The sequence below is a fragment of the Peribacillus simplex genome (assembly GCF_001542915.1).
In the GTDB taxonomy this organism is placed as follows: domain Bacteria; phylum Bacillota; class Bacilli; order Bacillales; family DSM-1321; genus Peribacillus; species Peribacillus simplex_B.
This window is the reverse complement of sequence record NZ_LNNH01000040.1, coordinates 1-57,671: the sequence shown is the minus strand read 5'-3', so window position 1 is coordinate 57,671 and position 57,671 is coordinate 1. Positions and strand designations below refer to the sequence as shown.

General features: G+C 42.8%; 58 protein-coding genes and 1 riboswitch (1 of these 59 running past the window's edge). Of the genes, 41 read left to right on the top strand and 17 right to left on the bottom strand.

Annotated elements, in window-relative coordinates; genetic code table 11:
• From AS888_RS18820 to AS888_RS18805, 4 genes are all read left to right on the top strand, one after another.
• A protein-coding gene (locus tag AS888_RS18820) for a lipopolysaccharide biosynthesis protein (RefSeq protein ID WP_061143681.1) crosses the window boundary here: on the top strand, window positions 1-474 show its end. Its footprint begins 999 nt before the window's first position; 474 of the gene's 1,473 nt are visible here — the last part of the coding sequence; the start codon falls outside the window, past its left edge; it ends in the stop codon at window positions 472-474.
• Between the two features lie 104 nt (window positions 475-578).
• Window positions 579-1,955, top strand: coding sequence for a UDP-glucose dehydrogenase family protein (locus AS888_RS18815; protein WP_061143680.1), 1,377 nt, complete (start codon window positions 579-581; stop codon window positions 1,953-1,955).
• Window positions 1,930-2,961, top strand: coding sequence for a GDP-mannose 4,6-dehydratase (locus AS888_RS18810; protein ID WP_061143731.1), 1,032 nt, complete (start codon window positions 1,930-1,932; stop codon window positions 2,959-2,961). The genes AS888_RS18815 and AS888_RS18810 overlap by 26 nt, the downstream gene beginning before the upstream one ends.
• Window positions 2,962-3,261: 300 nt before the next feature.
• On the top strand, window positions 3,262-4,185 hold the full coding sequence (locus AS888_RS18805) for a hypothetical protein (RefSeq protein ID WP_061143679.1): 924 nt from the start codon (window positions 3,262-3,264) through the stop codon (window positions 4,183-4,185).
• A 148-nt stretch (window positions 4,186-4,333) separates the two neighbouring features.
• Here AS888_RS18805 and AS888_RS18800 read toward each other — a convergent pair whose 3' ends face one another.
• The 10 genes from AS888_RS18800 to AS888_RS18755 all read right to left on the bottom strand — a co-directional run bounded on the left by AS888_RS18800 (window position 4,334) and on the right by AS888_RS18755 (window position 14,794).
• Complete coding sequence (locus AS888_RS18800; RefSeq protein WP_061143678.1) at window positions 4,334-5,875, bottom strand: hypothetical protein; 1,542 nt, start codon at window positions 5,873-5,875, stop codon at window positions 4,334-4,336.
• Window positions 5,876-5,978: 103 nt separating this feature from the next.
• Complete coding sequence (locus AS888_RS18795) at window positions 5,979-7,025, bottom strand: glycosyltransferase family 4 protein (protein ID WP_061143677.1); 1,047 nt, start codon at window positions 7,023-7,025, stop codon at window positions 5,979-5,981.
• 2 nt (window positions 7,026-7,027) lie between these two features.
• Entirely contained in the window at window positions 7,028-7,837 is an 810-nt protein-coding gene (locus AS888_RS18790) for a glycosyltransferase family 2 protein (RefSeq protein WP_397252180.1), read from the bottom strand.
• Complete coding sequence (locus tag AS888_RS18785; protein WP_061143675.1) at window positions 7,809-9,029, bottom strand: O-antigen ligase family protein; 1,221 nt, start codon at window positions 9,027-9,029, stop codon at window positions 7,809-7,811. Before AS888_RS18785 ends, AS888_RS18790 begins: the two co-directional genes overlap by 29 nt.
• Entirely contained in the window at window positions 9,010-10,476 is a 1,467-nt protein-coding gene (locus AS888_RS18780; RefSeq protein WP_061143674.1) for a lipopolysaccharide biosynthesis protein, read from the bottom strand. Before AS888_RS18780 ends, AS888_RS18785 begins: the two co-directional genes overlap by 20 nt.
• A 16-nt stretch (window positions 10,477-10,492) precedes the next feature.
• Window positions 10,493-11,485: an NAD-dependent epimerase/dehydratase family protein gene (locus AS888_RS18775; protein WP_081092520.1), complete on the bottom strand. Its 993-nt coding sequence runs from the start codon at window positions 11,483-11,485 to the stop codon at window positions 10,493-10,495.
• A gap of 22 nt (window positions 11,486-11,507) precedes the next feature.
• A complete protein-coding gene (locus AS888_RS18770; RefSeq protein ID WP_397252178.1) occupies window positions 11,508-12,059 on the bottom strand; it encodes a sugar transferase in 552 nt (183 codons plus the stop codon).
• Window positions 12,060-12,163: 104 nt separating this feature from the next.
• Entirely contained in the window at window positions 12,164-12,787 is a 624-nt protein-coding gene (locus tag AS888_RS18765) for a CpsD/CapB family tyrosine-protein kinase (RefSeq protein ID WP_061143672.1), read from the bottom strand.
• Window positions 12,777-13,520 carry a YveK family protein gene (locus AS888_RS18760; RefSeq protein WP_061143671.1) on the bottom strand — a complete coding sequence of 248 codons (744 nt, stop codon included), beginning with the start codon at window positions 13,518-13,520 and terminating at the stop codon, window positions 12,777-12,779. Before AS888_RS18760 ends, AS888_RS18765 begins: the two co-directional genes overlap by 11 nt.
• A 98-nt stretch (window positions 13,521-13,618) precedes the next feature.
• Window positions 13,619-14,794, bottom strand: a complete 1,176-nt coding sequence (locus AS888_RS18755; RefSeq protein WP_061143670.1) for an acyltransferase family protein — start codon at window positions 14,792-14,794, stop codon at window positions 13,619-13,621.
• A gap of 1,257 nt (window positions 14,795-16,051) precedes the next feature.
• A riboswitch (cyclic di-GMP riboswitch) is annotated at window positions 16,052-16,134 on the top strand.
• Window positions 16,135-16,152: 18 nt separating this feature from the next.
• Here AS888_RS18755 and sinI point away from each other — a divergent pair.
• The 4 genes from sinI (at window position 16,153) to AS888_RS18750 (ending at window position 17,500) form a co-directional block, all read left to right on the top strand.
• Window positions 16,153-16,287, top strand: a complete 135-nt coding sequence (gene sinI / locus AS888_RS25925) for a DNA-binding anti-repressor SinI (protein ID WP_155645549.1) — start codon at window positions 16,153-16,155, stop codon at window positions 16,285-16,287.
• 246 nt (window positions 16,288-16,533) lie between these two features.
• The gene (locus tag AS888_RS25920; RefSeq protein ID WP_155645548.1) at window positions 16,534-16,671 is read left to right on the top strand and encodes a hypothetical protein; all 138 of its coding nucleotides are present in this window, start codon (window positions 16,534-16,536) and stop codon (window positions 16,669-16,671) included.
• A 215-nt stretch (window positions 16,672-16,886) separates the two neighbouring features.
• Window positions 16,887-17,015, top strand: coding sequence for a hypothetical protein (locus AS888_RS26925; RefSeq protein WP_260320309.1), 129 nt, complete (start codon window positions 16,887-16,889; stop codon window positions 17,013-17,015).
• The gene (locus tag AS888_RS18750; protein ID WP_081092519.1) at window positions 17,012-17,500 is read left to right on the top strand and encodes a VanZ family protein; all 489 of its coding nucleotides are present in this window, start codon (window positions 17,012-17,014) and stop codon (window positions 17,498-17,500) included. Before AS888_RS26925 ends, AS888_RS18750 begins: the two co-directional genes overlap by 4 nt.
• A gap of 571 nt (window positions 17,501-18,071) precedes the next feature.
• Here the strand turns inward: AS888_RS18750 and tagU are convergent.
• Window positions 18,072-19,001 carry a polyisoprenyl-teichoic acid--peptidoglycan teichoic acid transferase TagU gene (gene tagU, locus AS888_RS18745; protein ID WP_061143669.1) on the bottom strand — a complete coding sequence of 310 codons (930 nt, stop codon included), beginning with the start codon at window positions 18,999-19,001 and terminating at the stop codon, window positions 18,072-18,074.
• A 384-nt stretch (window positions 19,002-19,385) separates the two neighbouring features.
• On the opposite strand from tagU, the gene AS888_RS18740 reads away from it, so the two are divergent.
• From AS888_RS18740 to AS888_RS26920, 3 genes are all read left to right on the top strand, one after another.
• The gene (locus AS888_RS18740) at window positions 19,386-20,684 is read left to right on the top strand and encodes a hypothetical protein (protein WP_061143668.1); all 1,299 of its coding nucleotides are present in this window, start codon (window positions 19,386-19,388) and stop codon (window positions 20,682-20,684) included.
• Window positions 20,685-21,049: 365 nt separating this feature from the next.
• A complete protein-coding gene (locus tag AS888_RS25915; protein WP_061143666.1) occupies window positions 21,050-22,033 on the top strand; it encodes a hypothetical protein in 984 nt (327 codons plus the stop codon).
• A gap of 330 nt (window positions 22,034-22,363) precedes the next feature.
• A complete protein-coding gene (locus AS888_RS26920) occupies window positions 22,364-22,498 on the top strand; it encodes a hypothetical protein (RefSeq protein WP_260320305.1) in 135 nt (44 codons plus the stop codon).
• A gap of 60 nt (window positions 22,499-22,558) precedes the next feature.
• On the opposite strand, the gene AS888_RS18725 is transcribed toward AS888_RS26920, so the two are convergent.
• Window positions 22,559-23,830, bottom strand: coding sequence for a replication-associated recombination protein A (locus tag AS888_RS18725; protein ID WP_061143665.1), 1,272 nt, complete (start codon window positions 23,828-23,830; stop codon window positions 22,559-22,561).
• 200 nt (window positions 23,831-24,030) lie between these two features.
• Window positions 24,031-24,999, bottom strand: coding sequence for a nuclease-related domain-containing protein (locus tag AS888_RS18720; RefSeq protein WP_061143664.1), 969 nt, complete (start codon window positions 24,997-24,999; stop codon window positions 24,031-24,033).
• A 296-nt stretch (window positions 25,000-25,295) separates the two neighbouring features.
• Here AS888_RS18720 and cymR point away from each other — a divergent pair, with 296 nt between their 5' ends.
• The 14 genes from cymR (at window position 25,296) to AS888_RS18650 (ending at window position 38,891) form a co-directional block, all read left to right on the top strand.
• A complete protein-coding gene (cymR, locus tag AS888_RS18715) occupies window positions 25,296-25,715 on the top strand; it encodes a cysteine metabolism transcriptional regulator CymR (protein ID WP_057911634.1) in 420 nt (139 codons plus the stop codon).
• A 61-nt stretch (window positions 25,716-25,776) separates the two neighbouring features.
• Window positions 25,777-26,922, top strand: coding sequence for a cysteine desulfurase family protein (locus tag AS888_RS18710; protein ID WP_061143663.1), 1,146 nt, complete (start codon window positions 25,777-25,779; stop codon window positions 26,920-26,922).
• 30 nt (window positions 26,923-26,952) lie between these two features.
• Window positions 26,953-28,068, top strand: coding sequence for a tRNA 2-thiouridine(34) synthase MnmA (gene mnmA, locus AS888_RS18705; protein ID WP_061143662.1), 1,116 nt, complete (start codon window positions 26,953-26,955; stop codon window positions 28,066-28,068).
• A gap of 124 nt (window positions 28,069-28,192) precedes the next feature.
• The gene (locus tag AS888_RS18700; protein WP_061143729.1) at window positions 28,193-28,858 is read left to right on the top strand and encodes a tetratricopeptide repeat protein; all 666 of its coding nucleotides are present in this window, start codon (window positions 28,193-28,195) and stop codon (window positions 28,856-28,858) included.
• A 37-nt stretch (window positions 28,859-28,895) separates the two neighbouring features.
• Window positions 28,896-31,304 (top strand): SF1B family DNA helicase RecD2, encoded by a 2,409-nt coding sequence (recD2, locus tag AS888_RS18695; protein ID WP_061143661.1) that lies wholly within the window; start codon window positions 28,896-28,898, stop codon window positions 31,302-31,304.
• Window positions 31,305-31,383: 79 nt separating this feature from the next.
• A complete protein-coding gene (locus AS888_RS18690; RefSeq protein ID WP_061143660.1) occupies window positions 31,384-31,974 on the top strand; it encodes a LemA family protein in 591 nt (196 codons plus the stop codon).
• On the top strand, window positions 31,974-32,744 hold the full coding sequence (locus tag AS888_RS18685) for a TPM domain-containing protein (protein ID WP_061143659.1): 771 nt from the start codon (window positions 31,974-31,976) through the stop codon (window positions 32,742-32,744). Before AS888_RS18690 ends, AS888_RS18685 begins: the two co-directional genes overlap by 1 nt.
• 156 nt (window positions 32,745-32,900) lie before the next feature.
• A complete protein-coding gene (locus AS888_RS18680; RefSeq protein WP_221408617.1) occupies window positions 32,901-33,365 on the top strand; it encodes a PRC-barrel domain-containing protein in 465 nt (154 codons plus the stop codon).
• Window positions 33,355-33,570, top strand: coding sequence for a hypothetical protein (locus AS888_RS18675; RefSeq protein ID WP_061143657.1), 216 nt, complete (start codon window positions 33,355-33,357; stop codon window positions 33,568-33,570). The genes AS888_RS18680 and AS888_RS18675 overlap by 11 nt, the downstream gene beginning before the upstream one ends.
• Before the next feature lie 229 nt (window positions 33,571-33,799).
• Complete coding sequence (locus AS888_RS18670) at window positions 33,800-34,876, top strand: AI-2E family transporter (protein ID WP_061143656.1); 1,077 nt, start codon at window positions 33,800-33,802, stop codon at window positions 34,874-34,876.
• Window positions 34,877-35,188: 312 nt separating this feature from the next.
• Complete coding sequence (gene alaS, locus AS888_RS18665; protein ID WP_061143655.1) at window positions 35,189-37,825, top strand: alanine--tRNA ligase; 2,637 nt, start codon at window positions 35,189-35,191, stop codon at window positions 37,823-37,825.
• Window positions 37,826-37,891: 66 nt separating this feature from the next.
• A complete protein-coding gene (locus tag AS888_RS18660; protein ID WP_057911835.1) occupies window positions 37,892-38,161 on the top strand; it encodes an IreB family regulatory phosphoprotein in 270 nt (89 codons plus the stop codon).
• Complete coding sequence (ruvX, locus tag AS888_RS18655) at window positions 38,161-38,586, top strand: Holliday junction resolvase RuvX (RefSeq protein WP_057911643.1); 426 nt, start codon at window positions 38,161-38,163, stop codon at window positions 38,584-38,586. Before AS888_RS18660 ends, ruvX begins: the two co-directional genes overlap by 1 nt.
• Before the next feature lie 11 nt (window positions 38,587-38,597).
• Entirely contained in the window at window positions 38,598-38,891 is a 294-nt protein-coding gene (locus tag AS888_RS18650) for a DUF1292 domain-containing protein (protein ID WP_061143654.1), read from the top strand.
• A 376-nt stretch (window positions 38,892-39,267) separates the two neighbouring features.
• On the opposite strand, the gene AS888_RS26500 is transcribed toward AS888_RS18650, so the two are convergent.
• Window positions 39,268-39,423 carry a hypothetical protein gene (locus tag AS888_RS26500; RefSeq protein ID WP_169803977.1) on the bottom strand — a complete coding sequence of 52 codons (156 nt, stop codon included), beginning with the start codon at window positions 39,421-39,423 and terminating at the stop codon, window positions 39,268-39,270.
• Between the two features lie 325 nt (window positions 39,424-39,748).
• Here AS888_RS26500 and mltG point away from each other — a divergent pair, with 325 nt between their 5' ends.
• The 8 genes from mltG to AS888_RS18605 all read left to right on the top strand — a co-directional run bounded on the left by mltG (window position 39,749) and on the right by AS888_RS18605 (window position 48,080).
• A complete protein-coding gene (gene mltG / locus AS888_RS18640) occupies window positions 39,749-40,891 on the top strand; it encodes an endolytic transglycosylase MltG (RefSeq protein WP_061143652.1) in 1,143 nt (380 codons plus the stop codon).
• 255 nt (window positions 40,892-41,146) lie between these two features.
• On the top strand, window positions 41,147-41,815 hold the full coding sequence (locus AS888_RS18635; RefSeq protein ID WP_061143728.1) for an O-methyltransferase: 669 nt from the start codon (window positions 41,147-41,149) through the stop codon (window positions 41,813-41,815).
• Window positions 41,802-42,731, top strand: a complete 930-nt coding sequence (locus AS888_RS18630) for a peptidase U32 family protein (protein ID WP_061143651.1) — start codon at window positions 41,802-41,804, stop codon at window positions 42,729-42,731. The genes AS888_RS18635 and AS888_RS18630 overlap by 14 nt, the downstream gene beginning before the upstream one ends.
• Before the next feature lie 31 nt (window positions 42,732-42,762).
• Window positions 42,763-44,034 (top strand): peptidase U32 family protein, encoded by a 1,272-nt coding sequence (locus AS888_RS18625; protein ID WP_061143650.1) that lies wholly within the window; start codon window positions 42,763-42,765, stop codon window positions 44,032-44,034.
• A gap of 1 nt (window position 44,035) precedes the next feature.
• A complete protein-coding gene (gene udk, locus AS888_RS18620; protein ID WP_061143649.1) occupies window positions 44,036-44,674 on the top strand; it encodes a uridine kinase in 639 nt (212 codons plus the stop codon).
• 290 nt (window positions 44,675-44,964) lie between these two features.
• On the top strand, window positions 44,965-45,441 hold the full coding sequence (gene greA / locus AS888_RS18615; protein WP_061143648.1) for a transcription elongation factor GreA: 477 nt from the start codon (window positions 44,965-44,967) through the stop codon (window positions 45,439-45,441).
• Window positions 45,442-45,570: 129 nt separating this feature from the next.
• Complete coding sequence (locus AS888_RS18610; RefSeq protein ID WP_061143647.1) at window positions 45,571-47,310, top strand: peptidoglycan D,D-transpeptidase FtsI family protein; 1,740 nt, start codon at window positions 45,571-45,573, stop codon at window positions 47,308-47,310.
• 101 nt (window positions 47,311-47,411) lie between these two features.
• Complete coding sequence (locus AS888_RS18605; RefSeq protein ID WP_157805682.1) at window positions 47,412-48,080, top strand: YrrS family protein; 669 nt, start codon at window positions 47,412-47,414, stop codon at window positions 48,078-48,080.
• Between the two features lie 55 nt (window positions 48,081-48,135).
• Here AS888_RS18605 and AS888_RS18600 read toward each other — a convergent pair whose 3' ends face one another.
• Window positions 48,136-48,348, bottom strand: coding sequence for a DUF2536 family protein (locus AS888_RS18600; RefSeq protein ID WP_057911652.1), 213 nt, complete (start codon window positions 48,346-48,348; stop codon window positions 48,136-48,138).
• A 269-nt stretch (window positions 48,349-48,617) separates the two neighbouring features.
• On the opposite strand from AS888_RS18600, the gene AS888_RS18595 reads away from it, so the two are divergent.
• The 6 genes from AS888_RS18595 to AS888_RS25250 all read left to right on the top strand — a co-directional run bounded on the left by AS888_RS18595 (window position 48,618) and on the right by AS888_RS25250 (window position 53,661).
• Window positions 48,618-49,256 carry a class I SAM-dependent methyltransferase gene (locus AS888_RS18595; RefSeq protein ID WP_061143645.1) on the top strand — a complete coding sequence of 213 codons (639 nt, stop codon included), beginning with the start codon at window positions 48,618-48,620 and terminating at the stop codon, window positions 49,254-49,256.
• Between the two features lie 17 nt (window positions 49,257-49,273).
• Window positions 49,274-49,969: a 5'-methylthioadenosine/S-adenosylhomocysteine nucleosidase gene (gene mtnN, locus AS888_RS18590; protein ID WP_061143644.1), complete on the top strand. Its 696-nt coding sequence runs from the start codon at window positions 49,274-49,276 to the stop codon at window positions 49,967-49,969.
• Window positions 49,970-50,062: 93 nt separating this feature from the next.
• The gene (locus AS888_RS18585) at window positions 50,063-50,986 is read left to right on the top strand and encodes a PLP-dependent cysteine synthase family protein (RefSeq protein ID WP_061143643.1); all 924 of its coding nucleotides are present in this window, start codon (window positions 50,063-50,065) and stop codon (window positions 50,984-50,986) included.
• Between the two features lies 1 nt (window position 50,987).
• The gene (locus tag AS888_RS18580; RefSeq protein WP_061143642.1) at window positions 50,988-52,124 is read left to right on the top strand and encodes a bifunctional cystathionine gamma-lyase/homocysteine desulfhydrase; all 1,137 of its coding nucleotides are present in this window, start codon (window positions 50,988-50,990) and stop codon (window positions 52,122-52,124) included.
• Between the two features lie 115 nt (window positions 52,125-52,239).
• Window positions 52,240-52,506, top strand: a complete 267-nt coding sequence (locus tag AS888_RS18575; protein ID WP_061143641.1) for a YrhC family protein — start codon at window positions 52,240-52,242, stop codon at window positions 52,504-52,506.
• 1,014 nt (window positions 52,507-53,520) lie between these two features.
• Window positions 53,521-53,661, top strand: a complete 141-nt coding sequence (locus tag AS888_RS25250; protein ID WP_081092517.1) for a YrzI family small protein — start codon at window positions 53,521-53,523, stop codon at window positions 53,659-53,661.
• Between the two features lie 200 nt (window positions 53,662-53,861).
• On the opposite strand, the gene AS888_RS25245 is transcribed toward AS888_RS25250, so the two are convergent.
• Complete coding sequence (locus AS888_RS25245) at window positions 53,862-54,044, bottom strand: hypothetical protein (protein WP_081092516.1); 183 nt, start codon at window positions 54,042-54,044, stop codon at window positions 53,862-53,864.
• A 191-nt stretch (window positions 54,045-54,235) separates the two neighbouring features.
• On the opposite strand from AS888_RS25245, the gene sigK reads away from it, so the two are divergent.
• Window positions 54,236-54,958 (top strand): RNA polymerase sporulation sigma factor SigK, encoded by a 723-nt coding sequence (gene sigK, locus AS888_RS18560; RefSeq protein ID WP_034308596.1) that lies wholly within the window; start codon window positions 54,236-54,238, stop codon window positions 54,956-54,958.
• A 309-nt stretch (window positions 54,959-55,267) separates the two neighbouring features.
• Here the strand turns inward: sigK and AS888_RS18555 are convergent, their stop codons facing one another.
• Complete coding sequence (locus AS888_RS18555) at window positions 55,268-55,570, bottom strand: hypothetical protein (RefSeq protein WP_061143638.1); 303 nt, start codon at window positions 55,568-55,570, stop codon at window positions 55,268-55,270.
• 156 nt (window positions 55,571-55,726) lie between these two features.
• Between AS888_RS18555 and AS888_RS18550 the strand changes: the two genes are divergently transcribed.
• Complete coding sequence (locus tag AS888_RS18550) at window positions 55,727-57,517, top strand: M3 family oligoendopeptidase (RefSeq protein WP_061143637.1); 1,791 nt, start codon at window positions 55,727-55,729, stop codon at window positions 57,515-57,517.
• Window positions 57,518-57,671: the final 154 nt, after the last annotated feature.

Genomic DNA, 57,671 nt, shown 5'->3' with positions numbered 1-57,671 from the left:
ATATGGGCATTAACAAGTTCATTAATGATAGTATTTGGGAATTTTTGTAGTGAAGTGTATCGAGCAAAAGGGAGACCTAAATTATCATTTTTAGCACAAGTTTTACATTTAGTAGTTTTGATTCCGGTTTGTATTATTAGTTCTAAATATGGGTTTTGGGTGTTAGTATATGCTCGATCGTGGATACGAATGGAGTTTATTTTAGTTCATTTTGTTATAATGAAGTTTGTAATTGGGTTCCCGTTATTAAATATTTTTAGAAATATATTCCCTACTGCTGTTTCAGCAATAATCATGGGAGTAACTGGTTACACATTACAAAAATTAAATGAAGGAATACTATGGGAACTATGCTCTATCATGATATGTATATTATTTTATTTTGGGTTATTATCTCTTTTTCCATATATACGAAAAGAAATGATTGGAATAGGAAAGAAATTATTACCTAATAGAGTAGTGATAAAGAAATAAAGGGTATTGTTGAACTTTAAAAGTTGAAATAAATTTTTTATGAAAACTTTTAAGATAAAAAGTTTATTTTTTTAATAAAAACTACTTAGAAGGAAGGCGTCACCATGTACAAAATAGCAGTAGCAGGAACCGGCTATGTCGGTTTAGTGGCAGGTGTGTGTTTTGCCGAAGTGGGGCATCAAGTGACCTGTGTGGATATAGATGAAAATAAAGTGAACGTCATGAAGTCTGGGGTTTCTCCTATTTATGAAGCGGATTTGGAAGAATTGATGCAGAAGAATTATGCGGCTGGCAGGATTGATTATACAACTGATTATACATCAGCCTATAAGGAAGCTGATGCGATCTTTATCGGTGTTGGTACGCCAGAGCAGCCTGATGGTTCTGCCAATCTTTCTTATATTGCAACTGTTGCGAGGCAGATTGCTGAATCGGTGGTAAAGGACTGCTTAGTCGTTGTGAAATCAACGGTACCAGTGGGAACGAATGATAAAGTCGAGCAGTTTATTCAAGACTTTTTAGTTCATGATGTAAAAGTTGAAGTCGTATCGAACCCGGAATTCTTGGCTCAAGGTTCTGCTGTGCATGATACACTTCATGCCGAACGGATCATCATCGGTACGGAAAGTAAATGGGCAGAAGAGCTGATGCAGAATATTTATGAGCCATTTCATTTACCTGTTGTTTCCGTCAATAGAAGATCGGCCGAAATGATCAAGTATGCCTCGAATGATTTTCTTGCCCTTAAAATTTCATATATGAATGATATCGCCAATCTTTGTGAACTTGTTGGTGCGGATATTCAGGATGTAGCTAGAGGGATGAGCTTCGATAATCGTATCGGAAGCAAGTTTTTAAATGCGGGTATTGGTTATGGCGGTTCATGTTTTCCTAAGGATACAAAAGCATTGGAGTACCTGGCAAGACAAAACGGTTATGAGCTCAAAACGGTCAAAGCTGCCATCGATGTGAACAAGGACCAAAAGACGATGCTATATAAAAAAGCTAGGAAAAGACTGATTACCTTTAATGGTCTTAAGGTAGCCGTGCTAGGATTGACTTTTAAGCCTGGTACGGATGATTTAAGAGAAGCTGCATCTCTGGAGAACGTGCCATTATTATTGGAGCAAGGTGCCGATATTTATGCTTTTGATCCTGTTGGGGCAGAGAATTTTGCTAGAGTGTATCCAGAAGGCAAGAATGGCAAAGGCAGTATTACCTATGTTGCTAATATTGAACATGCCTTAGAAGGAGCGAATGTTTGCTTTATTTTTACTGAATGGGGAGAAGTGAGAGCATTAACGCCAGAAACATATAAAAAGACGATGAGGACTCCATTAGTATATGATGGAAGAAATATCTATAATGTTGAAGAAATGCAGGAATCAGGGATAGAGTATCACTCCATTGGAAGAAAGCCTGCAAGAAGAGAAGCTATAAAGGAGGCGAAACATGTTGAATTACAAATCCCTAGATCCTAGTAAAACATATCTAATCACTGGAGCGGCTGGTTTCATCGGTTTTTTCTTATCAAGGAAACTATTGGAACAAGGCTGTAATGTGATTGGTGTTGATAATATCAATGATTACTATGATGTGAAGCTTAAATATGCTCGATTGGAGCAGCTAAAACCTTATGAAACGTTTACCTTCATTAAGGGTGATATTTCTGACAAAGCAACCATCACTAATATTTTCGAAGAGTATAAACCAAATATTGTCGTTAATCTGGCTGCCCAAGCGGGAGTCCGATACTCGATTGAAAATCCGGATGTTTACATTCAAAGTAATATCATTGGGTTTTACAATATCCTTGAAGCCTGCAGGCACTATCCTGTGGATCATCTTGTCTATGCATCATCGAGTTCTGTTTATGGCGCTAATAAAAAGGTTCCATTTGAAGAAACGGATTTTGTCGATAATCCGGTATCGCTTTATGCATCAACTAAGAAATCAAATGAATTGATGGCCCATACATATAGTCATCTATATAATATTCCTGCGACAGGCCTCCGTTTCTTTACGGTTTATGGCCCAATGGGACGACCGGATATGGCTTATTTTGGATTTACTGATAAGTATTTTGCTGGTGAACCCATTAAGATCTTTAATAATGGTGATTTTGAAAATGATTTATATAGAGACTTTACCTTCATTGATGATATTGTTGAGGGAATTGAGCGGCTTCTTTCCAATCCATCAGTTGAAGAAAAAGCTGTTCCTCACAAAGTATTTAATATTGGCAACAACAATCCTGAAAAGTTGATGGCTTTCATTGGAGCTTTGGAGAAATGTTTAAGTAATGCTCTAGGTAAAGAGGTAGAATTTGATAAGGTCTTCGAACCGATCAAACCGGGAGACGTACCTGCGACATATGCTTCCACTGATTTGCTGCAGAAGGCTGTTGGATTTAAGCCGGAAACTTCGATAGAAGAGGGATTGCAAAAGTTCGTTGATTGGTATGTGGACTATTACCTTAAAAAGTAACAACCGATAAAAAAAAATCGTGATGAGTATTATTTTTGTACAGCATGATATCGCTGAAAATTAATCAAGACAAAGAGTTTTTGAAACCTCTTTGTCTTTTTGTTAACTCGGATGAGTCGTGTTTCTTCTATTATATATACCTCATGTTTAACACACATTCTTCTTTAGATGTCTTCAGTCATAATTAGAAATGTTACAAGTATTATGCACAATATTGATGAGAAGAATCTAATCTCCATAAGAGTATTCTTGACAGTACCTTTAATAAGTATTCGAACAATAAAAAAAGGGATGTGTTTCATGAAAAAAATCATCGTTTTTGCCTTCTGTTTGTTGTTACTCGTTTTCTTCATTTTTCAGCAGAAACATTCTCCATCGAACCACAAAGAAAAGATCTACGTTGAAGATTTTAACGGGGCTACTGATTCCTCTAAGATTCAGGCTGCCCTTGATCATGCGCATAAAAATAAGCTAAAGACGGTCATGCTGGATGATCGGGAGTATACGATTTCATCACCGATCAAAGTTAGGAAAGGCGTTAAGCTGCTTTTCGGATACGGCACGAAGTGGATTGTTGAGGGGAACTTCAGGGTGCTTGAGCTTGAGCAGAATGCTTCCATAGAGGGTGCTTATGTAGTGATCAACGATGCTGACTTTAATTCTGAGGTCATTTATTTAGATGGGAAATATAAGTACTATAATACGTGGAACAAAACAGAAGTGAAGGATGTCACTATCATTAATTGGTCCGAGAGTCATCAGGGTACTGGGCTATCTTTATATGCTGGTGGTAAGGAACATGAGATTTCATTCGTGAATTTTGAAGATGTCAAGGTTACAGGGATGAAGACCGGAGTAAAGCTAATGGCAGAAGCACCATCTTCCGGTAAGGCCTGGGTGAATGCCAATCGGTTTGTGAATCTATCGTTAGAGGATTGTGTCAATATGATTGACATTATTAGTAGCTCTACCGTCCCGAATGAGGTCAGTGGTAACCAATTTACGAACTTACAGATACAGCCTTCAGGCAAAACGAAGCGTATTTTGAAGGTAAGTGGGCAATACAATAAGTTTGAAGGAATGATTTGGGATTTGGACAAAATCACGATGCAAAACGAAGTCATGGAACTTACAGCTAATAGCATGAACACTAGCTTTGATATGCCGTCACTGCCTCTGGACAGGATTACTGACAAAGGTCAGGCCAATATGTTGAATCAATAATGAACGTAAAAAGGGTGATTGGCTAAAAAGATAGGCACACACCCCGTACTTTCAGTTGGAGAATGAACTGGTCTTATTGCTCCTTATCTATGGGATGAACTTCCTCATTGGATGACGAGTATATATGCCAGTTTTTTATTTTTATTAGTCATAGCTTTGAGGTGATGATTTGGCCTTGATCATTAATAGTCACTTTCCACTTCGTTCCGTTTGGTGAAGTCATCGTCACGGCTTTCCCTTTTTGCAGTTCCAGATCTCCATATAATGTGCCGCCTGAAGTCGGCAGCCATGCTGCACCCTGCTGAAGCGATGATCTTGCGAAGATCCGGTTAATCCGGAATCGTTTGTGCTCTTGTGTATACCCGCTTAAGGTCAGTTTGATTTTATAGAGCGTTTCTGCTCTTGTTTCTGAAATAACGGTGTTACCGGCATTGAATGGGAGGTTTTTGGCAACGGTCCATGGTCCATTCAAGCTTTGTTGATATTCGATCAATACGCGGCTGGGACTTTCATTCCACCCAAAATAAATCCCAAAGCAATTTAGCATGTTAATGGGCTGTTTCGAAAAATCCAACTCTATCACAACCGGCTGGGAACTGGGAACATCCAGGTAATTGACACTTTGTTCATCGAATAAATTGAAACAATTGTTGATATTTCCTCCGTAAGGGGCTTTTCCAGAAAGCTGGCGGACAGCGTGACGAACGTTTGCCTGAACTAAAATATCGTCCTGATTCCCGACCAGATGGGCTTTACCGAGCGCAAGAGGCGGGGATATTTGGAGGGATTCTTCATGAGGAGATGTGCAACGATTGTATTGGCCGCGGTCAAGAATCGATGTCGCTACCTGATTGGAATCGAGGTAATTGTGATGGGAGTCGGCGGAGAATTCAATGACGATAGGAGGATCTTCCATACGATACGTATCCCAGATGACGCCTTCAAATAGATTATAAGCGCCTGAGCATCGAATGACTTTTTTTGTTTGTTTTCGGCATTGGACTTGAATATCAGTAAAGGTGTTTCCCGAAATTTCGTATGGTAAATCGCTGCTTCCTACAATCTCGATCCCGTACTGGCAGCCATCTATAAAAATCGACTGGAAGGAGTTGGCATTAATCCAGCAAGGGGTATCTACATTTGACAGTTTTTCGGTTTTTAGATAGATAGCTGTTTGGAAGTTAGTGATTTGGAGGGAGCTTACCTTAAAGAAGCTGATGAAATCCCATGCTTTTTTACAGGATAAATGGATGGCTATACCTTGGTACGTTGCTGTTCGGTTTATCAAATTGATGTTGGAAATGGCTGTATGATTATGGATTTCGATTTGTTGCTCTCCCGATAAAAAAATGACGGATGAATTAAAACTCTTATCCACCACTTCAATTGTCCCGCCTGAGATGGCTGCATCCTTTTGGAGTTCAAAAACCTGGAAATTACCTTTTACACGTAATGTTATGGTAGGATCCAATTCAAGGTGTACATTCGACTTGATGACAATGGGAGAGGCTAAGGTATATTGCTTCGTCCCTGTAATGACAACTTTTGAATAATGATTATCTACACAATAGTCAATCGCTGCTTGAATGGCGGCTGAATTGTCCGCTAGATCAGGATTGGCGCCAAAACAATCAATATTGGCAACATTCCTGTTTTGGCAATCTTCAGAGAGGTTGAGTGGGTCTGCCATGTATAACACTCCTTATATGGTAATGTTATATAGTATATGTTTGTCCAAAAAGGATGTATAGGTATAAAAAACAAAAACAAACGAGAGCATCGTTTGTTTTTTATCATTGATACGTTTTAAGTGTAGAATGAATCATATTCGAGAGGGAGAAGGATTCCTCGACCTTTTCTCGTGCTTTGCTTCCCAAGCGTTGTCTTAAGTCCTCATCACCCTGAAGAGATTGGATCTGTTTAGCAAATTCCCGTTCTGAATGATGTGGAATGAGAATTCCGGTTTCATGGTCCACGATCGCTTCTTTAATCCCGCCTACATCCACTGACATCATCGGCGTTCCTGCCGCCATTGCCTCCAGCACGACCATTGGGAAGACTTCTCTGATCGAAGTTAAAAGAAGTAAGTCCATCTTGCATATAAATTCATACGGATTGGAGGCATTGCCTAGGAGCATCACTTTGTGGTGTAGCTTTAAGTCTTTAATCAGCTTTTCCACAAATTCTCGTTCAGGTCCATCTCCAGCGATATAAAACATCACGTTAGGTACCTCTTTTAACTCATTTACGATTTTTAAGAAAAGCTCATGATTCTTCTCTTTTGATAAGCGGGCTAGAATTCCGACATTGAACGTTTTTTTAGGCTGAATCTGTTTGAATGAAAAGTGTTCAACATCCACTCCGTTATAAATCGTTCGAATAAGATCTTTATTTACACCTAAACGAAGCAAGTTTTCTTTTTCAAAATGACTAATGGCGATAATTTGCTCAACATGCTGATTTAGCACGTTTTTAAAGAGTGAAGGCATCTTTTTTTCCAGGATGGTTACATTATGCTTGGTATACACAAGTTTGATATTTCTTCTGGTCAATTTCTTGATGGCAATGGAGTAAAGCAGCATGCGCAAACTATTGGCATGAATGACATCAATTTGTTTTTGGCTAACTTGTTTCCTTAATAGGGTAAGATTGGCGACATGATTCTTTAAGCTTAACGGAATGAAGTGTTGTTTGTGCTGGATGTGCTTGTACAATTCACCAGTGGCGGCAGCAGAGTAAAATGTCATGTTTTTATCTTGGAGATGGTTTTCCAATTTGCAAAAATACATCTCAGCTCCGCCTGTTATGAGTTTATCGGTAAGTAACAGGACATTGTTCATATTCATTTTCCCCCATTTTGTATAGAGACAGGCTGTAACCCTCTGCTTTTGTTATAGGCGTTATAGGCATATTTGGTGAAATAAAAGTTTGCTTCTATTATATTCAATTTTTCCTGGACCCTTAACAGTTTCCAATATCGATAGGCGGCCTTCCATTTATTTCTTGAAGTCGAGTTACTCACGATCCGATATCTGGATAGAATTCTTGGTAAGCCATGCGCTTGATATCCATTTCGCAGCAGCAACAGCCATAAAGCAGTATCCTCAGGCTGGATATCCGGCATTTCAATCTGCTTGATTTGCCTTCTATCCAACATAACGGTTAAACAACCAATCGTCGTATTTCCAATCAGATGTTTATAATCCACCGTAATCGGTGCCTTTACTTCGATAGCAAGTGAATGTCCTCGTTCATCTATTAAAGAATAAGAGGTGAAGGAAAAAGCAAGATTGCCGCTTTTCATGAATTCGACTTGTTCGTCCAATTTAGTAGGGAGCCATAAATCATCACTATCGAGAAAGGCAATATAAGCTCCTTGTGCTTCTTTAATGGCTATATTTCTAGCACGGGCCGCACCGACATTATTAGCCAGAGGGATAAGTCTGATCCGTGAATCCATAGCCTCATAGGATTTAATGACCTGAACCGAATCATCCTGTGAGTGGTCATCCACGATGATCATTTCCCAGTTAGGGTAGGTTTGATCCAGGACGGTTTCGATGGTTTCCTTGATATAGGCCGAGCAGTTATACGAGGGTGTTATCACGGAAACTAAAGGACTGTCATCCTTTGTATTGAAAATCATTATAATCCACCTCTTTTCTCTCATTTACGGAAATATATTTTAATGTTAGTGCTAAAAAGAAAAAAAATGCTTCATTGATCATAAGTGAAAGGGACATCATCTGTATCAAGAAGGCAAACAGGGTAAGCACAATGAACGGTTTTTCTTTATGTAGTTTAGTCTTGAATAAGGTGATGATGAGCATCAATAAAAAAGACAGGTAAAAAAGAAAACCGATGATTCCGGATTCTACTAAAACTTCGAGATATGTGTTGTGGACATAAAGCTTTTCATTATGCTCGAAGGCGTAATAATCGGAAAAGTTAAAAGCACCAATACCGAAAAGGGGATTTGACATGAAGTAGGTAAGTGCCTGCTCCCATAACTCAAATCGGCCGCTTCCTCCATCGGTTGAAAAGTCATCAACACGACTCGTGATGATGTCATTAACATCTATGTGTATCAATGATGCAGCGATATACATCACGGATATACATATAAAGGAAAAAACTATCATTTTGATCTTTTTTGACAAATTAGCTAACATCATGTACAAAAACACCACAAGGACAAGAGCTAAAATACCGCCTCTTGAAAAAGTCAGGAGGGAAGTGACCATGCATAGGATGAATCCGACTGAATGCTTGAATCCCTTTAAATGAGTCAAATAAAAGGAGAAAAATAGAGTGTTGAAAAAAATGTAGATGTTTGGATCATCAAGCAAACCAATTAATCTTGGATAATCCCGGTCCAATAATAAACCATAGGATGTAATCTCAACACCCGTCGGGAACCTTCCTGTCACTTGTATTCCGATGATATATAATAATAGGCTGATGATGTTGAAGATGATTCCTACATTTGAAATGGAGCTTTCAATGGCACTTATCGATGTTAACTCCAGTACATACCTCATGATGAAATAACAGCCGATAACAAGTATCACTCCCAAGATGACGCGAATGCTAGATTCAGGATACTGCGAAAAAGCGCCGCTCAGGCAATAGGTGAAATAAAATAATAGCAACAGGATTTCATAATGATATAGGGTATGGAAATAAAAATCCCGAAAATGAATGCAGAAAAAAATCGCTAAAAAAATCATGTAAATCTTTAATGAAAAACCGATGGAGATATTGTATTTACTTAGCGTAATAAAAAATAACAAGAGAAAGACTGACCACATGGAGGTGTTTTTATTAATTAGCAATCTTTCCATTCTCTTTTTGTCTCCCATCTTGTACATGTTTGGAATTGTGTTTCTTTTTTATGAAGCCTGTGATTAAATGCTTGATCTGTTTATCAAGCAGCAAAATGGCGGCTGTTACCATCATGATGGTGGAAATCATGGCTATAAAAGGATGCTTTGATAATGAGTAGTGCATCAGGCTAAAGCTAATCGTAAAGAAGGAACCATATGGCAGGATGACCTTGGCGATGACCGTTTTCTTCTCTGGATAAGCAATGACATAGCCAATGAACGAGACAATCTCCATTGTTAAAACGGCAAAGGCTGCACCGGCGACCGCATAGTTGATGCTCATATAATAGAAGGAAAGCAACCCGATCGTAATGGTAAAAAACTGAACAATCGTACGTCTGTTTTGTAGGCCTCTTGTAGTGAGACCGTCAGCGATGGCGATGTTAAAGCCTTGCAGAACGATGATGAAGGCCAATATTTTTAAAGGCTGAACCGCAGAGCCCCACTCGGCACCAAATAAAAGGGTGACGAGATACGCAGCCAAGTAGAATAAGGAAATCGTCATGCACATGCCGATGTATGACATGATTTTCATTTGCAGGATATTTAATCTTGTGTGTTCGCCCAGTTCCCCACGATTGTATTGTTTAAACAAAAGCGGAAAGAAAGCGCCTGCAATGACCCCTGGTATTTGGTATAAAGCGGATGGAATCCGATAGGCTACTGCAAATAGACCAACAAGCGTTAAAGGCAAGGTCTTTTCCAACACCAACGGACCCAATTGCGGGATTAGCATAATGAATAATCCACTGATTAAAAACGGACTAAGGTTCGTTAATAATTGTCTTTCAAAAGAAGTTCTCCAATTCATTTCCGCTTTCTTCAGCAGTAAATACAGGCTGTAAAGTCCACCGGATAAATAAGAAAATCCATATAAAAAGGCTGCTGTATGGACATCCACCTGTAAGCCCATACTAACTGCTGTTGAAATGATCAAAGCGACGGACGAGAAGATTTTAATGGATGCTATGAATTGCATCCTCTCAATCAATTGGAAATAGGTAATTCCGATACTTTGCATGGCCAAGCCAATGACCATCGGAATCATCAAGCTGTAAATCATATACAAAACGTCTTGTTCTTGATAGAGAATTCCGATTCCGAAGGAGAACACAATAAAGGTTAAGAGTAAGCAGACAATCCGAATTTTCATATAGGAAGAAAATGTTCTTCCTAAGTTTTCCAGCTTCGTTCCTTCACGCAGAAATGTATTACTTACTCCGAGATCTGTAAAAAAGTTCATGACCATGGCAAGAGCTAAAGCCACACTAAAAATTCCATAGTTCTTTGAGTTAAAATAATTGGCTAATAAAATGAGAGTCGCAGCATTTAATACATTTGAAAGAATGGTGCTGTAAAATAAATGGACAATATTGATGAATATGGAGTTTTTCTTTGTATTCACTTGTTTCGCTCCCCATTCACGACGATAAAGTCTTTGGCTTGAGTAAATGTGAAGGTGAATCAAGTATGGTTGTAGGTAAAGAATGCTGTTTCTGATTTAGGTAAAATTCATATGTGCTGGCAAGGCCTGTTTCAAGCGAATGAACGGGCTCCCAACCTAATTTCTGGATCGTCATTTTATTGCAAAGTAAGCTTTCTTTGATATCTCCATTTTTCGCTGGTTTATAAATTGGAGATATAGGATGACTGCCAAATGATTGAATGATGGAAAATAATTGATTGATGCTTGTACTGGTGGTTGATGAGATATTGAAGGTTCCGCTTCCTTCAGATTCCAACGCTTTCACATTGGCATCAGCTACATCTTTTACATAGATGAAATCCCTCGTTTGATTGCCATCCCCATATATATAAGGCCGTTCATTATTAATCACTAAATTAGTGAAGATTGATATGACGCCGCCTTCTCCAGTGGCTGTCTGTCTTGGACCATACACATTACTGTACCGAAGATTCACATAGTTTACATCATAAAGCTCCTTAGCAAGCTTTAGGTAATCCTCTGCCGTTTTTTTTGAAGCGCCATAAGGAGATAATGGAGAAGTAAGATGTGATAAAGTGATTGGCATAACATCGGAATTTCCATATACGGCCGCGGATGAAGCAAACACGACCTTTTTTACGGAATACTTGTGGGATAGTTTAGCTATGTTAATCGTTCCCATGATATTGATCCGTGCATCATTCGTAATATCCGATATGGATTTTTGTACACTAACCTGGGCAGCTTGGTGGATGACAAAGTCAGGCCTGAAAGTATCCATCGCATTTTCAAGGGAGACTTCATCTTCAACATTTCCAAAGAAGGGAGTGACCTTGGATTGTACATTCCCGATGGAACCGGTGGATAGATTGTCATATACAGCCACTTCATAATTTTTACGCATTAATGCATCGACAATATGAGAGCCGATAAACCCAAAGCCCCCGGTTACTAGTACCTTATTCATTTTCATTGCCCCTTTTAATAGATTATCTAGCTCCATTACCCGTAAAGACGATAGTCAGTGTTCGTAAAAAAATCTTGATCTCCATAGTAAATGAGCGATGTTGGATATAATACAGGTCGAAATTCAGCTTCTCTTTCGGGGTTAAATCGTACCCCCCATTCACCTGCGCCCATCCTGTTATGCCAGGCTTCACATATAAACGGCTCTTAAAGCCAGGCAAAAACGTTTCGAATTCTCTATAAAAGTATTCTCTTTCAGGCCTTGGTCCGATGAGTGACATATCTCCTTTTAAAACATTAATTAACTGAGGAATCTCATCAATCCGGGTCTTTCGTATAAATGCTCCTATTCTCGTAACTCGAGGATCGTTTTGACTTGCCCATGTAGGGCCATTTTTTTCGGCGTCGATGCCCATGGAACGTAATTTAATGATATTGAAAGGCTTCCCATCAAGCCCAAGCCGCTGCTGATAAAAAAAAGGCGAGCCAGTCGAATCAAGAGGGATGAGAATGCAAAATAAAGCTAAAACAGGTGTCAAAAGCAGCAACATCAAAAACGAGATGATAAAATCCATGGCGCGCTTTATATGAAAATATGATGATGTCGATAGTGGCTTCAGTAGAATTTCTTCTTGTCTATCGACTCTTACTTTGGAATCCAATGGTTATCCTCCTTGATTTATGAAATGATCATTGATCCTGAAAGTTCAAGATGTGCCCTCTCAAATTGCATTTTCACACCTGCAATTTTTTCTAATTTATCTCTTCCTTCTTGTATCGCTAAAATGATGCCATCACAATATTTAGCTACGATATTTGCATCAGGTTTATCTAAATTATCTGATGTGTGAAATAAAATGATATCAAAATTTTCCTTCCATTCCGCTATCAAAGATGGGAGGGTTTCCAATGTTAATAAGGCTGTTGGCTCATAAAGGACATCACTTGTCGGAAGACAAAATAAAGTTCCTTTTATATGTATAGCCTGGTTATTATGTGGTGCTTCATTTAAAAGCAAGTTGGTGAAACCAAACGAATTATCGATATTAAACACTTGATGCAGCGAAGGTTGGCGCAGATTAGCGTCAACTACCAGCACTCGTTTTCGCTGTTCAGAAAAGGCGAGTGCCAAGTATGCAGTAGCATTTGCTATATTTTGTGATTGTGAGATAGAAGTAATCATCAATACGGAATTATCTTTTTGAAGTTTGGACTGAATATTATTGCATATAGAATAAAATTGGTCTTTATTGATTACATCATTTAGATAAAAGGATTGTTTTCTTGTGAACTTAATACTCACCAAATTCACCTCTTTTCGCGGAAGGTAAAGTTTTATAGGATGATTTACGTTTTCGGTTAGTCTTTTTATCATTTAAATTTAACCTTCCTAATATGGGAATACCAAGTCGCTCAAGTTCCCTATCAGTGTAGGTAGAGTCATCGAAGTGTTCTCTAAGAAGGGCCAATCCCATTCCAGCAAAAATACCTATTACGATAGAAATGGCGATAATGAATTTCGGTTTTGGGAAAAGAAGCTCTGCTTGTCCCATTTCATTATCATTGAGAATACTGATTTGCTTTACACGTGTAATGTCCTTGAATTTGGAGATGGATTGCATCGCGACTGTTTGAGCAATCGCTTTAGCCGTTTCCGGGTCCGAATCCTTGACGGAGATCGTAATGATTTGTGAATTATCACGATTAGTAATGGATATTTGTTTAAGTAAATCATAGCTGGAAGCCTTAAGCGCCAATTCTTTTTTTACGCCTATCATGATTTGCGGACTTTTAATAATATCCATATATGAAAGGGCAAGTTGTCTATTCTCTTGAACTTTATTAATGGAAGTTTCCTTTTCATCCATGCTTAATGATCCTGCCAGCACTTGCGTTGAGTATTGATAAGTTGGTTTCATAATATACAGGGATGAAAAAATAATGAAGCCAGTGATACAAATTGCAGTGAGTATAATGATCAGCAGTCGTTTTTTTATAATTCGCATAAAATCTTTAATTTTCAATTTTTCATTCATTGAGTTCACCACTTTTTAGAAATAGTCAGAAAATCCATAAGTTTAAAGATTGAACAAATGTTTTCTGTAAATATTGGTAGTTGGAAAGCGTTAAGTTGTTACCCGACTTTGCGCTTTAACTCTATTGTTTTTTCAATAGAGTCTATTCGTTTCGTCTTCGTAAAATAAGAACCGAGCTTCATGGATGGTTTTTCTATGAATAGATAAGCCGCTGAAGAGAGTAAAATAGAAAAGATGAACGAACATACCAATAGTAAAATGATAGGCAACTTACTGTAAAATAGGTACATGAATGAGAATAAGGAAACGAGATGATATAAATATAAGCTATATGAAATTTTACCTAGAAAAGTAAGTGGACTAGATCTTAATAGCCTGGAAACTTTTTGGGAAGATACACTTATGGTGATAAAAATACAAACACCACATGAGACCACATAATCCCTAAAAATATAATTGTTCAAAAAATCCATTTCACCAATAATCCCTTCGTACATAAAACAGATAATTGCGACAATTAACCATACCATTTTTATCTTTTTTTTCATATTCGAAGCATAGGCAAAAAGTTCAAGTCGGTATTTTGCTAATATAGCTCCCATTAAAAAAAGAGTACAGTAATGAAAGCTAAGAAGAACGCTGGTAATACTTAAACCAGAACCAAACACATATAGAATTAAAGTAGTTAATGCACTTAAACCAAAAAGCAAAAATAATGAGTATATGAGCTTTTTTCTTATAAATAAAAAGATTAGAACAGGAAATATAATGGAAATTCTCATTTCGTGAACAAGTGACCAGATTACATTGTTATAGGCATCTGTATTATATTGTCCAATAAATAAAAAATGTTGTATTAATAAAGTAGGAGAATCCAGTGTTTTCCATGATTTATCAAACCATGTGCTTACAAAAGGCAATCCAGTATCGCTTAAGAGCATTTTTGCCGATATAGCCATGCTTATTGCAAATAGATATGGTAAATAAATTCGAAACACCCGTTTTATTACGTATGTAGAATAGTCAAATTTTGCACTATTAATTGATAAATACAAAACAAAACCACTCAATACAAAAAATAGAATGACAGACTCATTTCCACTGCTGAAAATAAGGCGAAGAGGAGTTTCCTTGAAAAAGTAAACCATGTATGGACTGTTTTCATCATATTGATAATTTGCATAAGATGGGTAAACCATCAAATAATGTCCAATTAACACCATGAGTGCGGCTAAACCTCTTAATGAGTCGAATTCCTCATATCTACTAGTCATATCCTCCTCCATACGAACCGTTTTTTTATAATATAGCATTTGTTCTCAATAAAGTATAGTTAGTTCTTTAAAACAGACAAAATTAGACAAAAAAAACATAAATCTATTTATAATATCTTTTCTTTTGCATTAGCTTCCTGTTAATAAAATACCAACTTTAATTCCTAATAATCGAAAGAATGTTGGAAATAAAACAGAATTTTTTTTTGTTCCAATATACCTAGAACACCGACCGATCAAAGAGGTGCTGGACTGTGGATATGCAAGCCGGGTCATGAAAAAGTTAGGTGAAGGGAAAATTTTATAAAAAGAAATAGTCCTAATGGCTGAGGAAAGTTCACGAATAAATAAGGCGGTAACGAGCAAAGATAATGGAACCAATTGACATCGTAATGTAATAGTGATAAGTTTTTTTTATTGATTCGTTATAAAGAACAAACCGTTCTTAAACAAAAAAAGATAAATTGACTCTATAAAAATATAGCTGTGAAAAAGGTAAATATCCGTTTGTATTTTTATCCATATTCAAAACAAGAAAACTCGATTAATGATTTAGAAAAGAAAGGATGAATTTTTATGCCTTTATACCAAATGAGAGAAGTATGGACACCTTTAAAATTAGTTGGAGTAAAGTTTTATAAAACAGATGATGGAAGCATTTTTATGAAAGTGTTTAATAAACGCCGTAGAAAGTTAAAGTGATACATAGTGATAATCCCCCTTAGATCTTAGTTTAATATCTTTTAATTAAGATAGTAGATCAAGTGCTTGTTATGGATCAGGGAGAAATAATACAGGTGGGTGAATATAACCAGTTAGCGAAGGAAAAGAGAGGAATGTTCAGCCATTTATTAGGCATTCAAATGGAATCCAGTGTATAAGGTTTAAAAACATATATAAAATGAAAGAAAGTCAGGGCACAGCCATAAAAATGGTTTGTGATACTGGCTTTTTTTAGGTGGGATTATTGAATTACTAGATAATAAGTAAAATTAATTAGTGTGAAAAATATTTTTTTGAAATAGTAAAATGAGCAAATTAAAGCAAGTACCTTTCTATTTCGTATATAAAGAAAGCTTATTTTATCAGGGTTTCGCATCCGAATGTCACTATTTGATGAAAAATGACGAAAAAAAACGAATAGTATTATGAACGATTATTATATTTTAAAGTATAATTAACATTACAATAGTGTTAAGTAATTAAAGGTTTATAAAAGCGTAATGCATTACCAATAGTATAAGGAGATTCATAAAATTTTGAGAAAAGCAAACCTATTGAAAGGTAGGGACGCAAAACTACAGATCTAAGGCTAATGCTAAGATGGCTGTGTTGCCACAAGTTGGGCGGGAATTGTCATGAAGGCAAGCAATGAAGTAGAAGAATGGGTCAGTTTAATGATAGAAGCGAGAAATGCTGGATTATCCATTGAAGATGTGCAAGTTTTTATTATGGAAAACGGAACGAGAGAAAAACAGTATATAATGGTATAGCAATTTTGGGGAGGACTGTTATGCAGTCTTTTTTTTTTAGGTTCCGATTTTTGGGATACTTGACGGGAGATTTCATTCGAAGTAATCGGCTGCGAATGTAAGCGAAACTACTTATCCAAAAAAAATAGGTAATAATACCTTAAAATTTTTTCGCCGTGTGCCGATACTATATATATAGATTAAGCAAAGGGACTTCGCGGAGGGCGATGTCAGTTAGCTGCCATCAAAATTAAAGGAGATTATTTGATGACAAAAAACAAATTCATTACGTTCGAGGAAGTTTATGAAAAGAAACAGAGAAGAAAGAAGCTGTTTATCGGGTCTTATGTTGCTATTATGTTGGTTTTAATTTCAGTCATGACTTATTTTCTAGGTCAATCATAATTGGGGAATGTTGGGGCTGAGGAATCGGTCCTTTTTTTGTTTTGAATATACTAGAGGAAATAGTTAATAATGGAATATTTACAGTAATTTAACTTGCCATAACCCACCAAATATGTGATTATCAAATAAATGAGCTATATTCCTTATATTTCAATAATAGGAATGGGGAAACAGTAGGAGACGGCGGCTCGACTATATGGGAGTGGGAGTTTGGAATGGAATTTTTAGAAATCTTAAAGGATACATACGCAAAAGGGGAGTTTGGCGAGGATATTACCATAACGGAGCTGGTGGAGGAGCTTAAGGGAAAATTAAGTGCAATCATCGAGGATTCTGATCGTTGATAATCCAAAAATACCTATTCCCCATCCTGTTCGTGCTTTGGGCGATGGTGATTTTCTTTTTTTCGTCGCAGACGTATGAGGAGCAGAGCATTACGCCTTTTTTGGCGCAGTTCAATACGCCGTATTGGTATGATCGGTTGGAGGGCCTATCATTCATGTATGGCGGGGTTGAGGTGAGTGCCCATACGGCGGGGGTTAATGGGTTTCTGGAGTTTTTCATTCGGAAGGGGGCCCATCTTTTTATCTTTTTCGTGTTTGGGTTGTTGACGTTGGGTGTTTGGCGCAGTTTTGTAAAGCATGCTGTTCTGGCGTTTGCAGGGGCTTTGGTTTGTGTCCTGCTTTATGCGAGTGCCGATGAGCTGCATCAAATGCTTACTGGCGGGCGGACTCCCTTACTGCAGGATGTGGTGCTTGATACGTTTGGCGGTTTGCTGGGCATTTTTTGCTTTCTAATGTTTAACCGTTGGAGAAGGCGTCGAACGTGAAGAAATATGTCTGATACCGATACATATAGGGAAGGAGCATGTCCAACAACATGCTTCTTTTTTTGTCATGTAGCTGAAAATGGCGAATGGCGTTTGCGGTTTGAATGGGATTCCTCTCCTTTTTCGGGCATCAGAGCATGTTCATTGAAAAAAGAGAGGGGATGCCTATGGGGAAGGAAGGGGATTCATTCCTCATGAGACATATTTCATTCTCGAGCGATCACTGATGGCTTTCAGAATGAACATTTTGTCCTGTTTGCTTAGCATAGCCCAGCTGCCTGCTTTGATTTTCATAACATTACACTCCTTTTGTTTGGAATCATTTATCATAGGCGATGAATGGCGGTTGATGGGTTCCGGGTCCAGAGATTAATAGAGTCGTTTGGTGAAAGGGGCAGGGGGAAGTTGGTTTTTTATTGGCTCATACTAGATTATACCGTCTTTTACCGTCTAATAAACAACAAAAATTCCAACAAATCTCTACAATTGACGTCCATTTTTTGTCAGAATATTGGACAGGCAAAAAGAAAAAGCTGTCAGAATGCGGGTTCCGGCAGCTCTTTCTTTTTGCTTATTTGATGTCCAATTGTTCTTTTAATTCAGATCGGACCATTTCTTTTTCTTCATCCGACACGATATTATAGTAGATTCCGTCGATTTTCTTACCATCGCCAGGAATGGTTGATTGGGTAATGCTTTTGCTTGCGTCCCGGTAGTGCTTCTGGATATCCATCATGTCATCGAACGTCAAATTCGTCTGGATGTTTTTGCTTAGGGCATCGAAGACATCATCATATTTTGTCAAAGATGAGACGCTTGCGCCTTCTTTAATGACGGCTTCGATGATGGCACGTTGTCTCGATTGACGGCCATAGTCGCCATTCGGATCGTCATGTCTCATTCGTGCATAGGCCAGCGCTTCTTTTCCATTAAGGTTGATGCTTCCCTTCGCGAAATGGACGCCCTCGTATGTGAAGTCCAAGTCGTTTTGTACCGTTACGCCGCCGACGGCATCAACGATATCCTTGAAGCCTTCCATATTGATCTTCATATAATAGTCGATCGGGATGTCGAGGAAGTTCTCGACGGTATCCATCGACATTTTTGCGCCGCCGAATGCAAAGGCGTGATTGATTTTATCCTGTGTTCCATGGCCGACGATCTCGGTCCGTGTATCACGGGGGATGCTTAGCATTTTAACGGATTTTTTCTGAGGATTGACGGTCAAAACGATCATCGTATCCGAGCGGCCTTTGTCGCCATCACGTTCATCGACCCCAAGCATGAGCATCGAGAAAGGCTCCCGATCGGATAGGGCAAGGTCCTTCGTTCGTTTGTCCGTATTGCGGTCTATGGGCGTATGCATCGAATCAACGGTTTTATTTAGGGAATTCCAGACGGAGTAGGCAAAAGCGCCTCCTGCTAATATGAAAAGTAGGACAATTATCCCGACTACCTTCAGCCAAGTCCGTTTCTTTTTTTTCTTTTTTTCGTGTCTCATAGATTACTTCCTTCCTCTTTTTGTTGCCACATTCTCTATTATATTTAATTTTTCGCGAAAATAATAGTATAATTTACTATTTTATCATAGCTTTTCCATTTTTTGGTGTATCGGTGTGCGAGATGAATAGAACGGTAGTGAAGAAGGTGGAATGTGAAATTGTTTAAAGGTTTAGTCCAAAAGGAGTGGTTGGTGGGAATATCGACGCTGTTTCCAATGTTTCTTCTAAAACGGCAGGTCGGTCTATTGATTTTCATGCACTGCAGTGATTTGGAGTTTTTTCATGTTGAAACAAAAAAAGCTTGATGAGGTGAATGGTGTGTAGGAATATATAACTAGTGATATTATACTATCGTTTTTAAAATGAAGGGGTAAGGTGTGCGAATGAGAGAGCTGAGAAAAGGTGTAATTGGATTTGGGGTGTTCATTCTTCTCCTGACATGGGGTGTCGGTGCTGAGGTTCAAGGCTCTACCTTGAATGAAGGCGCAACTATTAAAGTAAATGCAATCAACAAAGGAGCATTAGCCAGCAGTAAGGACAAGAAGGTCTATAAGGCTGCATTGCCGGAGGCTGGAGTTGTGACGTTATCGATTAAGCGTAATGCCAAGGCTTCCTGGGAAGGTATCATCCAAAACGGTAAAGGATTCAACTATACATACATGTATACGAGCAGTCAAAATGGCAGTTCGGATTTCGAGGAGGTGCAAGTCGGGCTTCCGAAAGGGACGTATTATATCACGATTGGTGATAATGGGGGGGCTTCCAGGGTTCCGTTTCAATTTTCGGTAAAGTACACGAAGGATCACCATTTTGAAAAAGAGGCGAATGATACGGTAGCCGCAGCCAATGGCATTCACCTGAATGAGACATACAAAGGGGTGATCAGTACATCCGATGATCATGATGCATTCAAGTTCACCGTTCCGCAAAGCGGCAATGTGGTAATGTCAGTTAAAAAAAGAGCGGGGACGAATTGGCACGGTGTGATTCAGGATCGATCAGGTAAGAAGGTGGGTGAGATATATACGAGCGAAAAGCAGGCCGTCACCTCTTACTTGAAAAAGGGCAGCTATTCCTTAATCATGGACAACGCTGAAGAAACGATCGATGTTCCATACGCGTTCGCGATTTCTGATACCTCGCCTTCATTAAGGTCAGCCCTTATCGGAGTGTCCAATGAAGCGGGAAAGACGGATGTTATGAAGCTGAGCGGACTGAAAAAGGGAACCATCATCAAAGTGTATGACGTGAAGAGCAGAGGGAAAGTATTAGTGAAGGCGACAGCAACGGAAGCGTCATTGAAGGTAAAGGTGAAGCAGCTTGGGAAGAAAGCGGGGAATGTCTACGTTTCGGCCACACAGCCGCCATTGAGGGAAAGCGACCTTGTCGCTCGATCCTATCAAGGTGAAATCTCGCCTTCCTTGAAAAAAAGCCAGGTGAAGGTAACGAATGGTAAAGGAAAAGCCGACCTCGTTAAAGTGGGCAGCCTGTCTAAAGGGGATGTCATCAAGATTTACAGTGTCAATGGAGCCGTTTTGGCTAAGACCACCTCCAAAGGGAAACGGGCGAATGTGTCGATGAAGCAGCTTGGGAAAAAAGCAGGCAAGCTGTCTGTGTCGGTGACCAAGCATCGGCAAAGGGAAAGCGCCCGTGTGACAATAACGTTCGGTAAGGAAAAATGATTCAATGAATGATGGATGAAATACTGAGATTTTCATGGTTTGGACTTAGTCCGTTGTTTTCCATTCAGCTTAAAAAACGATTTCGCCTATGATGGATGATAGGGATTTTGTATAAGCAAGAAATGGCGCTTATATCCATACACAGGACTCCGGGAGAAAAATCCCGGAGTTTTTCCGTAAAAAGAAGGGCGCTTTTTAGAATGATGAATAGACTGGAAAAAGGGATGCTTCATATGATATTTCTGGGCGTTCGACGATTTACTGCAAAATGGGTGATTGGAAGAGTCCGTAATAGAAACAAGGCGCATATATATGCAGTACGGATATCACTAAAGTATAAATAACTATTGGAGGCTAAAGGAAAAATGGCAGAGACTGTTAGTTTACCGTACCTTGAAGCTTTAAAGGGAAAATTTGTGAGGGTATATAAAGGCGGCCCAGAATCTAGAGAAGGCAGGCTTGTAGAAGTCCGGAGTGATTACATCGTTCTTCATACGGAAGAAAATCAACTCGTATATTACGCCATCGAGCATTTGAAGATCGTCGTCGAAAATGCGAAGAAGGCGCTTGATTTATGTCCGATCAATGATGGGGAAATTGTATATCCGGGAACTTTTTTAGGGGCACTGGAAACATTAAGGGATAGCTGCATCCAAGTGAATGGCGGCGGTCCGACTTCAAAAGTTGGCCGGGTTGTCGATGTGAAAGAAGAATTCTTGGTTCTATCCACGGAGAAAGAAGGGTTGGTTTTATTCCCGATTTCCCATATCAAAAGTGTGACGGTCGTGGAATTTGCGTGCCGTGAGATCCCATCTCAAGACCTATATGACGGTATCGATTCACTTAATGGCATTCTTTCAAGATTGATCCACAACTGGGTATCCGTAAGTGCAGGCGGCCCTGAGCGGGTTGAGGGAATCCTGATTGAAGTGGCTGAAGCGTACATCGTTGTTGTGCATAATGAAGAATTATTTTATGTGACAACGGAACATATCCAATTCATCGCTTTATCGGTTAGGATAGTTGAAACATGTTGTGAAAGCTCAAGCAGTTCTTCTTGTGAGAGCTCATCAAGCAGCTCATCATGTGAGAGCTCATCCAGCAGCTCATCATGTGAAAGCTCATCAAGCAGCTCATCTTGTGAAAGCTCATCAAGCAGTATCGTTTTTGAGAGCTCATCCAGCAGCTCATCAGATGAAAGTTCATCCAGCAGTTCGTCAGAAGAGAGCTCATCCAGCAGCTCATCCAATGAGAGCTCAGGCAGAGGTCAGAGACGTGTCCGCTCAAATGCATTCAAGCAAATATGGCTTGAGAATTTGATTAAAGCAGCTAATCAAAACACCAAGTAAAAGGGAAGACCAAACAGGCACAGCAACCAAATGGAGTTGTTGTGCCTTCTTATTGCAATTGGACACGCTCTTTTTTGAGTTGTTTGATTTTCTGGAAACGAGCTCGGACTTCATCATCCTGCATACAGGAAAGCTCTAGGCGAAAGGGATGCTTGTTGAAATACTGCTCAAAAAATATGGTTTGTGGCTTCATGGGATTGATGAACAACTATCTCATCTGTTACTCATCTGTTTGTAAAACGATGTTCATCCTGAAGGAGCTATGAAGTGGTTTCGGTTTGTAATGACCATTCTGCTTATAAATATTGAGATCGCACATTGGGGGAAAAGGTGAAAAAGATTTCCAATCAAACGGTGGCGGCAGGCTTGTGGCTCCATCCGAAACATATTGGATTTTCAAGGGCGGTCAAAGGTAAGCTCATTGAAATGATGGCGGCCGAGGGGGAGGCGTTTTTGTCGATATGAGGTATGTATATGGCTTTCACTTTCCAATGAAAGAACTCCGGGTCTAAGACTGATCCGGAGTCATTTCTTTTTCTCGATATTTTCATAGACGGAGGCAAGGGCTTGTTCGAATTTCCCGCTCTTTTTCGGCTTGTAATATTTCTTGCTGCGCAGTTTGTTTGGCAAGTATTGCTGCTTCACCCAGCCATTTTCGTAGTCATGCGGATAAAGGTAACCGATGCCGCGACCGAGCTCAGCGGCCCCTTTGTAATGGGCATCCTTAAGGTGATCAGGTACATCTCCGCTATGACCGCTGCGGATGTCGGAAAGAGCCGAATCGATCGCGGTGATGGCCGTGTTCGATTTGGGTGAAAGGCATAGCTCGATCACCGAGTTGGCAAGCGGAATACGGGCTTCAGGAAACCCGAGCCGTTCTGCGGCTTCGACTGCCGCGAGGGCCCTGGGACCAGCCTGAGGATTGGCAAGACCGATGTCTTCGTAGGCTATGACAACCATTCGGCGGGCAATGCTGACAAGATCGCCGGCTTCGACCAAGCGCCCCAAATAATGTAGAGCTGCATTCACATCACTGCCGCGAATCGATTTTTGGAAAGCTGACAGGACGTCATAATGAGCATCTCCATCCTTATCATGTGAGAAGCTTTTTTTCTGCATGCACTCCTCGGCAATATGTACATCTATCTTGATCGTACCGGATTCATCAGGTTCGGTGGAAATGACGGCAAGCTCCAGAGCATTTAGCGCACTTCGCACATCTCCGTTCGAAGCAGTTGCGAAATGGGTAAGGGCTTCAAGGCCGACTTCCGTATTATATGCACCGAGCCCGCGCTCCTCATCATGAAGTGCCCGTTCCAAGGCTTTGATTAAATCAACGGTCTCCAACGATTTTAATTCGAAAATCTGACACCGGCTGCGGATTGCCGGATTGATGGCATGATAAGGGTTGCTCGTCGTTGCACCAATCAAGGTGATCATGCCGTTTTCCAGATAAGGCAAAAGGAAATCCTGTTTCGCCTTATCGAGCCGATGAACCTCATCCAGCAGCAGGATCACCTTGCCGGACATTTTTGCCTCGGCTACGACAATCTCCATATCTTTCTTGTTATTGGTCACGGCATTAAGCGTCCGGAAGGCAAACTTCGTACTCCCGGCAATCGCGCTTGCAATCGATGTCTTCCCAATTCCCGGAGGACCATACAGGATCATCGAGGAAAGCTGCTTGGCTTTAACCATTCTCGCGATTATTTTCCCTTCACCAACCAGATGCTCCTGCCCGATGATCTCATCAATCGATCGAGGCCGCATCCTGTAAGCCAACGGTTTAATATTCATTGCGCACCTCTCCTTTTTATATAAGGTATCACAAGTCATGGGTGAAATGCGCTGATTATGCTGTTCGTGACAGTAAAAATCATATTTAATCCTCCCATTACGAAGGCTGATTCGTCCCAAGTAGGAAAAAATCGACCATCCAGCGCGCTAATTCGTCCTTGCCAGAAATAAAACGGCCTTCCAGAAAAACTTAATTTGTCCTAGCTTTCTATAAGAGAATGTAATAGATAAACTCTGCCTTTGGTATGCCCGGAATGTTTCAGTTTCAATGAAGTTAGTAAATTTTTTGCGCTTGATGGAGAATGGAGTTGAAGGAAGTTTCGCAATTCGCTGTTGGTAATGGAAGGTTTTACGAGATATACATAATCTAAAAGTGCGGAAATATGAGCATCATGGGAAGTATCCAGACATGTACGGCAAATCCACTTTCCATGCCGCTCCATGGAATATGCCTGACACTTTTGACAGAAGACACCAGTTTGAAGGGCGGAGCTTGGTATTCCATACGTTTCTAAAGGTTTAGGAATAAAAGCAGTATGCCCATCAAGCCATACATTCGATAAACGTTTTATAGCTCTTCTTGAAAGGATCTCTTCGGTATGCTTATTATTTAATTCCGCAATTTGCTGAAGAATACGATCCTTGCGTATTACTTTTCCACTAATCTCTTTATTGGCCGCACGAATGATAGTTGAAGAATTGGCACTGACTACGAGGGTTTCAACTGGAAGGTTATTGATCTTTCTTGTTTTTAACCAGTCTAACAGGTGCTTGCGCTGCATGCTCACCTGCAATATTGGATCGTCAAAAGCTTCGGTTGTTCCATCTGGATTTATACGGATAAGTTGATTGAATGTGTTGTCAAAAAACATTTCACCAGCGATGTTTTTAACTTCAACGATCAAGAGGAAGAAGGGTGTGAGGATGAGGATGTCCATTTGGAACGGAAAAGGTGAACCGCTTAGTCGGAGGTCATGAAAGAGTAAATAGCCTTTTTGAGGAAGGGCTTTGAGTAAATTGAAGACTCTGTATTCGCCTTTGTAGCCTGCCCGGATTTTTTTGATGTCTTCGTTTATTGCTGGCTGCCTTTCATGCCCAGGAGGTAAACGCCTCATCAGGGATTCTAGCATGTTGATCTTTAAAGGCATTTTGCAATCTTTAATGATCATTGTAATCACTCCTTTTAGATTTAAGTAAAGTATTCTCCATTAATAAATGAGTTTCCTGTAATCTGGAGAAATAAATGAATCATAAAATCAAACTTCCCTTTAATCCGTCCGTTCAAGGGAAAAACCGACCCAGCGAGCGGGAAATTCGTCTGTCGTGATAATTGGTCCTTTCTCTTTTCCGACCTTTCCAATTAGGATAATTTGTAAAATTGGAGGTGGTTGAATGCATTTCTGGCGGGAATATGCTATAATTTCATAAGAATTTAGAAACGGATAAATAATTTGAGGTGTATTATATGAAGATATCTACAAAAGGTCGTTATGGTTTAACGATCATGATCGAGCTTGCGAAACATTATGGAGAAGGTCCGAAGAGTTTGAAATCGATTGCGCAGACGCATAATTTGTCCGAGCATTACTTGGAGCAGCTGATTGCGCCGCTTCGTAATGCGGGGTTGGTGAAGAGTGTGCGTGGTGCTTATGGCGGGTATGTCTTGTCTAAGGATCCTCAGGAGATTACTTCGGGTGATGTTATACGCGTATTGGAAGGGCCGATCACTCCGGTTGAAGGAATCGAGGAGGAAGAGCCGGTGAAGCGCCAGCTTTGGATTCGCATCAGGGATGCCGTGAAGGATGTATTGGATAATACGACGCTGATGGATTTGGCGAATTACAAGGATACGGGTGAAATCGATTCTTATATGTACTATATTTAAGTGATCAGCGATGCGCCTATTTTGTAGGCGCTTGCGTTTTTTTAATGGAGGGGACAAGAAAGTGGAGAGAATATATTTAGATCATGCGGCGACTTCACCGATGCATCCAAATGTAATCGATAGGATGATGACCGTCATGAGCCATGACTTTGGTAATCCTTCGAGCATTCATGCTTTCGGTCGGGAGGCGCGTCATGTTTTGGATGAGGCACGTTCAAGCATTGCCAAAAGCATCGGTGCCGGACGGAATGAAATCATTTTCACGAGCGGTGGAACAGAGGCGGATAATACGGCCATCCTTGGGGTTGCGAACGCCTATAAAGAAAAAGGGAAGCACATCATCACGACGGAAATTGAGCATCATGCGGTTTTGCATACTTGCCAATATCTTGAGAAGTCTGGCTTTGAACTCACTTATTTGCCTGTGAATGAAGCGGGGCTTATTTCCGTTGCCGATTTAAAGGCGGCTTTGCGCGAGGATACGATTTTGGTTTCGATCATGTTTGGCAACAATGAGGTCGGGTCGGTCCAGCCGATTGCCGAAATTGGGCAGCTGCTTAAAGGACATCCGGCCATTTATCATACGGATGCGGTTCAAGCATATGGTTTGATGTCCATTGACGTTCATGAGTTGGGCGTGGATTTACTGAGTGTATCAGCTCATAAGATTAACGGTCCGAAGGGAATCGGCTTTCTATATATCCGTGAAGGGTTGAAGCTGAGTCCGCATCTTTATGGCGGGGAGCAAGAACGCAAACGCCGGGCGGGCACGGAGAGTGTGCCGGCCATTGCTGGTTTTTCAGAAGCCGTGTTGATCGCACAAAATACGATGGAACGTAAGTCTGCGGAATACAGGCGCTTTAAAGACGTATTGCTTGCCGTCTTCGATGGGGCGGATGTACAATATGAAATTAACGGATCTAGCGAACATTCGCTGCCGCATGTGCTGAATGTAAGTTTTCCCGGCACGAATGTTGAATCGATGCTCGTCAACCTGGACTTGGCAGGTGTTGCGGTGTCAAGCGGTTCCGCTTGTACGGCAGGGTCCATCGAGCCCTCGCATGTACTTGTCGCAATGTTCGGCAAGGATTCAGAGCGGACGAAAAATTCGATTCGCTTCAGCTTCGGTTTGCACAACACGGAAGATGTTGTCAGGTCTGCGGCCGAAACGACCGTGAAAATCATTAACAGATTAGTGGGAAGGTAATCCTTCCTTTAAAATAAAAGAGGTGACAGGATGAATAAAGCACCACAGGATACCCGCGTCGTCGTAGGTATGTCAGGAGGCGTGGATTCCTCTGTGTCAGCCCTGCTGTTGAAGAATCAAGGCTATGATGTGGTCGGGATCTTCATGAAGAATTGGGATGATACGGATGAAAACGGAGTTTGTACGGCAACGGAGGATTACAATGACGTCATTGCCGTTTGTAATCAAATCGGCATCCCCTATTACGCAGTCAATTTCGAAAAGCAATATTGGGACAAAGTGTTCACTTATTTCTTGGATGAATATAAAGCGGGCCGTACCCCGAATCCGGATGTCATGTGCAATAAGGAAATCAAGTTCAAGGCATTTCTTGAGCATGCGGTAAGCCTTGGAGCGGACTATGTGGCCACAGGGCATTATGCGCAGGTCGAATATCGTGACGGAGAATACAAAATGCTTCGCGGTGTCGATAATAATAAAGATCAAACGTACTTCTTGAATCAGCTTACGCAAGAACAATTGCAAAAAGTCATGTTTCCACTCGGGCATATCGATAAAAAAGAAGTCCGTGAAATGGCGAAAGAAGCGGGGCTTGCAACGGCAACGAAAAAAGATTCGACTGGGATATGTTTCATCGGCGAACGCAATTTCAAGGAGTTTTTAGGCAATTACCTTCCTGCCCAACCAGGTGATATGGTCACGATGGACGGCAAGGTCATGGGCAAGCATGATGGGTTGATGTATTACACGATCGGTCAGCGTCACGGCCTTGGGATCGGCGGCAGCGGCGATCCTTGGTTTGTTGCGGGAAAAGACTTGAAGCGTAACGTTTTATATGTGTGCCAAGGCTTTGATAATGATGTGCTGTACTCCAATTCTCTTCTTGCCGTGAACGTCAGCTGGGTGGCTCAGCATATTCCTGCAGGGGAATTTACCTGTACGGCAAAATTCAGGTACCGTCAAGAGGATAGCGGTGTAAAAGTGAAGGTCTTGGAAAATGGTGATGTCGAGGTCATCTTTGACGAGCCTGTCCGTGCAATCACACCAGGACAAGCGGTCGTATTTTATGATGGTGAAGTATGCCTTGGCGGCGGTACGATCGATGAAGTATTTAAAAAAGGTGAAAAACTGACTTACGTAGGGTAAAATAAGCATGTCCCCAGCTGTGTTTGCGGTTGGGGACTTCTTTTGGATTGCGGGGGTGGCCCGCCTGAAATGGACCGCTGGCTTATGCTATACTTTTTATTATGAAAATGGAGTGTGAATGAATATGGATAAAAATCAACAAGGCATCGAATTTATGCAACAAGGAAAATACGAGGAAGCGGCGAAGGTCTTCAATGAGGCCATCGAGGAAAATCCGAATGAGCCTGTTGCCTATATAAACTTTGGAAATGTACTGACTGCAGTGGGTGAAACGGATAAAGCGGTCAAGTTTTACAAAAAGGCGATAGAGCTGGATGAAAACGCAGCTGCAGCATATTATTCATTAGGAAACTTATATTATGAAACCGATTCTAAATTAGTTGAGGCGAAGGACATGTTTGAGAAAGCAATTCGATTGGGATTGGATAACAGTGATGCATACTTCATGCTTGGATTGACTTTGATGGCATTGGAACAGCCTAAATTGGCCATGCCTTATTTACAGAGAACGGTGGAGCTGAGCCCGGAGGATGTTGATGCGAGATTCCAATATGCGCTATGCCTTGCGAATGCTGAACTGTATGATGAGTTGATCAATCAGCTGAATATAGTAGTGGAACAGGATCCAGGCCATGCCGATGCGTATTATAATTTGGGTGTCGCGTTTGCCGGATATAAGGAAGATGCGCAGGCGGCGATCGCTTACTTTGATAAGGCGCTGGAAGCACAGCCTGACCATATGCTGGCAGGGCACGGTAAAAAACTGATGGAAGAAATGAATGCCGAGTAAATAGAAGGCATATGCATGGAAAAGGTGGGGAGTAGCGTTGAGCCAGCAAGATTCGTTGGATTTGTTTGCAGAAGAGAAAATGTTCATGAAGGGTAGCCATTTGGTGACGATCTTTCATAATGAAGAAAATATGTACTCGGTTGTAAGAATTCGCGTGCATGAAACGAATCTGAGTTATGAAGAGAAGGAAGCAGTCGTAACCGGTTATTTTCCAAGGATGCATGAGGATGAGATTTATATTTTTTATGGGGCCTTGAAGGAACATCCGCGTTTTGGCCTTCAATTTCATGTTGAGCATTTTCGCAAGGATTTGCCTCAATCCAAGGAAGGCATCGTCAGTTATTTGTCCGGTGACCTGTTTAAAGGGATTGGGAAAAAAACAGCCGAAAGCATTGTTGATACGCTAGGGGAAAAGGCAATTTCCAAGATTCTGGCTCAGCCATCGTTACTTGATGATATTCCGAAGCTATCTGGTGAAAAAGCGAAAGGCCTCTATGATACGTTAGTTGAGCATCAAGGCCTGGAGCAGGTGATGATTGCCCTTAATCAATATGGCTTCGGTCCGCAGCTCTCGATGAAGATTTATCAAATGTATAAGCAGGATACGATTTCCATGGTCCAGGGCAATCCGTATAAGCTTGTGGAGGATATTGAAGGGATTGGTTTTGGTCGGGCGGATGAACTTGGGCATCAGCTTGGCATTTCCGGCAGCCACCCCGATCGGATCAAGGCTGCTTGCTTGTATACGCTGGAATCCCAGTGCCTTCAGGACGGAAATATCTACATCGAAGCCGAGCAGCTATTGGAAGCGGTAAAAAAGCTGCTGGAGGAAAATAAGCGGGATCGGATCGAGTTCACGAACATTTCCTCGGAAATAATCGAATTGACGGAAGACGGAAAAATCGTTGTCGAAGATCAACGGATTTATCCGCCATCCTTATTTTATTCCGAAAAGGGAATCGTGATGAACATCAAGCGGCTTCTCGACCAAACCGAGTATGAAGACCAATTTCCGGAATCGGAATTTTTGCTTGCGCTTGGCGAGCTGGAGGAGCGGCTTGGTGTCTCCTATGCTTCAGCCCAAAAGGAAGCGATTCAGACAGCCCTGCAATCACCCATGTTAATCTTGACGGGGGGGCCGGGTACCGGTAAGACGACGGTCATCAAGGGAATCGTCGAGCTTTATGCCGAGCTGCATGGGGTATCAATGGACTTGAATGATTATAAAAAAGAAGGAAGCGATCCATTCCCATTCGTCCTTGCGGCTCCCACTGGGCGTGCGGCGAAGCGTATGGCTGAATCGACCGGTCTTCCCGCCGTCACGATTCACCGTTTGCTGGGATGGAATGGGAGTGAAGGCTTTTCGCATGATGAGGATAATCAGCTGGACGGGCGGATCGTGATCATCGATGAGGTATCCATGGTGGATACGTGGCTCGCCCATCAATTATTCAAAGCTCTGCCGGAAAATGTCCAGGTGATATTGGTTGGCGATGAAGATCAACTGCCATCGGTCGGTCCTGGACAGGTTCTGAAGGACTTGCTTGCATCGAATTGTGTACCTACTGTCAGTCTTGAGCATATTTATCGTCAAGCGGATGGTTCTTCAATCATTGAATTGGCCCATGATATCAAAAAAGGAAGGCTGCCAGATGATGTGACGAAGCAGCAAGAAGATCGCTCGTTCATTCGCTGCCAGACGGGCCAAATCGCCCAGGTTATCGAGAAGGTGGTCGCAAATGCCCGGACGAAGGGCTTCACGGCCAAGGATATACAGGTGTTGGCACCCATGTACAGAGGACCTGCCGGCATCGATGCCTTGAATAAAATGCTTCAGGAAGTGTTCAATGGCAATATCGATGAAAAGCGGCGGGAAATCAAATTTGGCGATGTGATTTACAGGACGGGAGATAAGGTGCTGCAGCTGGTGAACCAGCCTGAGGAAGGGGTCTTTAACGGTGATATGGGAGAAATCGTATCGATATTGTTCGCTAAGGAAAATACCGATCATGTCGATAAAGTCATCATATCGTTCGAGGGGATCGAAGTGACCTACACGAAGCAGGATCTGAATCAGATTACACATGCGTATTGCTGCTCCATCCACAAGTCGCAGGGAAGTGAGTTTCCCATCGTCATTTTGCCAGTGGTGAAAAGCTATTATCGGATGCTCCGACGCAATTTATTGTATACCGCGATCACCCGCAGCAAGAATTTCCTGATTCTTTGCGGGGAAGAAGAAGCATTCCGTCTCGGGATCGAACGGAATGATGAAATGCGCCGGAAAACGACACTGCGTGAAAAGCTGCGCGAGGTTTTGAGCGAAGAGGATGCTCCGGTTGAAAAGGGCATGGTGCGTGAGCAGGAGGCAAGCTATCTGGATATCCTCAGGCATGCCGACCCGATGATGGGGATGGAGAATGTTACTCCTTATGATTTTATGTAACATGTTTTGTTCATCAAATTGCTGAATTTTGTTTTATGATCATAGTTTTGGTGGAATGACTATAAAATATAACTTGTATATGAAAGAGCAGGGGGGGATCAGATTGAAAAAAGGATGGATAATAGGGATAGTCGTTGTCGTTTTACTAGTGATATATGGGGCAACCTCATACAACGGCCTTGTCAGTGCCAATGAAGACGTCGACAATAAGTGGTCACAGGTGGATAATCAATTGAAGCGGAGAGCGGATTTGATTCCGAACCTCGTCGAAACGGTAAAGGGATATGCGAAGCACGAAACGGAAGCCATTAAAGCGGTGAGTGATGCCCGCTCCAAGCTGGCAGGTGCCAATTCCAAGGAAGGTGCGATCCAAGCCGATCAAGAGCTGAGCGGGGCTTTAAGCCGCCTTTTAGTTGTCGTCGAGAATTATCCGGATTTAAAGGCCAATGAGAACTTCAAGGGACTCATGGACAGCCTGGAGGGGACGGAGAATCGTCTGACGGTGGCCCGTAAAGACTATAATGATGAAGTCACCACTTATAATAAGACGATTAAACGCTTTCCGAAGAATTTGATGGCGGGCGCGTTCGGTTTCGAGACAAAGCCGTATTTTGAAGTGACCGATCAAGAAAAAGAAACGCCAAAGGTTGATTTCGGGAGCGATAAATAATGAAAAGACTCGCTGTGTTTGCGCTATTCTTCATTTTCACATTACAATTTGCAAACGTAGTCGCAGCACAACCGAACATCCCGAAACCAGTTGGGGATATCTATGTCCAGGATTTTGCCGGAGTGCTGGATGATCAGGAAAAATCGGAACTGATCGAACTTGGGAAACGCTTGGATGACGCTACGAAAGCACAGATTGCCGTATTGACCGTGGATTCGATGGAAGGATCCGAAATCGATGAGTACTCGGTCGACGCATTTAGATCATTCAAGCTTGGCGATGCCGAGCTGAACAACGGCGTCCTCATCGTGCTTGCCAAGGAAGAACAGAAAATCCGCATCGAAGTGGGGTACGGTCTGGAAGGGGCCATAACCGATATAAGAACGGGACAGATTTTGGATAATGTTGCCATTCCGGAGCTGAAAAAAGGGAATTATGATGCTGCACTGACTGAAACGTATAAGGCCGTCTATAACGATGTCACGAAAGAATATCAATTGGGCGAAGAGTTTCATCAAGATCTTTCCGTCCAGCCGGAGCCAGATACCTTTCAGCCATCCGGTTTACAGATAGTTCTCTTTATCATCGTCATCATCATCGTTTTCATCCTCGATGCCAAATTTTTTAAAGGATTTTTCCTTCAAACGCTCCTTAATATCCTCTTGATATTCATCAGCCGCGGAGGCGGTGGCGGAGGAGGCCGCGGCGGCGGCCCACGCGGAGGAGGCGGAGGGAGTTCCGGTGGCGGAGGCTCGAGCAGAGGGTGGTAAAATGAAATGACCGGGCCTAGCGACACCCCGAACAATTTGGGGTGCTTTTTTTTATGCCGTGGCATCAACGGTATGTGTAACAATCGACAATGGAAAACCTTTCAGCACATCTATTTTCATGATGAAAGAAATAATAAAAATGTTCGGAAAGGCGGGATGACCTTGCGGACGTTTTCTTTATTGAAAGGGATGCCGGTTTTTACGCTTAGAGGAGAACGTATCGGCACCGTCCATGATTTAACGATTTCAGAATCGGGTCAGGTAACCGGCATGGTCATTCATCAGCAAGCATTGTTCAAGAGGGCCTTCCACTTGCAATTGGCCGATATATCATCTTATGGACAAGACGGGATCGTCATCAAGCTCAACGATACAACCACGAGGAAAATGCCTGCGGATTCCATTTGCCTGACAAAGGACGAACTATTGGGGCGGATGCTTTTTTCGGAAATGGGTGAGGAGCTTGGTTTACTGCAGGATGTATATTTCAAGGAACAAATGGGCACGATTATAGCGTATGAAACAACGGATGGGTTTTTCTCGGAGTCGACAGTGATCCAATCAAAACAGCCGCCTACGTTTGGGAAGGATACCATCATTGTTTCAGTTAATGAACAGTGAGGTGTCCATTTTGGAAATTAAATGCCCGAATTGCCGCAGTAAAGATGTAGGGAAAATAGGCGTAAACCAATATTATTGTTGGAATTGTTTTATTGAGATGACCTTATCCGAAGGGATCATTAATACGCACCAGGTCGAGGAAGATGGAAGTTTAAGCTCATTGGACGATTTGTTTGAAGAAAATGACCGCCGCTTCAGTATGTGATAATCGGAAGAGGTGTTTGAAATGGCTAGACGTTCACGCAATAGTGTTATGAACTTCGGTTCGGACATGTTGAATTCAAAGAGGCTCAAACGGAGCATGAAGAAAATCCGTAAAAGATTAAAGTCAATATTATAACGTGTGGCTTTGGTGTCCTTTTCACAGGACACTCTTTTTTATGTATGAAAACCGGCTGCCTTTCGAAGAATAAACGAGCGGGAGGTGTTCGGAAGTGAGTATTCGTGTAAAATGGTTTTATCGCCTCGGGTTTTTATTGCTCTTATTCTTCGTCATATATATCTTCATGAAACTCCAACCCTTGTGGGGACCGGTTGTCACTGTATGCGTGACAGTCCTGATCCCTTTTTTGATCGGTGCGTTCATCAGTTACTTGCTGCATCCGGTAGTCGAATATTTAAATGAGAAAGGGATGCGCCGCTGGCTTTCGATTACGATCATCTATTTAGTATTTTTCGGGGGAATCGGCTTTGCCGTGTATAAAGGAATACCGGTGATTGTCAGTCAGGTACGGGAGCTTTCGGAAAGCGTGCCGGAATTGGTCGAACAATACCGGAGCCGGATCGACAAGCTCAATCATCAAACCGCAGCCTGGCCGTTCGGAATTCATGAAAGGGTGGAAGAAGGCATCCTTCTATTCGAGGGCTGGTTGAAGCGTATGCCTGAAAAAGCGATGGGTTATGCCGTGAAAATGATCGACTTCATCGTCCTGATTGCCTTGATTCCATTCATCGCCTTTTATATCCTGAAGGATTTCACCGCCTTGAAAAAAATGGCCTGGTATATGACCCCGAAAAAATGGCGCAAGCAGGGGCGGGCCTTCGTCCGTGATGTCGATGCATCGCTTGGCAGTTACATTCGAGGGCAAATCATCGTCTGTGCCGTGATCGGCTTGTTATCCTCGCTGCTTTTTTGGATCGTCGGAATGGATTATCCGCTGCTATTGGGCGCAATCATCGGGATAACGAACGTCATACCGTACTTCGGCCCGATCATCGGCGCCATTCCCGCCGTGATCATCGCTGCGACGATATCGGTGAAAATGGTGGTGATCATTGCGGTCATCGTACTCGTCCTTCAATTTCTCGAGGGAAATGTCCTGTCCCCGCTAATTGTCGGAAAAAGTCTGCATATGCATCCGCTTTTCATCATGCTGGCATTATTGGCCGGTGGCGAAATCGGCGGCATCACGGGGATGGTCCTGTCCATTCCGATTCTGGCTGTGCTGAAAGTTTTTGTATTGCACGCGCGCGTTCACTTTAGAAAGAAGCCGCCGCTTATTGACAAATAAAAGTCTTGTGAATATAATCCATTACATAAGATAATTCGTTGAAGGATGAAGTATGCTGAAGTCCACCAAGAAGAGAGGGGTCCCCTAGGCTGAGAGGGATTGCCAGGTGAAGAGCGGCAGAAAGCTAGTCCCGAGAGCAGCTAATACCTGCCGTCATGCCGCGTTAAGGCTTTTATGAAGGTGATGGGCATAGGATTTTCCTGCGTCCGTAATCAGGGTGGTACCGCGAGTTGACTCTCGTCCCTGTTTTTGGGATGGGGGTTTTTTGTGTGCTCAAAAATTACATAATCATTTTTAAAGGAGGATATATATATGAAGTATTTAACTGGTGCTCAAATCCGCCAAATGTATTTAGATTTTTTTAGTGAAAAAGGCCATAACATCGAACCGAGTGCGTCTTTGGTTCCTCATGAAGATCCATCATTGCTTTGGATCAACTCCGGGGTGGCGACGTTAAAGAAATATTTCGATGGACGGGTGATTCCCGAAAATCCGCGGATCACGAATGCACAAAAGGCGATTCGTACAAACGATATTGAAAACGTCGGGAAGACGGCACGTCACCATACGTTTTTCGAAATGCTGGGCAACTTCTCGATTGGCGAATACTTCAAAGAAGAAGCCATCACATGGGCATGGGAGTTTTTGACTGATGAAAAATGGATTGGGTTCGACAAAGATAAATTAGCCGTGACCATCCATCCTGAAGATGATGAAGCATTTGAACTTTGGAATAAAAAAATCGGTGTTCCTGCTGAAAGGATCATTCGCCTTGAAGAAAACTTCTGGGATATCGGTGAAGGTCCAAGCGGTCCCAACACAGAGATTTTCTACGATCGCGGACCTGCATACGGGGATGATCCGAATGATCCGGAATTATATCCTGGCGGGGAAAACGAACGTCATCTAGAAGTCTGGAATCTTGTGTTTTCTCAATTCAACCATAATCCGGACGGTTCTTATACACCGCTTCCGAAGAAAAACATCGATACGGGCATGGGTCTCGAGCGTATGGCTTCCGTCGTTCAAGATGTGGCCACGAACTATGATACCGATCTATTCATGCCAATCATCCGCGCTGTGGAAGAAATCGCCGATGTGAAATATGGTGTCGACACAGAAAAGGATGTTGCCTTCAAGGTCATCGCCGATCATATCCGTACGGTGGCATTCGCAGTTGGTGACGGAGCTCTTCCATCCAACGAAGGCCGTGGATATGTATTGCGCCGCTTGCTCCGCAGGGCGGTTCGATATGCGAAGCAAATCAACATCAATCGTCCATTCATGTTCGAGCTGGTGACTGTCGTTGGTGAAATCATGAAAGACTTCTACCCTGAGGTCCTCAATAATAAGGATTTCATTGCAAAAGTAATCAAGAATGAAGAGGAACGCTTCCATGAAACCCTTCATGATGGATTGGCCATCCTTTCCGAGGTCATTAAAAAGGAAAAGGAAAAGGGGAACTCGACCATTCCTGGCAGTGATGCTTTCCGTCTATATGACACATATGGCTTCCCGATCGAGTTAACGGAAGAATATGCCGAGGAAGAGGGCATGACGGTCGATCAAGCTGGATTCGAAAAAGAAATGGATGCCCAGCGTGAACGTGCACGGTCAGCACGCCAAGATGTGGATTCGATGCAAATCCAAGGCGGAGTGTTGGGAGATATTAAGGTCGAAAGTGAATTTGTCGGTTATGATCAAGTTGCGGTCGATGCCAAGGTTGCGGCCATCATAAAAAATGGCGAACTTGTAACAGAGGTACAGGAAGGTGAGGACGTGCAGGTCATTCTGGACAAAACTCCTTTCTACGCGGAAAGCGGCGGACAAATAGCGGATAAAGGCACGATGGCAAGTGAATCCGTGAAAATGGAAGTCCATGATGTTCAAAAGGCGCCAAATGGTCAAAACCTGCACCGGGTAACGGTCGTTGCCGGCACTTTACTGACAGATTCCGATATCGTAGCTGCGGTCAATCAAGAAAACCGCATCCATATCACTAAAAACCATACAGCGACACATCTGTTGCATCAGGCGTTAAAAGACGTTCTCGGTACACATGTCAATCAGGCTGGTTCACTCGTACAAGCTGAGCGCCTTCGCTTCGACTTCTCTCATTTCGGACAGATAACGGCCGAAGAAATAGAGCGCATCGAAACGATCGTAAATGAAAAAATCTGGCAAAGCCTGCAGGTGAATACCGACTACAAAAATATTGAAGAAGCAAAAGCGATGGGCGCGATGGCCTTGTTTGGCGAAAAATACGGCAAGATTGTCCGTGTCGTTCAAATCGGCGATTATAGCCTTGAGCTATGCGGGGGTGTACATGTCCCGAATACCGCGGTGATCGGGCTGTTCAAAATCGTTTCCGAAAGCGGAATCGGTGCAGGCACGCGCCGGATCGAAGCGGTTACGGGTGCCGGTGCGTACCAATTGATGACAGATCAAATCGGCATCTTGAAAGAGGCATCAGCTAAATTGAAAACGAATTTGAAGGATGTCCCTTCAAGAATTGAAACGGTCTTGGCTGAGGTGAAGGACCTTCAACGTGAAAATGAAAGCTTGACTGCCAAATTAAGCAATATTGAAGCAGGAAGCCTCGTTTCTAACGTGAAAGAAATCAATGGGGTACAAGTATTGGTGGCCAAGGTTCAAGCTACGGACATGAATAACCTGCGGGCCATGGCGGATGATTTGAAACAAAAGCTTGATTCTGTCATTATCGTATTGGGATCGGCCCAAGGTGATAAAGTCAATTTGATAGCAGGTGTCACGAAAGATTATATCGATCGCGGTTTCCATGCAGGCAAATTGATCAAAGAAGTGGCTTCCCGCTGCGGCGGCGGCGGCGGCGGACGTCCGGATATGGCCCAAGCCGGCGGAAAAGACCCGGGAAAATTGGATGCAGCACTTAATTTTGTTGAAGAATGGGTCTTAACGATTTCATAATCCATGAAAAGTGTTGTACAATGTAGGTAATAGTGGATTCTGGACGCTGAGGAGAGGTGCATGTCAATGAGTTCGTTTGATAAAACGATGAAATTTAATTTTCCCGAAGAACCATTCGAAAGAGATGTACAAGAAGTATTGTCTCAAGTGTATGTTGCACTTCAGGAAAAAGGGTATAATCCGATCAACCAAATCGTCGGTTATCTATTATCTGGTGACCCGGCTTACATCCCGCGCCATATGGATGCTCGAAACATCATCCGTAAGCTTGAACGCGACGAAATCATCGAAGAATTGGTCAAGTCGTATCTTAAGAAACATCGAGAGGAATACTAATGCGCACAATGGGGCTTGACTTAGGTTCAAAAACCATCGGCGTCGCCGTAAGCGACGCGATGGGCTGGACTGCACAAGGTTTGGAAACGATCAAAATTAACGAAGCTGGAAATGACTTCGGCTTTAAACGTCTCAATGAAATTATAAAAGAGCATGAAGTTTCTAAAATCGTCCTAGGTTTACCTAAAAATATGAACGGGACTGTAGGACCGCGAGGCGAAATCAGCCAAGATTTCGCTAAGCGATTAGAAAGAAAATTCAAGCTGCCGGTGTTTCTCTGGGATGAACGGTTGACAACTATGGCGGCTGAACGTGTCCTTCTTGAGGCGGACGTGAGCCGAAGCAAACGTAAGAAAGTCATTGATAAAATGGCTGCTGTCATGATCCTGCAAGGTTTCTTGGACAGACAAACAAATTCAATATGAGGTGAATGCAAATGGAACACGGCGAAAACAACATTACAGTAGTAGATGAAAACGGAAACGAGCAGCTTTGCGAAATCCTTTTCACATTCGATTCAGATAAATTCAACAAATCTTATGTCCTTTACTATCCGATGTCTGCAGAAGATGAAGAGGAAGAGATTGAAATCCACGCTTCTTCATTCGTACCGAGCGAAGATAATAAAGATGGTGAGCTTACTCCGATCGAAACCGAAGAAGAGTGGGATCTAGTCGAAGAAATGTTAAATACATTCCTTGACCAGGAAGAAGCCGAAGAAGAAGAATAAACAAACGAAAAAACTGACCTGGTTTTTAATGTATCCTTTGTAAAGGACCTTTAAATAAAACCAGGACCTGAAGGAGATGCTGCCTGTATGTTAGGCGGCATCTTTTTTTTGCGGTTTTCTACCCCTCCAGGCCTTGGCGCTGAGCCCCTCGGCAAGAGTTTTTCCTTGATAAAACGGGTGATAGTATCATTATTTCGCGTATTCACAGATGTCATGCCAGTATATAAAGTAACTTATCGGATGCTTCATGGGCAAATAGGCAGCTGTTTTCTTAGAGGTTATGCACTTGACCCGCGAGTTTGGTGCTGGACTCGCCAAATTGGCAACACAATCATATTGGTTTTAATGCTTTTTCATTTATGTACCAATGAGAAGCTTATCTTTTCTCAGCGAACAAAAGGATAAAAGTCGCTAAAGGACCTAAAAATAAAGAGAGCAAGAACCAATTCAACGCCGTTCTATTTTTACCTTGAGCGAGTCCTGCATTTATGAGTGCCAACGTCCCCCACCCGACAAAATAAGAATTATCCAATTCCTTTACACCGCCTTCCCTTTCATTTAAATATGATCCTAACTAAGATTATTCCGTTTCGGGGATGATATGTCTACCATAAAAGTGGAAATTCGTATAACCCTCATTCAAATGGAGCTGAAATCATATCACTATTTTCCTGGTTAAAAACTCCCGGGATTGACAAAACTAGTGCGATTTTGCCATAAATAGATGAATTATGAAGGTAGTTTCACAAAAAACATGTAATTTTTTGTTGGTTTTAGTATAATGTTCGAAGCAAAGTCTAATTAGAGAAAGCATCATCTAGAAGCCATTCTGTAGTTGGTGTGAGTTTGCAGGGGGAATGAAAATGGATGAAAAAGATCATAATTTATCTAAAAAGGAACATATTCAAATGAAATTGTTGGAACGGCAAGGAGAAGCCAGGCTTGTTCGTAAGATCATCATGATTACGATAGCTTCGCTTATTTTACTAATCGGGATTGTCGGTCTCGTGGGCTTCTTATATATTAATTCGGCCATGAAACCCGTCGACCCTGACGATGATACCATCAAGAAAGTGAAAATCCCGATCGGTTCTTCCGTGAACGGAATTTCTACATTGCTTGAAGAGCAGGGAATCATCAAGGACGCACGCGTATTCAAATACTATATTAAATTCCGCAATGAATCCGGATTCCAGGCAGGTGAGTATAAATTATCACCTTCCATGCCGATTGAAGATATCGTCACAAGCATCAAAACCGGGAAACTGATGAAAGAAGCGGCATTGAAGATTACGATCCCCGAAGGGAAGCAGCTCGTCCAAATTGCCGATATCATTGCCGTAAAGACGGGACAAGAACCAAAAAAAGTCTTTAAGGAATTGAATGATAAGAAATTCGTTAAGTCCATGCAGGAACAATTCCCGGAGCTATTGACTTCGGAAATCGAAAATGAAAAGGTTTTATATCCGCTCGAAGGGTATCTTTTCCCGGCAACCTATGATTTCTATGAGGAAAAACCAAACTTGGAATCGATCGTTGTCGAGATGCTGAAAAAAACCGATGAAACGCTTCAGGCATATAAACCGCAGATGGAAAAAGATGATTATTCCGTGCACGAGATGCTGACCTTCGCTTCGCTTGTGGAAGAAGAAGCGACGGCGCAAGTCGATCGGGGAAAAATTGCCTCCGTCTTCTACAACCGTATCAAGGAGGATATGCCGCTTCAAACGGATCCCACCGTGCTGTATGCAAAGGGGTCCCATAAAAGCCGGGTGTATTATAAAGACCTGGATGTGAAGTCCCCATATAATACGTATAAGAATAAAGGGCTGCCGCCAGGACCGATTGCCAATGCTGGAACGACATCGATCGAAGCGGCATTGAAACCCGAAAAAACGGATTTCCTATACTTCTTGGCCACACCGGAAGGAGAAGTCCTATACTCCAAAAACCTGGAGGACCATAATCTTAAAAAGGCAGAGCATATTTCCAATAAATAAAAGCACAGCAACGAAGGGGGAGAGATATTACTTTCCCCTTGTTTTTATGATAGAATAGTACAAGTGAATTTTCGGACCGGTTTTAGCGGTGATCAGTGACTCGGCGAATGCCGGGTTTTATTTTGAAAGATAAGGAAATGCAGCTCATCAAGCATATTTGCTTCAGCCCATGGTGATAACTTGCAGGCATTCGAACCTGGCTTGTACGGCATGGACTGGCTAAGTGCTTTCGTTTTTCTTATCATTGGAGGAAACATCTTGAACGGAAAAATAGAACAATATCTTCATTCCTTGATTCCGGAGCGTACGGGGCTGATCAAGGAGATGGAAGATTTCGCATTGGAAAATAATGTGCCGATCATGGAGCCGGAAGGCATTGAGGTACTGCTTCAGATATTAAGGCTCCATCAGCCGCAGGCAATATTGGAGGTCGGATCGGCAATCGGCTATTCCGCCATAAGGATGGCCGAAACGCTGCCAGGAGCCAAAATCGTGACGCTTGAACGCAATGAAGCTCGTATTGGGCAGGCAAGGGCCAACATCGAGAAAGCTGGACTGAATAATAGAATCGCCCTCATTGAAGGGGATGCGCTTGAGGCAGGGCCGAAAGTAGCCGAACACGGACCATTCGATATCATCTTCGTTGATGCCGCCAAGGGGCAGTATAAGCGATTCTTTGAACTGTTTGAACCATTCCTTGCCGAAGCTGGAGTAATCATTACTGATAATGTATTATTTAAAGGCTTGGTCGCAGAAAACATCGAAGACATGGAAATGACGAGACGTAAGCGAGCTCTCATCAAAAAAATCAGGGACTTTAACATGTGGTTGCATGACCATCCTCATTTCGATACCGTAATATTGCCGATTGGCGATGGTGTAGCCATAAGTAAACATAGAGGTGACAAAAATGAAAAAGCCTGAATTACTCGTGACCCCGACAAGTGTCAATCACATCGCGGAGCTTATTGAAGCTGGCGCTGACGCATTCGTCATTGGCGAGCAGCGTTACGCTCTTAGGCTGGCAGGGGAATTCACAGTTGAGGATGTCAAGAAAGCGATAGAGATGGCCCATGCTGCAGGCAAGAAGGTGTATGTGTCCATGAACGCCATCTTTCATAATGAAAAGGTGGACGAGCTTGAAGACTACGTCACCTTCCTTAAAGAAGCCGGTGCAGACCGGATCGTGTTCGGTGATCCGGCAGTCTTGATGGCAGTCCGTGCCGTTGCCCCCGATATGCCGTTGCACTGGAATACGGAGATGACGGTGACGAACTGGTACACCTGTAATTATTGGGGGAAACGCGGTGCAGTCCGTGCTCTCGCTGCCCGTGAAATAAGCTTGGACGAGATAATCGAAATGAAGGAAAATGCCGAGGTAGAACTTGAAGTGCAGGTACACGGCATGACTTGCATATTCCAGTCCAAGCGTACGCTTCTCGGAAATTACTTTGAATACCAAGGCAAGGAATTGGCAGTGGAAAACCGTCAGGAAAGCAGAAATATGTTCTTGCATGATAAGGAACGAGAAAACAAATATCCGATTTATGAAGATGAAAATGGTACACATATCATGAGCCCGAACGATATGTGCATGATTGATGAACTGCAGGAATTGATTGAGGCGGAAATCGATTCATTAAAAATCGAAGGATTGCTGCAAACCCCTGAATATATTACGGAAATGACAAAGTTATACCGGGAAGCGATAGACTTATGTGCAGAGGAGCCCGACCGGTATGAAGAGTTGAAAATGGATCTTTACGAAAAAGTCAAAGCGATCCAGCCGGTTAGCCGGGAGTTGGATACAGGATTCTTCTTCAAAGAGTCGGTTTATTAAGAAAAGGGTACGAGAAAGAGGAGGAATAGCCTTGAATGCTATTGCTGATAAAATTTCCAGGATCGTGGATGGAAAAAGAGTCATTGTAAAAAAACCTGAATTGCTGGCCCCGGCTGGCAACTTGGAAAAACTAAAAATAGCGGTCCATTATGGCGCAGATGCCGTTTTCATTGGCGGACAGGAATATGGCCTTCGTTCCAATGCCGGAAATTTTACGTTTGAGGAAATGACCGAAGGCGTCGAGTTCGCGAAGAAGTATGGTGCGAAAGTATATGTAACGACTAATATCTTCGCGCATAATGAAAATATCGATGGTCTTGAAGAATACTTGGAAGGCCTTCAGGAGGCTGGCGTTCATGGAATCATCGTCGCCGATCCCCTGATCATCGAGACGTGCAAAAGAGTCGCCCCGAAAGTGGAAATCCATTTGAGCACACAGCAATCCCTTTCGAACTGGAAGGCTGTCCAGTATTGGAAAGAAGAGGGCTTGGAGCGTGTCGTGCTGGCCCGTGAGACAAGTGCCGCAGAGATCCGTGAAATGAAGGAAAAGGTCGATATTGAAATCGAAGCCTTCGTTCATGGTGCGATGTGCATTGCTTATTCAGGACGCTGCACGCTTTCGAATCATATGACGGCTCGCGATTCAAACCGCGGCGGCTGTTGCCAGTCATGCCGTTGGGATTACGATTTATATGAGCTGGATCAAGACGGGGAAAAGCCTTTATTCGAAAAAGAAGATGCTCCATTCGCCATGAGCCCGAAAGACCTAAAGCTGATTGAATCCTTGCCAGGCATGATCGAAATCGGCATTGATAGCCTAAAAGTCGAAGGAAGAATGAAATCGATTCATTATATTGCGACTGTAATCAGCGTCTATCGAAAGGTCATTGATGCTTATTGTGCCGATCCCGATCATTTCACGATCAAGCAGGAATGGCTGGAAGAGCTTGATAAGTGTGCGAATCGTGAGACGGCATCATCCTTCATGGAAGGGGAAATTCCTGGGTATAAACAGCAAATGTTCGGGAATCATACCGTAAAGACTCGCTTCGACTTCGCTGGATTGGTGCTCGATTACGACGAGGAAACGAAAATCGCGACCATGCAGCAGCGTAATTTCTTCAAGCCTGGAGATGAAGTCGAGTTTTTTGGGCCGGAAATCGAAAACTTCACGCAAAAAATCGGAACGATCTGGGATGAGTCAGGCAACGAGCTGGAGGCAGCTCGCCATCCGCTTCAAATTGTCCGCATTCAGGTAGATGATCGAGTATATGTGAACAATATGATGCGGAAGGAGAATTGACATGACAAGAAAAAAACCAGTGGTCATCGGAGTTACAGGAGGGTCGGGATCAGGTAAAACAAGTGTTACCCGTTCCATTTTTGAATTCTTTCAAGGACACTCGATCTTGATGCTCGAACAAGATTATTACTATAAAGATCAAAGCCATCTGCCGTTTGAAGAGCGGTTGAAAACGAATTATGATCATCCGCTGGCATTTGATAATGATTTGCTTATCGATCACATTAACGCGTTGCTGCGCTATGAAACGATAGAGAAACCCGTTTATGATTATTCGATCCATACTCGTTCCGAGGAGGTCATCGCCGTTGAACCGCAGGATGTCATCATCCTTGAGGGGATTTTGGTGCTGGAGGATGAACGTCTCCGTGATTTGATGGACATGAAGCTATATGTGGACACGGATGCGGACCTGCGAATCCTCCGGAGGATGACCCGTGACATTAAAGAACGCGGCCGTTCCATAGAATCGGTCATCGATCAATATATCAGTGTCGTCCGCCCGATGCACAACCAGTTCATCGAACCGACGAAACGCTATGCCGACATCATCATTCCTGAAGGCGGACAGAACCATGTTGCGATTGACTTGATGGTGACTAAAATTCAAACAATCCTTGAACAAAAGTCTTTTTTGTAATAACATAGCATAAATAATGATAGGTGCCATTTTCCTCCGTTTTTGAAAGAATCCCATTTATTTAGGGGGAAATACTGGACAAATGTTGGAAAACGCAATACTCTATTCTTGATACAGAATGAACCGGCTGCTAACTGCAGTCGGTTCATATACTAAAGAACGGTTGTTTCTTAGTATCGGTTGTGCGTGCTTTTTAAGTCGCGCACTAATATAGTTTGACTCGAGATTTTAGAGTTAAGTCCTGTATAGTACATAAACTTGGCATAAAGAATTTGAAGGAGTGAAGGGTTTTGGCAATTGAAAAAGAATATCCAATGACTAAAGAAGGTAAGTTAAAACTTGAACAAGAACTGGAACAATTAAAAACGGTTAAACGGAAAGAAGTAGTGGAGAGAATCAAGATCGCCCGCAGTTTTGGTGACCTTTCCGAGAACTCCGAGTACGATTCGGCAAAAGAGGAGCAAGCTTTCGTTGAAGGCCGTATCACAACGATTGAAAACATGATCCGCAATGCGAAAATCATCGAAGGCGATGATTCGAATACAGATACCGTTTCACTTGGGAAGACGGTAACATTCGTTGAACTTCCTAATGGTGACGAAGAGACCTATTCCATCGTTGGTAGCGTTGAAGCGGATCCATTCGAAGGAAAGATCTCCAATGATTCCCCGATCGCGAAAAGCCTAATGGGCAAAAGAGTCGGTGACAAGGTATCGATCATGACACCTGGCGGCGAAATGAGCGTCAAAATCGTATCCATCAGCTGATCCACTTACAGATTAAAGAGGATGTCCATATGGGCCTCCTCTTTTTTGCGGGAAAAAATGTTGCGGCAAAGTTGTTCATAATTGTTTAAAAATTCGCACCTCGTCAACAATGTTTACGAGGTGTATTTTATGAAAAAGAAACGATTGAGGTTGCTGGCTATTTTTTTGACCACTTGCATGCTGATACTCATAGGCAGGCTTGTTTACATTCAGCTTGTATCGACAGAATCTTTTTCAAAGCATGATGTGAACCTGATAGAAGCAAGCGTGGAGCAGCGTTCCCAAATATTGAAGATTGATGATGGACGCGGAAAGTTTTATGACAGGAATGGGGAGCCGCTTGCTCATGAAGAAATCCCCACGCTCGTGCTGTTTCCATTTCTGAAAAAAATGACATGGCCTATAGATGAGATTGCTTCGATTATCGGCAGATCGGAAAGTGAGCTGAAACGGGCAATCGAACAAGCGGATGAACCATTCATATTCGGCGGGGATGACCCGATCGAGTTGACGGCGAGCCAATCGAAGGCGATCAATCAATTGAAGATACCCGGCGTCTTTGCCGTGAACGAAAAGCTGTATCACAATCAAACACCCGCAGCGCAATTGATCGGCACGACGAATATATCGGATGCTGAGAAGAAAAAACGTTATCCGGACTTGAATTTGTCCCCCGAAACGAAAATCGGCAATACAGGACTGCAAAGGACCTTTGATGAGTTTTTGCTTTCGGCAGGGGAATCGAAGCTCGTTTTTCATGTGGACGCAAGCGGCGGCCCGATGTTTGGTGTCGATGTTAAATACGTGGAACCGGCCAACCCCTTGTATCCTGTGAAGGTCGTGACGACGATCGATAAACAAATACAGGAAAAGGCGGAAAAGCTGGTTGATGAACGCGGCATAAAAAAAGGCGGACTCGTGCTGATCGATATTAAAAAAAGTGAAATCGTCGCGATGGTATCGCGTCCGGCCCTAAATATTAAAGACCCGAATGGAGCAGGAGCAGTCAATATGATGCTGACTCAAAAAACGCCAGGGTCCGTCTTTAAAACGGTCACGGCCGCAGCCGCCATCGATCATAAGGCGGCGAGTCCCTCCAGGACATTCAATTGTAACTTGACGATTGATGGAAGGACGGATAAGCAGAGGGAATTGGGGATGCTGAATTTTGAAAGCAGCTTTGCCCAAAGCTGTAACAGGACATTCGCCGAATTGTCACAGGAAATTGCCGAGAAGGATCCTGACTTTCTGGAAAACTATGCGAAGAAGTTAGGGTTGATAGGTGAAACGGGCTGGAAAGGTGATGTATATCATACGAAAGTCACTCAGTTGTACCATGAACAAACCGGAAAGGTCTGGCACGACGATGATTTAAAGAAAGATCCCAAGATGATTGCCAAAACCGCCATCGGCCAGCAAGACGTCCAAACGACACCCCTGGCGATAGCGAACATGATGGCCACGATCGCCCGCGGCGGCAAGAAGGAACAAGTCAAAGCCGTTTCCAAGGTTGAATTCAACAATAGTACGACTGTGGTCGACTTTAAGAATCAAAGCATGGGAGGGGAGACACTTTCTCCGTATACGTCGATGAAGATGCAGCAGCTCCTAAGGAAGGTTGTGACCGAAGAAAAAGGGACCGGTGCTTCCTTGAGAGATTTGCCTGTGGAGGTTGCGGGTAAATCAGGAACAGCTCAGACGAATATAGAAAAAGGGGAGCTCAATAAATGGTTTGCTGGCTACTTCCCTTATAAAAATCCCGAATATGCGCTCGTTGCCGTGAATTTTGAAACGAAGGAGAATAGCTCCAGCATGACGCCGCTTTTTTCAGATATTGTAAAAGTTATATACGCCAAGGACCAGGACTGATACGAGATATGACGAAAAGTGTAGGAAACCCTTCCCTTCTATCTGTCGCTGAATCATGTTAAAATGGGGGCAGTAATGAAATGGTAAGGGAGGAATGGACCTTGGGCTCACGATTCAATCAGCGAGATCAAAAAAGAAAAGTAAATAAAATATACAATATCGCAATAACCATCGTTTCCATTTTAATCGTCATTGTCGCCATCACCATTTTCTTAAGTGATGGGGGTACAGAAGCTAATCCAACCACGACGGAACCGAAGCAAATTACCGATAAAGATAAGGGCAAAGTGGACAAGCCTGCTGGGAAAGTGGAAGAAAAAGATTCAGAGAAGGAAGCGGACGAAGATCTTAATGCAACGGAGGAAGAGGAAGAAAAGGCAACAGAGGATGAAGAAGCTTCGGATAAAGCGGGAGATGCCGAGCTTGTGGAAGTGGAAGGAAGCGGAGATGGCAATGTTGCGGCCACCTATAAGAGTGAGGGCTGGAAACCAGTCGGGACCGAGCAATCCGGTGAGCATACGACAAGCTTTCAAAAGGGCTCTGTCGACTGGAATGAAATGAGTAAAGCCATTGCGCTCGGAGCTGGGATCGATCAAGGCGGCATGAGGCTATGGTGGCTTCAAAACGGCGGTTCGCCCAACACGGCCATCGGTACCGTATCTGAAGGGGATAATCCAAAAACCTATCGGGTCCATATTGAATGGGTCGACGGCTCTGGATGGAAACCTGTAAAAGTCGAAGAATTGAAGGTTAATGATAAACGCAAATAGTCCCAAACTAGTAAGCCCCCGGAAGGAACACTCCTCCCGGGGGCTTTTTGCTTGGTCATTTTTTTGCCTTGAAATGAACGACAGCACTATAAAAACGTCTGCCTTCCTCGCTTACATACATTTGATGTGAGACCGAATGAACCTGGAGCATGATCGCTTTATTGATTTCGATTTGCGCCTGGATTTTTTCTTCGAGATTCTTGATGCTTTCTGCCTCGAAAAACTCTATTTTATCTTCGAATAAATTTAAGTCGAGCTGAAAATTCATTAAGACTTCCCTCCAACATAGTAGATAATGCTAGTTTAACACACCATTTTAGCCGAATCTAAAACGGAATGAGGGTTTGCCTAAAAAAACGGCACGGTTTTTCATATTATTTCATATTATACTTATAGGTTTTATTGTATTATAATAAAAGAGTGCTTAGGCAAATCTTTGCTGCATGGTGAATTTGCCTAAATAAACAGCACTGTTTTGTGTTTAATTCATATTATACTTATAGGCTTTATTATATTATAATAAAAAGGTGATAAAAAATGGGCAGAGAATTTTTGGATTTATTTGAGGAATGGTCGAAATCGTATGATGATACTGTCGGTGGACACGATATTGAATATCAAGAGGTATTTAAACACTATGATAGGATCTTGGATAGCGTGACGAATCGGGCTCATGGCCATGTTTTGGAGTTCGGAGTGGGCACCGGGAATTTAACGGAGAGGTTATTGAAAAAAGGCCTTAAGGTTACGGGAATCGAGCCTTCACCTGCAATGAGGGAAATTGCGATCGGGAAGCTTGGCAATGTAACGCATATAGCCGATGGCGATTTCATGGATTTCCCGGAGCCGGAAAGTGTGGATTCAATCGTCAGTACGTATGCATTTCATCATTTAACGGATGAAGAAAAAGAAAAAGCGATAGCCAGCTATGGAAAGTTACTGAATACTGGTGGTAAAATAGTGTTTGCGGATACGATGTATCAATCAAAGGAAGCGCATGAAAAAGCGATTTCCGATGCAAAGCAGGCAGGCTTTCATAATTTGGCGAACGATTTGCAAACGGAATATTATACAACCATTCCTTTTTTGGAAAGTGTTCTTGAAGAGCATGGGTATTCTGTGAACTTCGAGCGCTGCAATCAATTTGTCTGGATTATGGAGGCGGAAAAATTATAGGAAGAGGTTTTTTACTAATGAAAGTAGCCATAATCGGAGCAATGGAAGAAGAAGTTACGATTTTACGTGATAAATTGGAAGGTTTGGAGCAGGTGACCATTGCCGGTTCCGAATTCAATACAGGAAAACTGGACGGTGTCGAGGTCATATTGCTTAAATCCGGCATCGGTAAAGTGAATGCCGCTATGTCAACGGCGGTGCTCTTGGAAAAATTCAAACCGGATGCGATCATCAATACGGGTTCTGCCGGCGGATATCATCCCGCACTTAACGTAGGGGATGTTGTCATTTCTACCGAAGTTCGCCACCATGATGTCGATGTAACTGTTTTTGGATATGAGTATGGCCAGGTTCCTCAGCTGCCGGCTGCCTTCATTCCGGATGAGAAGCTTTTTGCCCTTGCAGAAGAAGCGGCAAAGGAAATCCAGGATATACAAGTGGCGAAAGGATTGATCGTAACGGGGGATTCGTTCATGAATGATCCTGTCAGGGTTGAATTCGTCAGAGGCAAATTCTCGGATCTATATGCCGTGGAAATGGAAGCGGCAGCGATTGCACAGGTGGCCTACCAATTCCAAACACCATTTGTCATCATACGTTCCCTTTCGGACATCGCAGGTAAGGAGTCCAATATTTCCTTTGATAAATTCCTGGAAACGGCGGCGCTTCATTCAGCTGATCTGATCGTGAAAATGGTTGAGAAAATGAAATGAATGAGCAGTGATCAGCGTGAGATTCTCCGCTGATTACTCTTTGGTTTCATTACTCACTAAATTGGTAGGGAAACTATGAAAGGATGTACGAATATGAAGGTCTTTCAAAACATACATGAGTTGGTCGGAAAGACGCCGCTGATGGAGATCACCCATTTCCCGCTTCCTGATGACGTCCGCATCTTTGCCAAACTGGAATACTTCAATCCGGGAGGCAGTGTGAAGGACCGTCTCGGCCAGGAGCTTTTGGCACAGGCGTTGCAGACAGGGAAAGTGAAAAAGGGCGGGACCATCATCGAACCGACAGCCGGGAACACCGGGATTGGACTGGCGCTTGCGGCGATAAACAGTGGAGTCGATGTGATATTTTGTGTGCCAGAGAAATTCAGTGCCGAGAAGCAGGAATTGATGCGCGCTCTTGGAGCAAAAGTGGTCCAGACCCCGACTGAGGAAGGAATGACAGGAGCGATTGCCAAGGCGAAGGCCTTGCTTGCCGAAATTCCCGGGTCATATTGTCCCGAGCAATTTGCCAACCCAGCCAATCCCGATGCCTATTATAAAACGCTGGGACCTGAAATTTGGGATCAGATGGATGGAAGAGTCGATGTATTTGTTGCCGGTGCCGGGACGGGTGGGACTTTCATGGGCACATCGCGTTATTTAAAAGAAAAAAAGGCTGCTGTCAAAACGGTCATTGTCGAACCAGAAGGGTCGATATTGAACGGAGGCGAAGCGGGACCCCATAAAACAGAGGGCATAGGAATGGAATTCTTACCAGCTTATATGGATGAATCGTACTTTGATCAAATTCATACGATAAGCGATCGGCAAGCGTTCGATATGGTCAAGGAATTGGCTATGAAGGAAGGCCTGTTGGTCGGCAGTTCTTCCGGCTCGGCATTTGCTGCGGCCATGGATGAAGCGGCCAAGGCTTCCCCAGGGACGAATATTGTCGTTGTATTCCCCGATTCCAGTGAACGTTACTTAAGCAAGAAAATTTATCAGGGAGGTATGTAAAATGAGAAAGAAAACACAATTGATCCACGGTGGCATTTTTGGAGATGAAGCAACTGGTGCCGTCTCGGTGCCAATCTATCAAGTAAGCACTTATAAACAGGATGGTCCGGGGGATCATCGCGGATATGAGTATTCCCGTACAGGCAATCCTACCCGCCATGCGCTTGAGGAATTGATCAAGGATCTTGAAGAAGGAAAAAGAGGATTCGCCTTTGGCTCCGGGATGGCAGCGATGACCGCCGTCATGATGCTGCTGAGCAGCGGAGATCATGTCCTGATGACCGATGATGTTTATGGGGGTTCTTTCCGGGTGATGACGAAGGTGCTGAATCGCTTTGGAATCGAAGCTTCATTCGTCAATACGAGTGATATCGATTCGATTCAAAACGAAATCAGGGACAATACGAAAGCGTTGTTCATCGAAACCCCGACGAATCCATTACTGAAGATCACGGATCTGGAAGCCGTAGCAAAAATAGCGAAGGCAAACGGGATCCTGACGATCGTCGATAATACCTTCAGCACGCCATACTGGCAGAATCCGCTTACGCTTGGTGCGGATATCGTCCTGCATAGCGCTACGAAGTACCTGGGGGGTCACAGCGATGTTGTAGCGGGCCTTGTCGTGGTGAATGATGAAAAAATCGGCAATGACCTTCACTTCATCCAAAACTCTACAGGGGGCGTGCTAGGGCCTCAAGATTCATGGTTGCTGATGCGAGGCATTAAAACGCTGGGAATCCGGATGGAAGAACATGAAAAAAACACTTCCCGGATCGTTGAGTACTTATCCGCCCATGAAGGCGTTTCGAAAATCTATTATCCAGGTCTGGAAAGCCATCCAAATCACGAAATAGCGAAAAAACAATCACGTGGCTTCGGCGGCATGGTTTCATTCGATGTCGGCAGTGCCGAAAAAGCCGCAACCGTCTTGAATAAGGTGAAATACTTCACGCTGGCTGAAAGTCTTGGAGCAGTGGAGAGCCTAATTTCCGTGCCGGCTTTGATGACGCATGCTTCCATTCCGGCAGAACGCCGTGCCGAGCTTGGAATAACCGACGGGCTCATTCGCATATCCGTAGGCCTGGAGGACGCGGAAGACTTATTGGAAGACTTGGAGCAAGCACTAAAGGGGTAAAAGGGGACCATTCCGCATTTTAAGCTGACTGCCATTATTTACTTTCTGTCATTTGGAATAAATATGGTAGAATGAGATATCGATAACTTAACAGCTTGAAAGAAGGTGGAATGGCATGAAAAAACGTACAAACCAAACGGCGGCAATGCTTAATTCGAAAATGGCCGATTTTAAACAATTTGGAATCACTTTGCTATGTGTGGGTTCGTTTTTCTATTTAGGAACCATCCTTCCCTCTGGCGGCAAAACGATGATTGACACATATGCCTATATGGGAGCGACGATCATGTTCCTTGGCGTATCCATATTATTTTTCCGTTTATCCAATAAATACAAAAAGATCTTGGCAGAAATGGATGACCAGGATACTTTACAACAATAGAATCAGGATACAGGCTGCAGGCAAACTCGGGCGTAATGGGAGTTTGCCTGCAGCTTTTTTGTTTCTTGAATATTTTTCCCTGACCCTGCATGAACACGAAGTTAGTTTCTGAGCCCGTCGTATCGGAGGATTTGGACTGGGGGGCGAGTAACGCGCCGAAATGGTGAAAGATAGCGGTAACTATACGGAGAATCCTGACCGGATTCGAGAGTAACCCATGAAATTGACGAGAAACGGCTCCCATTGCCTGTGAAAAGGGCAATTTTTATGAGAATTCACCTCAAATTCGATGTAAACTCCTTCAAACCCGCGAGTAGCTTGTACCTTAGCCCGTTTCATTGCTCTGCAGGCACTCCCTATCCAGAGGGATCCGTTAGCCTCTTTGGCGCACGCGCCTGCGGGGCCTCCCTTAGCCGCGTATTTCCTAAGCGGAAGGCCACACACACCTTCCATTCCAGTGTGCCTGAAGCCTATATGAGCACCCTCCTTGCCGATAGTATTGGGACTTGGGCCGTTTCATTGACCTGCACGGGCTGAATTTTTGAGCGGTCAAGGTGGGGCTGTTTAATTTCGAAATCAACAGCATGGGGATTTGTCATTCCTATTGCCTTCACTTTCTATAAATTCTGTTTGAAAATGGGTAAAAAGAAAGAATTTTTAAAAAAATAGGCAAAAGCCGTTTACAAATTTCGAAATTGTGGATATACTTACCAAGTAATAAAAAATATTCCAAGGGAGGTCGAAGAAAATGAATTTGTATCTATATGGAGTCGTCACTAATCAAATTGGCTTGACTTATTCAATTGACAATCAAATACCATTCGACCTGTGCCACGCGGAATATTTCTAAAGCAAATGGGCTTTATTAATCATTCAAACATAGCGGCCGCAGGGAGAAGTCTTTTATCCTGCGGCCTTTTTATATTTTTTTTGAAAAAGCTGCAGGAGGACATAACTTTCTGCGGCCTTTTTATGCCTTTTTGCGGGGCCGCACCCTAAAAGGAGGTGATACTTATGACACTGAATATGCTTTTTTTCACAATTACGATCAAAATGAAAAAAATGACTGCCGAGGAATGCATGCAGCAGGAGAGAATCAATAAAATTCGTGAAGAACATTTAGACAAAGCGATGAAGCATCGTCCTTTTTTCTAAGACAGATGAGGTTTGGTTTCCCAAAAATTCAATGAAAGGTGGAGGTTAATATGATGAACTTAGTCTATGTAAAGGGAGCAAAGCGTTGCTGGTGGCAGGAGAAGGATACCGGCTAACGGACTTTGCCCATAACGGATCCCAGTCGGAAAATCGCTCAGGTGAAAAGGAAAAAACTCGGCCAAATGCCGAGTTTTTTCCTTTTAGCAGCACGAACTTTGTCCGCCATATCCATATCCCGGGAACCAGCAGAACCCGAAGATAAGCAATACAATCAACAGCACTATAAACAGGCCATAACCGTATCCGTAACCGCCGCCATAATTTGGCGGCGGAGCCGGATACCCATAGTTGCCGCAACCGTATGGTCCATAGTTATATCCCATTCCAAGACACCCCCTTTCCTTAAAAATTCACTTGTATTATATGATTGAATGGTTTTGTCCGATTGGGAATTCATCCATTGGCGATACAAACATTTCATCCTTTCATGATTTCTTTTATCGGGACAGACACGAACAAGCCCACTCCTGCATAGGTATGAATGAGGGGACCAAAGAAACGGGGGATGAAACCAATGCCCGGAATACTTACAGTTGTCGGATATATCATCAAAGAATTTTACTTATTTGTTTCCTATGTAAAAAACAATGCTTTTCCCCAGCCTTTATCATCTCAGGATGAAAAGAAATATCTGAAGCTCATGAGTGAGGGGGATGGGGATGCCCGTAACATCTTAATCGAGCATAACCTCAGGCTTGTTGCCCATATTGTCAAGAAATTCGAGAACACGGGCGAAGATACGGAGGATTTGATTTCGATCGGGACGATTGGTCTGATAAAAGCGATTGAAAGTTATTCGGATGGGAAAGGTACAAAGCTCGCTACGTATGCGGCGAGATGTATCGAGAATGAAATCCTGATGCATTTACGCGCCACAAAGAAAACGAAAAAGGATATTTCCTTGCATGATCCAATTGGCCAGGATAAAGAGGGAAATGAAATCAGTTTAATCGATGTACTGAAATCGGAATCTGAAGATGTCATCGATACGATCCAGCTTAATATGGAAATTGAAAAGGTGAAAAAATATATTGATATATTGGATGAACGGGAAAAGGAGGTCATTGTAGGCAGGTTCGGGCTGGACTTGAAAAAGGAAAAAACCCAACGGGAAATCGCCAAAGAGCTAGGGATTTCCCGCAGTTATGTATCAAGGATCGAGAAACGCGCGTTAATGAAGATGTTCCATGAATTTTACAGGGCGGAAAAAGAGAAGGAAAAGAAGGCTAAAGGTTAAACGCAAAGGCTATTTCCGCATAATGCGGTTTGGGTGGATTCCCCGCGATGCTCGCTTCGCTTGGGCGGGCGGTGAGTCCGCAACTCCGCTTTAAAAAATATCAATCTTTACGAAAAGAACCAACGTAAAAAAAGAGTGCCGGCACATTTCCCGGCACTCTTTTTGCTTTAGTATTTACTTCTGATCATATCAGCGAATGCATGATAAATCTCGATTCCCTGAAATAGGAACAGACGTGATGCGGTTAAAGAAAAGATCCCTATCATAATAAAACGAAACAACATATGAATCACTCCTCGATTTTATTTTTTATAAAATGTCGGAGTGGGCGGCTACGTTATTCGCCTGGAAAAACACGGGACTGAGATACCTTTGTCGCAGATTTGTATGGAAATAAAGAAAACTTAAAATCGAAAATTCAACTAACAGAATTATGATGATCGCCTGCAACGAACTTAAGGCAGGCATGAGAGGCACTTTTTTATCGGCCTTATCCCAATGGTGAACATCGGTATGTTCTTCAAGGGCTAGCTGTTGTGCATGCTGATGGAACTGCGCGGGCACGGTCCATAAAAGGAGTATGATGGCAGACAGCTGGATGATGAATTTCATATGAACCACCCCTTTCTTGAAGAATATATTCATCATAACACTATTTTAATCTTAGATATAGAAAAATGTTTTAAAAAATACTGAAAATTCGTTTTAGTTAGAAAAATGCAGGCTAAACCCCTATAATGAACTTATTGATAAAAGGGGGCATGCAAAATGGGATATTCTTTAACATGGGATTTGGACATTTTTTTTAAAGGAGGAAGCTCTTCCATAGAGTTCCTGAATTTTTTGGATGAAATCAAGGATGAGGTGCAGGAGCTCGACTTGCTTATAAGTACTATCAAACCAGAAGAAAATGATGAAGGCCCATTGATCGAGGCATTCGACCTATTGAAAAACACCAATATGAAGTCCACGCAGGCAGGCGCCTTCATCGGATGCCTGGAAGCTCAAAACTCGCAGGATAAAAAGGCAGGGCAGCTGCGGATCAAACAAATGAAAATCGTTGCATCGCTCAAAATGGCTATCAGCAAGCTTGATGAAAAGCTGATCCAGCTTGATGATTCGTTTTTTCAAAGCATGCTCGGCAAAGAACCGTTGGATGAAGTGAAATTCGTGTTGAATGAACGTCGCGAGAGGGCTAAGGAAAGGCTCTCGGTGAAGGAAGAGGCATTGATTACGCAATTGTCCTTGGACGGATTCGAAGGCTGGAGCCAAATGTATGATACGATCGTCGGTTCCATGACCATTCCGTATAAAGGGGACAAGCTGTCGGTAGGACAAGCGGCGAATAAATTTTCCGAGCCAGATCAAGAGGCGAGAAAAGAATTGTTAGCTGCATGGGAACAGGCTTGGGAAGAAAAAAGTGATCTTTTTGCCCGGACGTTGAACCATCTTGCTGGATTTCGTCTCAGTGTGAATGAAAAAAGGGGCTGGGATGATATTTTGAAAGAGCCGCTTGAAATCGGGAGGATGAAAAAAGAAACCCTCGAGAGCATGTGGGATGTCATTGCCGATCATAAGGAGCCGTTGGTGAGGTTTTTACAAAGGAAAGCGGAGTTACTGGATATGGATAAATTGAGTTGGGCCGATCTGGATGCGCCGCTCGCGGTGACCGCGGAGTCCAAAGTGATGGATTATCAAGAAGGCGCGGATTTCATCGTGCAGCAATTCTCTAAATTCGGCACGGAGTTAGCTAGCTTCACTCAAAAAGCCTTCGATGACAGCTGGATTGAAGCGGAGGACAGGCCTGGTAAGAGGCCTGGCGGGTTTTGTACGGGGTTCCCATTAAGCAAGCAGTCCAGGATATTCATGACATATTCAGGTACACCCTCGAATGTATCGACATTGGCCCATGAATTGGGGCATGCGTTCCATTCTTATGCCATGAGGGATATCCATCCGTTGAATCGATCATATGCGATGAACGTGGCTGAAACAGCCTCTACCTTTGCTGAAATGGTCGTTTCCGATGCTGCTGTGAAGGAAGCGGGCAGTGAGGAAGAAAAGCTGGTTCAATTAGAAGATAAAATTCAGCGTTCGGTGGCATTGTTAATGAATATTCATGCCCGCTTTTTATTCGAGACCAAATTTTATGAGGAGAGGAAACAGGGCTATGTCAGTGCTGAACGATTGAATGAACTGATGCTTGACGCCCAAAAAGACGCCTATGGGGACGCCTTAAGTGATTATCATCCAACGTTCTGGGCTTCAAAGCTTCATTTCTATATTACGGGTGTACCATTTTATAATTTCCCGTACACATTCGGATACTTGTTCTCCTTGGGGATCTATGCGAATGCCCTGAAGGAACCTGCAGGATTCGAAGAAAAATATATCGCTTTATTAAAGGATACCGGTTCGATGAAAGTCGAGGATTTGGCGAAGAAGCATTTGGGTGTCGACTTGACGACACGTGATTTCTGGGAAGAAGCGGTTCTTGCCTGCATGGACGATGTCGAGGAATTCATGAACCTGACCGATCCGCTTGTCAAAAAAGCATAGGGGAGCTTTCAGGGTGAATAGGAACAAAAAGGCGGATGTCCGGTTTAGGACATCCGCTCAGACTGTAGACAAACTCGATGAAAATCGAGTTTGTCTATTTTTATGGCCTGTACAATTTAGACGTTGATTTCCACTCCAGGCACTCGCTTTCCGC

Coding starts and splice junctions, on each gene's coding strand:
- AS888_RS18815 (WP_061143680.1), top strand. CDS start 579: ATGTACAAAATAGCAGTAGCAGGAACCGGCTATGTCGGTTTAGTGGCA.
- AS888_RS18805 (WP_061143679.1), top strand. CDS start 3,262: ATGAAAAAAATCATCGTTTTTGCCTTCTGTTTGTTGTTACTCGTTTTC.
- AS888_RS18800 (WP_061143678.1), bottom strand. CDS start 5,875: ATGGCAGACCCACTCAACCTCTCTGAAGATTGCCAAAACAGGAATGTT.
- AS888_RS18795 (WP_061143677.1), bottom strand. CDS start 7,025: ATGAACAATGTCCTGTTACTTACCGATAAACTCATAACAGGCGGAGCT.
- AS888_RS18785 (WP_061143675.1), bottom strand. CDS start 9,029: ATGGAAAGATTGCTAATTAATAAAAACACCTCCATGTGGTCAGTCTTT.
- AS888_RS18775 (WP_081092520.1), bottom strand. CDS start 11,485: ATGAATAAGGTACTAGTAACCGGGGGCTTTGGGTTTATCGGCTCTCAT.
- AS888_RS18770 (WP_397252178.1), bottom strand. CDS start 12,059: ATGGATTTTATCATCTCGTTTTTGATGTTGCTGCTTTTGACACCTGTT.
- AS888_RS18760 (WP_061143671.1), bottom strand. CDS start 13,520: ATGAATGAAAAATTGAAAATTAAAGATTTTATGCGAATTATAAAAAAA.
- AS888_RS18755 (WP_061143670.1), bottom strand. CDS start 14,794: ATGACTAGTAGATATGAGGAATTCGACTCATTAAGAGGTTTAGCCGCA.
- sinI (WP_155645549.1), top strand. CDS start 16,153: ATGAAGGCAAGCAATGAAGTAGAAGAATGGGTCAGTTTAATGATAGAA.
- AS888_RS25920 (WP_155645548.1), top strand. CDS start 16,534: ATGACAAAAAACAAATTCATTACGTTCGAGGAAGTTTATGAAAAGAAA.
- AS888_RS26925 (WP_260320309.1), top strand. CDS start 16,887: ATGGAATTTTTAGAAATCTTAAAGGATACATACGCAAAAGGGGAGTTT.
- tagU (WP_061143669.1), bottom strand. CDS start 19,001: ATGAGACACGAAAAAAAGAAAAAAAAGAAACGGACTTGGCTGAAGGTA.
- AS888_RS18740 (WP_061143668.1), top strand. CDS start 19,386: ATGAGAGAGCTGAGAAAAGGTGTAATTGGATTTGGGGTGTTCATTCTT.
- AS888_RS25915 (WP_061143666.1), top strand. CDS start 21,050: ATGGCAGAGACTGTTAGTTTACCGTACCTTGAAGCTTTAAAGGGAAAA.
- AS888_RS18725 (WP_061143665.1), bottom strand. CDS start 23,830: ATGAATATTAAACCGTTGGCTTACAGGATGCGGCCTCGATCGATTGAT.
- AS888_RS18720 (WP_061143664.1), bottom strand. CDS start 24,999: ATGATCATTAAAGATTGCAAAATGCCTTTAAAGATCAACATGCTAGAA.
- cymR (WP_057911634.1), top strand. CDS start 25,296: ATGAAGATATCTACAAAAGGTCGTTATGGTTTAACGATCATGATCGAG.
- mnmA (WP_061143662.1), top strand. CDS start 26,953: ATGAATAAAGCACCACAGGATACCCGCGTCGTCGTAGGTATGTCAGGA.
- AS888_RS18700 (WP_061143729.1), top strand. CDS start 28,193: ATGGATAAAAATCAACAAGGCATCGAATTTATGCAACAAGGAAAATAC.
- AS888_RS18690 (WP_061143660.1), top strand. CDS start 31,384: ATGAAAGAGCAGGGGGGGATCAGATTGAAAAAAGGATGGATAATAGGG.
- AS888_RS18685 (WP_061143659.1), top strand. CDS start 31,974: ATGAAAAGACTCGCTGTGTTTGCGCTATTCTTCATTTTCACATTACAA.
- AS888_RS18680 (WP_221408617.1), top strand. CDS start 32,901: ATGACCTTGCGGACGTTTTCTTTATTGAAAGGGATGCCGGTTTTTACG.
- AS888_RS18675 (WP_061143657.1), top strand. CDS start 33,355: ATGAACAGTGAGGTGTCCATTTTGGAAATTAAATGCCCGAATTGCCGC.
- alaS (WP_061143655.1), top strand. CDS start 35,189: ATGAAGTATTTAACTGGTGCTCAAATCCGCCAAATGTATTTAGATTTT.
- AS888_RS18660 (WP_057911835.1), top strand. CDS start 37,892: ATGAGTTCGTTTGATAAAACGATGAAATTTAATTTTCCCGAAGAACCA.
- ruvX (WP_057911643.1), top strand. CDS start 38,161: ATGCGCACAATGGGGCTTGACTTAGGTTCAAAAACCATCGGCGTCGCC.
- AS888_RS18650 (WP_061143654.1), top strand. CDS start 38,598: ATGGAACACGGCGAAAACAACATTACAGTAGTAGATGAAAACGGAAAC.
- mltG (WP_061143652.1), top strand. CDS start 39,749: ATGAAAATGGATGAAAAAGATCATAATTTATCTAAAAAGGAACATATT.
- AS888_RS18630 (WP_061143651.1), top strand. CDS start 41,802: ATGAAAAAGCCTGAATTACTCGTGACCCCGACAAGTGTCAATCACATC.
- udk (WP_061143649.1), top strand. CDS start 44,036: ATGACAAGAAAAAAACCAGTGGTCATCGGAGTTACAGGAGGGTCGGGA.
- AS888_RS18610 (WP_061143647.1), top strand. CDS start 45,571: ATGAAAAAGAAACGATTGAGGTTGCTGGCTATTTTTTTGACCACTTGC.
- AS888_RS18600 (WP_057911652.1), bottom strand. CDS start 48,348: ATGAATTTTCAGCTCGACTTAAATTTATTCGAAGATAAAATAGAGTTT.
- AS888_RS18595 (WP_061143645.1), top strand. CDS start 48,618: ATGGGCAGAGAATTTTTGGATTTATTTGAGGAATGGTCGAAATCGTAT.
- mtnN (WP_061143644.1), top strand. CDS start 49,274: ATGAAAGTAGCCATAATCGGAGCAATGGAAGAAGAAGTTACGATTTTA.
- AS888_RS18585 (WP_061143643.1), top strand. CDS start 50,063: ATGAAGGTCTTTCAAAACATACATGAGTTGGTCGGAAAGACGCCGCTG.
- AS888_RS18580 (WP_061143642.1), top strand. CDS start 50,988: ATGAGAAAGAAAACACAATTGATCCACGGTGGCATTTTTGGAGATGAA.
- AS888_RS18575 (WP_061143641.1), top strand. CDS start 52,240: ATGAAAAAACGTACAAACCAAACGGCGGCAATGCTTAATTCGAAAATG.
- AS888_RS25250 (WP_081092517.1), top strand. CDS start 53,521: ATGACACTGAATATGCTTTTTTTCACAATTACGATCAAAATGAAAAAA.
- AS888_RS25245 (WP_081092516.1), bottom strand. CDS start 54,044: ATGGGATATAACTATGGACCATACGGTTGCGGCAACTATGGGTATCCG.
- sigK (WP_034308596.1), top strand. CDS start 54,236: ATGCCCGGAATACTTACAGTTGTCGGATATATCATCAAAGAATTTTAC.
- AS888_RS18555 (WP_061143638.1), bottom strand. CDS start 55,570: ATGAAATTCATCATCCAGCTGTCTGCCATCATACTCCTTTTATGGACC.
- AS888_RS18550 (WP_061143637.1), top strand. CDS start 55,727: ATGGGATATTCTTTAACATGGGATTTGGACATTTTTTTTAAAGGAGGA.